Source organism: Flavobacterium sp. TS_SC_5 (genome assembly GCF_056156265.1).
This window is the reverse complement of sequence record NZ_CM149588.1, coordinates 2,975,028-3,032,698: the sequence shown is the minus strand read 5'-3', so window position 1 is coordinate 3,032,698 and position 57,671 is coordinate 2,975,028. Positions and strand designations below refer to the sequence as shown.

Genomic DNA, 57,671 nt, shown 5'->3' with positions numbered 1-57,671 from the left:
TATATTTTGTATCTAAAGTATCATTAGAAAATGAGGTTAGGCTCACTAAAGCCAACCCAAAAAGCAAATATTTTAATTTCATTTTTATTTCTATTTAAGTTTTATAATCCTAAGTTTTTTCTATTAAAAGCCTTATTTGTTTCCACAGCAGCAAAATCATCAAATGCTTTGTCGGTTACTTTAATAATATGATTTTTTATAAATTCAGCGCCTTCCCGGGCTCCATCCTCTTGGTTTTTAATGCAGCATTCCCATTCCATAACTGCCCAACCTTTAAAATCATATTGCGCCAATTTGCTAAAAATAGTTTTAAAATCAATTTGACCATCTCCGGGAGAGCGATAACGTCCAGCGCGGTTTACCCAACTTTGGTATCCGCCAAAAGTCCCTTGCTTTCCCGTTGGGTTAAACTCGGCATCTTTTACATGGAAGGCTTTAATTCTTTCATGATAAAAATCAATGTATTGGATGTAATCTAACTGTTGTAATACAAAATGTGAGGGATCATATAATAAACAAGCTCTAGAATGATTATTTACAGCTTTCAAAAACATTTCATAAGTTTCTCCATCAAATAAATCTTCTCCAGGGTGAATTTCATAACAAAGGTCAACTCCATTTTGATCAAATTCATTTAAAATAGGCAACCAACGTTTAGCTAATTCAGCAAAACCGTCTTCTACTAAGCCTGGAGGTCTTTGTGGCCATGGATGAAAATATTGCCAAAGCAAAGAGCCACTAAAAGTTGCATGTGCATTTAATCCTAAATTTTGGGATGCTTTTGCGGCATATTTTAACTGTTGAACAGCCCATTCTTGTCTAGCTTTAGGATTTCCATGAACATTCACGGGAGCAAAAGCGTCAAAAAAATCATCGTAAGCAGGATGAACAGCTACTAACTGACCTTGTAAATGCGTTGATAATTCCGTGATTTCTAGTCCGTAAGAAGCAATTGTACCTTTAAGTTCCTCTGCGTAGGTTTTACTTTCTGCAGCTTTTTGCAAATCAATGAATCGAGTATCTAGCGTTGGCATTTGAATGCCTTTAAAACCTAAATCTGAAGCCCATTTACAAATTCCATCTAAGGAATTAAAAGGAGCTTCATCACTAATAAACTGCGCTAAAAATACTGCAGGACCTTGTATTGTTGTCATATTATATTTTGTCTAAAACTTTTATGAATTCCTAATTTATTATAAAACGAAAGGAGTCCATTTTTTATCTGATTGCGAAGATGTAACTACATTATCTATAAAAGCCATTCCTCTTACTCCATCTTCAACAGAAGGAAAATCTAACATTTCGGGAGTAGGTTCTGTCCCATCTAATTTACAGCCTAGTGTTAAAGCAAAGTTGCGATAAATATTAGCAAATGCTTCTAAATAACCTTCTGGATGTCCGCCGGGCGTGCGACAATTATGAGTTGCAAAAGATGATAAATAGCTATAATTAGATCCAGCTCTTAAAATTTGAGCTGGTTCATTTAACCATCTCACCATTAAAGTATTTGGATCATGTTGAAACCACTCGATTCCACCTTTTTCACCATAAACTCTAATTTTCAAAGCATTTTCTTCCCCAGCTGCAACTTGTGATGCGATTAAAACTCCTTTAGCACCATTGTCAAATTTTAATAATACAGCGCCATCATCATCCATCAAACGACCTTCAACTAAGGTGTTTAATTCCGCACAAACATCGGTAATTTTAGCACCAGTAATATATTCAGCTAAATGTGAGGCATGAGTTCCAATATCGCCCATTACAGAACTTTTTCCAGATTTTTTAGGATCCGTTCTCCAAGCTGCTTGCGCGTTTCCTTCTCTTTCTGAAAGTGTGCTCAGCCAACCTTGAGGATATTCAACTAAGACTTTTCTAATCTTACCTAGTTTCCCTTCTCGAACCATTGCTTTCGCCTGTTTAACCATTGGATAACCGGAGTAGGTATGCGTTAGACACAGAATTAGTCCTGTTTCTTCCACTTTTTGCTGTAATAATTTTGCTTCTTCCAATGAAAAAGTCATTGGTTTTTCAATTACCACATTAAACCCATAATCCAAAGCCATCATTGCAGGTGCAAAATGAGCAAAATTTGGGGTAACAATTGTGACAAAATCGATTTTTTCATCAGCTGGCAATGCCGCTTCTGCTTTAATCATTTCTTCATAAGTCAAATATATTCTTGATTCCGGAAGAAATAAGGCCTTTCCAGATGCAAGAGCAGTTTCTGGTTTTATGCTTAATGCACCACAACTTAATTCTATAAGTCCATCCATATTAGCAGCTAAGCGGTGAATCGCGCCTATGAAGGCATCTTGGCCACCACCGACCATTCCCATTCTTAATTTTCTCATAATGATGAACCTAAATATTACCTTTTTTTAATTCTTTTACTGCATAATCGCAGGCTCTTGCTGTTAAAGCCATGAACGTTAATGATGGGTTTTGACAAGCGATAGAAGGCATACAAGAACCATCAGTAACAAATACATTACTTACTTCGTGCATTTGATTCCATTTATTTAAAACAGAATCTTTAGGGTCATTACCCATTCTGGCAGTACCCATTTCGTGGATAGCCATTCCAGGGTAATAATCATTATCATAGGTTCTTACGTTTTTAATTCCTGAAGCTTCCAGCATTTCTGCAGCATCATTCATCATATCTTCCCGCATTTTAGCTTCGTTACCCTTGGTTTCACAGTCTATTGCTAAAACAGGTTGACCCCATTTGTCCTTTTTGGTATGATCGATGTACACTTTATTTTCATAATAAGGTAACATTTCTCCAAAACCACCCAATCCCATACTCCAAGAATCAGCTGGTAAAGACATGGTCGATTTGAAATTTTCACCAAAAGCCAATTCGGCAACTTCCTTATGCCATAACCCTCTGCTGGCGCCACCTTGATATCCAAAACCTCTTAAATAGTCTCTTTTATCATTTCCAACATTTTGGTACCTTGGAACATAAATCCCGTTGGCTCGCCTTCCATAGGTATATTTATCTTCAAAACCTTCAGCAGTTCCTTCAGCGCCACAACGGAAGTGATGATCCATTAAATTATGACCCAATTGTCCGCTGGCGTTACCCATTCCATTTGGATGAGCTTCAGAAGTCGAGTTTAATAAAAGGAATGTTGATCCTAAAGTAGACGCGTTTACAAAAACAATTTTTGCGTAAAACTCCATTGTCTCATTTGTTTCAGCATCAATAACCATTACACCTTTTGCCTTTTTGGTGTCTTTATCATAAATGATATGATTCACGATAGAGTAGGGTCTTACGGTAAGCCTATTCGTTGCCATAGCAGCAGGCAATGTTGATGATTGTGTGCTGAAATAAGCTCCAAACGGACAACCACGGCTGCATAAGTTCCTGTATTGACAACTACCACGACCTTTGTGAGGCACTGTTAAATTTGCTGTACGGCCAATAGTCAGAATACGTGTTTTGTTATAATGTTTTTCAAGTCTTTCCTTAACTGATTTTTCAACGCAATTTAAATCCATTGGAGGCAAAAATTTACCATCGGGTAATAATGGCCAGTTTTCAGCTTGCCCACTGATTCCAGCAAATTTCTCTACATAATCATACCATTTAGTAAGGTCTTTATAGCGAATAGGCCAATCATTTCCATGCCCATCTTTTGCATTATCTTCAAAATTATGGTCACTAAAACGGTAACTTTGACGTCCCCACATCAAGGACTTTCCACCAACATGAAAGCCTCTGTACCAGTCAAAACGTTTGTCTTCAGTATACGGACATTCAATATCATTTACCCACCATTTTTCGGTAGCTTCATTGTATGGATAATCTCTTGTTTGCACAGGATGTGTTCGTTTTTGTTCTTCTGTAAGTTTACCTGCATGTTCAAATTCCCAAGGAGCTTTCATTGCAGATTCGTAATCAGTAATGTGTTCAATATTCATTCCGCGTTCTAGCATCAAAACCTTCAACCCTTTTTCAGTAAGTTCCTTTGCAGCCCAACCACCACTAATTCCTGATCCTACCACAATAGCATCATACGTATTTTCCGTTTTTAAATCGGTATTTATATTCACGTTTAGTTTTTTTATTTATTTAAATAGTTTAAGATAACAGCAAGCAATTAATTGGTAGCCCAAGCTTTTTGTCCAGGAGTATAAGTTGCACTTCCATCATAACGTCCGGGAACCGGTAAATATTCGCGCGCTTGTGTGCAACCTATTTCAGAAGAGTAATAGCCTAGAAGAGTTAAATCTCTAGCTAATAAAAAGAATGAAGGTGCTCTATTGCTAGCAATTGCCTCATCACGCAATGAAGTCATTAGTTTTTGACGTTCTTCAACTGACATTGACAAGAAATCTTTACCAAAATCTTTAGAACATTGGTATTGCATTGCCTTTAATCCAGAAGCAAAAATTTCTTGCAGTTTTGCAGGATAACAATCTCTAATGATCATTGGAATAAAAGCACCCAGTCCTGCAGCTTTTGCTCCTGGCGAAGATGCCGTGGTTGGAATAATAATGTCGGCGAATTCAGCCAGAATCTCTTCATCCGTAGCAGAAAAGGATACGTAATTTTTTTCTTTTTCGGGTAAAGTAAAACTTTCAAATAAAACGCCAATTGTTGTTGCTGAGATTGCGCCTCCCATCAAAAATGCAACGTTTTTAAGTGCTTCTCTTCTATTCATTTGCTAATTATTAAAATTGTTGAATATTCTTTAATTATTATAACCTTACAATAATAAAGAAAAAAAAAGCATCTTATTTTTTTTAATGTTAAAATATTGAATAATTCCATATTTTTCAAATTATTAAGGGAATCGCTTTATAAAATTCAGTAAACACTATCTGGAATCTATTATTACGATAAAAAATATATTTTTTGCAAGTCGGAAATGATTTAAAATTCTTTTTTTTGTCGTTTTTATTTCTAATATATAAGTTTTAACTTATAAAATTTTCATTAATTTTTATTTTCAGGATTTTCAATGCGTTAAAATGACATTATCATCAATAATACTACTTAAAAAAGAACTGTAAATTACGTCGTGAAATTCTGTGTTGATAAAATCGGAAATATTATTGCTTTACAAACAAATAAAAGTTCAAATAAATAATACGTAGAAGCTGTTAAAAAGCGAAAATTCATTAAAAAGAGTTGCTAAAATGAAGATGTGATAAAGTTGTTAAGTTGGCATTTTTTTTTTTATAAATACTAAAAATTTCAATTAATCTTAGAGAGTATAATTAATTTACATTTCAATTTGCCACAGGAAAAGATGAAAAAGAGACAAAAGTAAGAAAGCCACGATTGTTTTAATCAAGGCTCTTATTCTCAGGTAAAATGAAAAATTGTCTCAATTTTTTGAGTTTTTACTTAAGAAAGAGATGAATATTTGTTTAAAAACAACAAAATGAAGTCTCTCGAAAATAATCACAGAATATTTTACCTTTCAAATAATCCAAGTGTTCCGCCAACCCAATCTTTATCTTGGTTGAATTTTACACCTATCATTTCACCTCGGCTTAATCGTACTAAGTTGCAGACTAGAGTAGGAGCAGCATCCTCTTTTTTCCAAATGCAAAGTACGCGAACTTCTGCTTTGACTTTTCCTTCAGGAGATTGTATAATAGGAAGGTAGTTCACCTTTTTTTGAAGAATATAATGCTCTTTTTCAACTACAGATTCGATATCTTTTTTTGTAACATGAAAAATAACGCCTGTTCCTGAAAATGAAAATAGTGGTTTTAGAACATAGTTTTCTAAATCCTTGGGGATTTCCTTAAGTTCGCTTAAAAGAGTCGTTTCAATAAAGTATTTCCCTTTTAAGAAAGGTAAAATAAATTTACTGATTCTAAAAAACCAATTAGGATGTCCTGCCCATTCCACATCAAGTTCATCAGAAAAATGGAAATTTAATTTTAAATCTGTTCGCAAATCCAATTCATCGAAAATAACCCGATTATAGATTCTTTTTACGAGAATTTCATCTCCGGTCGCATTTTTATAGAATAATTGTTTTCCTTTTTTGATTAAGTCAGTAACGCATACAATTGGAATTCCGATATCTCTTTTACAATAATAAAAATCAATCTTGGTATTTTGTTTTTCAGGTTCTATTTCAAGCAGAATAACATTTTCTTTTGGATGATGATTGCAAATTGCTTCTTCCAAAATATCCAAATATTCTTGTGGCTGAATATTATTTATAAAAGGAGTCAATTCACTAAGAAAAGGGAAATGGTTCTGGAACTTTTCATATAAATTAAACTGATAATTGTACAAAGAAGGAAATCCTTGTACTTCGATTAGTTTAGGAATAATTTGACCATCTTCTTCACAAATTCCAAAATCAATCGCTAAAAAAGTAGTGTGATTGTCCTCATTTGGAACTTTAGGGTTAAGTTCTAACGATTTGTTTGTGAGTAACTTAAAGTCTTCTCTCTGAATAAAAGCTATAACATCATTACAACCTTCAATTAGTTGTTCTTTTAACTCTTTCGAAATAAAAAAAGGTGTTTCTCCTAACCTGAAAGTAGGCAGGTAATTAAAATCGGAAGCAATATCATCTTTGAATTCCTGATATTTTTTTTCTGTAAATTGAGCATTAAATAACTCCCGATATTTTGTAATCATTTGGAATATATTAAGTTAATTTGAGAATGTTTTTTTAGTTTTCATCAAGTCATTAATTGCTGTTCGAAGAAAATTTGGTATCAAAGTTTCATTAGTTCTGTAAATTTTATCATCATCTAATAAATCTTCCAGCATGTTTCTGAATTTCTTTTTCCCTTTCATTTCCTTGATTTTTTCCTTTGCTTCTTTATTTCTCATGTGAGCAACAAAGCTTATTGGATCCGCTTCAGGATGAAATTGTGTACCTACAAAATAATCTGTAAATCGAACAGCCATAATCGCACGTTCATACTGCACGTGGTCTCTAATTTTTTCTAATGAAATAATCTTGGCTCCTTTTTTTGCAAAAACACTTAACTTAGGTTGTACAACTTGGTAGTCTCTGGAATCAATCGCGTAAAAAGGATCTGCTAAACCCTCAAATAAAGGATCTGTTTTCCCTTCATTCGTTTTATGCATGGTCATCACTCCAAAAGAAGTATCATTTCTTTTGGTCACCGTTGCCAGTCCAAAATGCAGGCAGGCCATTTGAAAAGAATGACAAATAAATAAAACATGTTTTTTAACTGGGTTTTCAGCATTCCATTTGTTCAGCGAATCAATAAATTCATAGTATTTTACATCCCAATTTCCATCTCCAATTAAAGGGTTTCCGGGACCACCGGTTGAAATATAAATATCAAAGGATTTTATATCAGGTAACTCGCTTTTTAGTCGAACATCAAATATTTTAAAACTCACCACCGGACTAAATCTGTTGATAATTTCAATAATACAACGCATTCCCTGATTAGGCTCTCCGTTGTACATATCTAAAAGGGCGATTTTTATGATTTTATTGGACATAATCTATTTTTAAAAACAATGTGCAAAGGTAACTTATATTTTATGACGGCCTGCAAAACATATTAAGCGTTTTACTTTTATAATCCTTTAGTAAATTCACTAGTTATAAAGTCAACCACTCTGGACAAATCTCCCGTTTCTTGAAAAATTGCGAGTTGCTTATCAGCTCCGGTTCCGTTTTTCAGAATTTCATGAACGTAATTAATATCGGAACGACTTCCCAATTCGTCCACTACATCATCAATGAATTCAAGCAATTCCAGAATAAGCATTTTTGTTTCTACTTCCTTTTGCAAACCAAAATCAATCATGTTATTCTCAATTCCATAACGTGCCGCCCGAAATTTATTTTCTTTTATCAAGGCCAGTCTGTAAACATTAAAACTGGTATTATTCGTATTCAATTTGTAGAGTTTAGCTACAATTGCTTGAATAATTGCCACAATACAAATGGTTTCATCCACTGTCAATGACATATCACAAATTCTGAATTCAATCGTATTGTAAAATGGGTGCAACCTTAAATCCCACCAAATTTTCTTAGGATTATCGATACATTTAGTCTTTACCAAAGTCTCCAAATAATTATCATACGAACTCACTGAATCAAAATATTCCGGTAAACCCGTTCTTGGGAATTTATCAAAAACTTTCGTTCTGAAGGATTTGTAGCCTGTTTGTCTTCCTTCCCAAAACGGAGAATTTGTTGAAAGTGCAAAGATATGCGGCAAGAAATAGGTTGCCTGATTCATCAATTGTAATCCAATTTCACGATTTTCAATTCCAACATGACAATGCATTCCAAAAATCAAATTAGAACGCGCCGCATCCTGCAATTCATTCACAATATCGTGGTATCGGGGATCGTCCGTAATGGGCTGATCCTGCCATTTCGAGAAAGGATGCGTTCCGGCTCCGCCCACAATAAGATCTTGTTTGTCTGCCAATTCAACGATTTTCGAACGTAAAAACCGAATCTCATTTTTGGCATCATTCACATTGTTGCAAATATTAGTGCCCACTTCAACCACAGATTGATGCATTTCCGACTTAACCTGCTCATTCAAAATTATTTTGGCACCATCTACAATTTTGGACAAATGCGATCGTAAATCTCTGGTATCAGGATCAATAATTTGATATTCTTCTTCTACACCAAGTGTAAAAACGGGTAATTTCTTTAACATAATTATTTTTTTAGTGTTCAGTCGCAGTCGCAGTTTTCAGTCTGTTTACTGAATACCGTGACTGAAAACTATTTTACTGCATCTTTGATAAAAGTACCCCATGTCAGGTTCATTTTTCCAGATTTTTGTTTTTTTGCAGCAGCGATTGTCATTTTCGCAGCTTCTTCCACAACCCATTCAAAATTTTCAGCACCTACAGAAGTCAACTCGGCATCAGGAGCTGGATTTCCAAAGTCTATCGCATAAGGGATTCCATCTCTAACGGCAAATTCTACTGTATTAAAATCGTATCCCAAACCTTTACATAGTCTTAAGGTATAATCTTTTATGATGGCCAACAATTTTTTATCTACTGGAGGACCATCAATTACATAACGCAAATGATGCGGATTTCTTGGTTCATATTGCATAATCCTAACGGCCTTACAACCCAAACAATATACTCTGAAGTATTCCGTAAAAACGATTTCCTCTTGCAACATCATCACTAACTGTCCCGTTTCCTGATGTTTTTCCCAAAACTCTTCAATGTTTTCCAAGCGGTAAACGTTTTTCCATCCACCGCCAGCATACGGTTTCATGTAGGCAGGGAAACCAATATATTCAAAAATCCCTTCCCAATCCATTGGGTATTTTAAGTTTCGGAATGATTTCCCCGTTGTATCCGTAGGATGTTCCGCCGAAGGAAGAATCACTGTGTTGGGAAGTGGAACTCCAAGTGTGTCAGCTAATGCATTATTGAAAAATTTATCATCAGCACTCCACCAAAACGGATTGTTAATTACATTAGTTCCTGTCAAAGCAGCGTTTTTTAAATAGGCGCGATAAAAAGGAACATCTTGTGAAATGCGGTCAATAATTACAGCATATTCTCCATCCTTATTCTGAACTACTTTATCAATAGCCACGGCTTCAGCAATAATTCCTTTTTCGTTTTTTGAATTGACACGATCAATAAACGCTTGCGGAAAGGTGTCTTCCATTCCAAATAAAATTCCAATTTTTTTCATCTTGATACGTTTATAAATTACTTAATTTTATTTTTTTTCTTTTGGTACTGGAATCTAAAAAAATCTGATTCTTGATAAGTAGTGCGGAAACATTTCTTTCCAAACCGGCCAGTCGTGTTTGTGTTCCTGACGAATATCTAGCCAGTGATGCATGTTTCTATCGCTTAAAACCTTACTTAATTTTAGATTGGCATCAAAACAAATATCCCAGTTTGAAGTTCCAAGGACAATATCCATATTCCATAATTCTGGATCATTAAGACCATAGAGATAATCTTCCGGACTGTTATAAAAAACGTCATCATTATGAAAACCATCCAAAAAACTCTTGATATTGAAAGCGCCGCTCATAGAAAATAAGTGACTCACATAACCCGGATGTCTAAATGCAAAATTTGCGGCATGATAACCACCAAAACTGCAACCTGCCATAGCTACTTTGCCTGAGGGCGTATTGTTTTTTACCCTCTCAACTAGTTCATGGCAAATCATTTTGTCATATCTGACATGATTTTCTATACGGTGAACGGGATGGATATTTTTATTGTAAAAACTGTCTTTGTCAATACTATCCGGACAAAATATTTGAATTAAACCTTGCTCGAGATACCATTTTGCAGATTCTATCAATCCCATATCTTTGTTTTCATGGTAACTTCCCATAGAAGTTGGAAATAAGATTACGGGATATCCGGCATGTCCAAAAACCAACATTTCAATATCTCTGTTAAGATTTGGGGAATGCCATTTGAAATATTCTTCCTTCATAATATTATTTTTAACAATTATAATGAAAAAAAACATACAAATTGCAGATAAAAACTAACTTAACGGATAATTATTATAAAAAAGATTAAGATTATGAAATTAGAAAGAAATAGTAATATTTACATTAAGAAGCAGCAAATTTTTAAATTATAAACAATAAATGAAGTTGTTTTAACATTGTGGAGTTTTAAATTCAAAGCGAATTTCATTTTCAAATCACGGATAAATATCTCCTAAAATTACTATTTGAAATAGATTCATCAATTATACACGTAACGAAATATTGCCTTTAACAGCTTTTTTAAATCTCAAACAGCTGCACTTGGCTTTTTAATCGTTCTACCAACATACTCATCATTCTTTTGTTAATATTTGAAGAGTTTTTTATATAAACAGTATATTCATCGGTGGTGAATAAACCGATAATCATTCCCTTCAAAGCGTTTCTGAACTTGATGTCTTTTTGGATTGCTTTTTCTATAATAGTTGACTTTTTATCAGCAGAATTACTGTAAAAATCAACTTTATTTTTGCTGATATAATTAGTAAATGACGCTATAAACAAATCATTTTGTAGCTTTAAAATTGGTCGGAGCACTTCATTTTGAAATGATTCTTCTGCAGTAGATTGGGTGGTCACGGAACCAATAGTTTGTCCTCGAAATTCTTTTAAAAAAGTATCGCGTGTATTCATTTTTTTTTCTTTAAAATTAAAACAAAATGAAATAGGAATAGCTTATTTTTACATTTATATATAAAAAATTTATGAGATTTCATACTAGAAAATGGGTAAAACCAGAAGACTTAAATCCAAATGGAACTTTATTTGGAGGTAAATTATTAGCTTGGATTGATGAAGAATTGGCTTTATACACAATTATTCAATTAGAAAACACCAGAATTGTCACCAAGTACATGTCTGAGATCAATTTTAGAAGTTCGGCAAGACAAGGTGATATTATCGAAATTGGAATTGATGTTATAAAATTTGGGAATACTTCACTCACGCTCAAGTGCGAGGCGAGAAATATGATGACCCGCGAAACAATAATTACAATAGATCATACTACAATGGTCAATTTGGATGCCGATGGAAAACCAAAAGCGCATGGCAAAACAGCAATTGAATATGTAAAAGATCGTTTGTAGTTTTTGAAAATTTGATTAGAAACGTCTTTGTAATTTTAATTGAAAAAACACTATCAACTAGGAAATTCGTTTTCTGTGGCTGTCTCGAAAATTTCTAAGTCAAAATATCCTACTGAAGCAATGATGTGGTCAAATATATCCGACATAATGTACTCGTAATTTTCAAATCGTTTGTCATGTGAAAATGCGTAAACCTCAAGCGGAACACCGTGTGACGTAGATTGCAACTGGCGACAAAGCATCATCATGTCCTTGTTTAATTCCGGATAATTAAACAGGTATTCCGTAATATACTTTCGAAATAATCCTAAATTAGTCAAATTTCTTCCATTGATAGCAATTGATTTATCAATTTTATTGGTGGAATTATATTCGTCTATTTCTAATTTTCGGGTATCGATATAGTCTGATATAAGATGAATTTTTTTCAAGTCATTCAATTCGGCTTCTTCTAAAAACCGAATGCTGCTTGTTTTAATCAGAATGTGTCTTTTGATGCGTCGCCCATCAGAATTGAGCATTCCGCGCCAGTTTTGAAACGAATCGGAACTTAAACTATAGGTTGGAATAGTAGTAGTGGTATTGTCAAAATTTCGAACTTTAACTGTTGCCAGATTGATTTCGATCACATCTCCATCAGCTCCAAATTTATCCATTGTAATCCAGTCACCAATTCGAACCATATCATTAATAGAAACCTGAACACTGGAAACAAAACCTAAAATAGTGTCCCTAAAAATCAAGATTATCACCGCGGAAACCGCTCCTAAAATGGTTAAAAGCTCCTTTTGATCAATATCAAATAACTTAGAAATAATTAAGGTTATTCCAATTACCCATAGCATTATCATGATTACCTGAATAAAACTGTCGATTGGTTTGTCGCTAAATCTCGGTTTTAGTTTTAAATAATCGCGTAAAGCATTGAATATCGTACGTATAATCCATAAAACCAGAATGATGATGTAGATTCCAACCAATTTTCCAAAAAAACCTTCCCAATATTCAAATCGATCTAAAATAATTGGAACTGATTTGTAAATAAACAACAGCGGAATTAAGTGAGCGATGTATTTCGCCGTTTTGTTGGTTACCAGTAAATCATCAAATTTAGTTTTGGTTTTTTGGGCAATAACGGCCATAATGGTAACCAAAATAAGCCTGAAAATCACGTATATCACATACGCCATTACACACAAAAAAATAATGTTTAGCACTAAGCTAATATAGGAAGCTGAACTGCTACCTAATCCCCATTTTCGAAATACAGGATATAGAAAAGTGAATATTTTTTCTATGTATTTATACATTTTTCAGGTATTTTCTTTCTATGTAAAAAGTACCAAATGGAGGAATTGACGCAATACAAATTATAAAATATTTTTTAAAATTCCACTTTTCTTTAAATTTTAAAATTGTTGCAAGGACAATGTATAAAGTAAATAATATTCCGTGCGCCATACCAATATGTTTAACATAAAAAGGGTCATTATAAATATATTTCATTGGCATAGCAAAGAAAAACAATAGTAAAGCAGATATTCCCTCTATTATTGCAGTAATTTTAAAAATCTTAAGCATTTGAATTTATTTAGTTTTAATGTGCCAAAATTAAGTATTAAGTTTGATTTTTAGCGCATTGATTCCTAAAGTAAATTACTTTTGTATTCTTAAACTTTGATAATGAGCAAACGCGATTTAAAAAAATACGTAGCTGAATTGAATAAAGAGCAACTCGAAGAGCAAATTCTAGAATTGTATGAGAAATTCAGTCCTGTAAAAGTCTATTATAATTTTGTTTTCAATCCAAAAGAAGAAACGCTTTTGCAGGAATGTAAACTCAAAATTTCAAATGAATATTTTCCTTTCAAAAAGGCGGGTAGACGCAGCAAACCTAAAATGCGACGCTCTGTTGCTCAAAAATATATCAAGCATTTCCTTCTTTTGGGAGTAGATCCCTTTGTAATTGCTGATGTCATGCTGTACAATATTGAAATTGCGCAAACATTCTCATCCGAACATGATATAAAACAAGATTTGTTTTTCAAAAGTATGTTCAATTCTTTTGAACAAGCAGTAATTTTCTTGATTTCAAACGGAATTCTGAATGACTTTAAACCAAGAATAACTGCGATTCATGATGAAACTATCAAACAAAAATGGTACAACGAACCTGAATTTAATGCTATTATAGAGCGATTTGAATATTAATATCCTGCATAAATGAATTTTATTTAATCAATCCTATTTTTTTTAATTAAAATTGACAACTAAACTGTTTTTTAGGTGTATTTTTGCAAAAATCCAACAATAAGCAATGTCCCAAAACACTTTAGAAATAGAAATCGAAGACAAAAAAGAACTTTATGCGTATCAGCAAGGCGATATTGACGCCATATTTGAGCGTATAGATAATGCACCTCCACAGCATCATTTGTTATACCAATTGCCGACAGGCGGTGGAAAAACAGTAGTTTTTTCTGAAATCGTACGACGTTATTTATCTCAACACGATAAAAAAGTAGTTGTTTTAACACATCGAATAGAGCTATGTAAGCAAACTTCAAAAATGTTGAAAGGTTTTGATGTGAAAAATAAAATCATTAATAGTAAAGTAAAAGAGCTTCCAGACCAAAACGATTACTCTTGTTTTGTGGCTATGGTCGAAACTTTGAAAAACCGTATTAATGATGAAAAACTACATTTGGATAATGTAGGATTGGTAATCATCGATGAGGCACATTACAATTCATTCCGAAAATTATTAAGCTCTTTCAAAAATGCCTTTATATTAGGAGTAACAGCTACGCCTTTAAGTTCCAATATTAAATTGCCAATGCACGAAAGCTACGACGAATTAATCGTAGGAGACACTATTAGTTCGTTGATTGAAAATGGATTTTTGGCAAAAGCAGTAACGTACAGCTATGATGTTGGTTTGACTTCTCTAAAAGTAGGAATCAACGGAGATTACACCGTGAAATCGTCGGATGATTTATACACGAATATGGCGATGCAGGAAAAATTATTGCATGCCTATACTGAGAAATCTTTGGGCAAGAAAACCTTAATTTTCAACAATGGAATCAATACATCTTTATATGTATATGAAACATTTAGAGAAGCTGGTTATGCCATTCGACATCTAGATAATACCAGTAATAACGAGGAAAGAAAAGATATTTTACATTGGTTCAAGCATACGCCGGATGCGATACTAACATCAGTTGGAATTCTTACCACAGGTTTTGATGAACCAACCGTAGAAACAATTATTTTAAATAGAGCAACAAAATCGCTGACATTATATTATCAAATGATTGGTCGTGGTTCCCGAAAACTACCTAATAAAGATACATTCAACGTTATCGATTTAGGAAACAATGCAGCCCGATTTGGATTGTGGAGCGAGCCGGTAAACTGGCAGCACATCTTTAAATCACCAGAATTTTATCTTGAAAATTTACGAGATGATACGGAAATCGAATTGTATTTTAAATACAGCATGCCGCCCGAAATCCGTGCAAAATTCAGTAAAACCGAAGTAGTAGCTTTTGATGTCGATGAAGAGCACAAACTCATTATCAAACAAAATTTGCGCTCTAAAGAAGTTTTGGAAAAATCATTGGAGCAACACGCTGCCATGTGTGTAGACAATTCGGATACATTACAAGAAGCAAAAGCATTAGGAAAACTGTTAGATGATGATATTGATTGTCGCATCAAGCGCTATTCAAAATGTTTAAGTCAGTGTAGTAAAAATTACCGAGAGTGGCTTGTTGATGATTACAAATTAAAACTGATATTGTTAACCGGGAAAAAATATCGTGAGAAAATTATGAACGAACCGGATGAAGATTAAAATTTCTTTTTTAAGGAGCTAGTCCCGCTATTCGTTGCAAATAAAATTTACTGAACTCCGACTAAAGTAAAAGTAGTGTGAAGTAATCTTTTCCTTTTTAACGAAAAAAGGAAGAGCAGTTCCACTGCTATCGGGGCTAAAAATTACGTTTACAAAACAACTATTTTTTATAAAATATAAAATCCAAAAAAATGCCAAAACAATTCTCTGATTTAGGAATTTCAGCACCACTAGTAAAAGCAATCACCGAATTAAAAATTGTTGTACCCACAGAAATTCAACAAAAAACAATTCCGTTACTTTTATCAAACACTACGGATTTCGTTGGTCTTGCTAAAACAGGTACAGGAAAAACGGCTGCTTTTGGATTGCCTATTTTACAATCAATAGATACTAATTTACCGGTTGTACAAGCTGTCATTTTAGTTCCAACACGTGAATTAGGACATCAGATTTTTTCTAATTTAGAGAGTTTTGCAAAATATTTACCTGAAGTTTCTATTGCGGCAACTTGTGGTGGAATTCCAATAAAACCACAAATAGAGCGACTTTCATTGCCAACACATATTGTTGTGGCAACTCCAGGACGTCTGATCGATTTAATTCAGCGAAAAGCCATCAACTTAAAAGAAACTAAATTTCTTGTGCTCGATGAAGCCGATGAAATGGTGACTATTTTAAAGGAAAGCTTAGACGAAATCATCGCTGAGTTACCTGTGGCGCATAAGACTTTTTTGTTTTCGGCAACTATGCCTGGAACAATCAAACAGTTAATCCAGAATTATTTGAACAAAAATGTGGTACAAGTTAGTGCCGACATGGAAACGATAGGAAATCAAGGAATTGACCATGAGTATATTGTGGTGGATCCTATTGAAAAACTGGATGTTTTGATGCATTTCCTAAATTCAAAAGAAGGAGAACGCGGAATTATCTTTTGCAAAACAAAAGCAGCTGTCAATAAATTAGCTAAAAACTTAGCCATAAACCGGTTTTCTTCAGGTGCATTGCATGGAAGTTTATCGCAAGGAATTAGAGATAGAATCATGGAGCAATTTCGTGAAGGACATATCAATATATTAGTTGCTACCGATTTAGCCGCAAGAGGAATTGACGTAAAGGAAATTTCTTACGTAGTCAATTATCATTTGCCAGATGTATATGAAGCATACGTACATCGTAGTGGTAGAACGGCAAGAGCAGGAGCAAAGGGCCTTTCATTAACGGTGTTACAACCTGAAGAAGTTGCTGAAATTGCGGATTTCGAAAAAGAATTAGGAATAAAATTTACTCAGTTCAAAAAACCAACTGTAGCCAATATCGAAGAAAATAACACATTGTTATGGGCAAAGCAAATTTTTAAGACAAAACCCAATCATGATGTTGCTCCCGAATTAAAAGAAAAAATAAAAACTGTTTTTCATCATTTGACTAAAGATGAATTAATTGAAAAATTACTGGCTAATTATATATTGCAAAATAAAAATGAACCAACAGAAAAACCGGTTAAAAGACAAAAAATAAAGTAAAATTTATAAGTTTTTTAATACTTGTATATTTAATCACATCCATAAATAGCGTATATTTATGGATGTTTTTTTTTGATTGAATATTAAATAATACTTTATGGAAATTGTAATAATAGGTGGAGGATTTGCGGGAATTAATCTTGCTAAAGAACTAGTAAACGAAAAAGGTATCAACGTAACGCTCGTAGATAAAAACAATTATAATTTCTTTGCTCCGCTTATATATCAGGTTGCAACGGCTTTTTTAGAACCGTCCAGTATCAGTTATCCATTTCGAAAATTTTTCTCAGGGAAAAAAAACCTACAATTCCGTCTTGGAAATTTATTAAAAGTAAATCCTTCAGAAAATAAAATCATTCTCAATAATGGAGAATTAAAATACGATTACCTTGTTTTTGCCACTGGTGCTGAGACTAATTATTTTGGAATGGAAAACGTAAAGAAAAATGCCATTCCAATGAAAACGTTGAATGACGCCATCGTGATGCGAAATACATTGTTGAAGAATTTAGAAAAAGCAGCTATTTGCAAAGACATTCGCGAACGCAGAAAATTATTGACTATTGTTGTGGCTGGCGGCGGTCCAACAGGAGTGGAAGTTTCGGGAATGTTTGCTGAAATGCGTAAAAATATTTTGCTAAAGGAATATCCAGAATTAAGCACTACAGCTAGCAATATTTATCTGGTTGACGGTGCAAATGCAGTTTTATCACCTATGAGTAAAGCATCGCAGGAAGACACACTGGATGCATTGACAAAATTGGGTGTTGTAGTAAAATTAAATACTACTGTGGTGGATTATATTGATGACACCGTGTATTTTGGAAATGGCGAAACCATTCAAACCAAGAACTTAATTTGGCCGCAGGAGTTTCTGCAAAAATATTCGAAGGAATTCCAGCTGAGAGTTATGGTCGCGGAAAACGAATGGCTACTGATGCCTTCAACAAAGTGAATGGTACCGAAAATATCTATGCGATAGGGGATACTTGTATTCAGCTTACTGATACCGATTTTCCCAATGGTCATCCGCAAGTGGCTCAAGTAGCGATTCAACAAGGGATAAATTTGGCTAATAATTTTAAAAGAATGAGTCAAAAAAAGCTGTTAAAACCCTTTAAATATAAAGATAAAGGATCTATGGCAATTATTGGAAAAAACAAGGCTGTAGTTGATTTACCTAAACCAAAAATGCATTTCAAAGGATTTTTTGCCTGGATAATATGGTTGTTTATTCACCTCATTTCGTTGATAACCTATCGCAACAGGGTGAAAACATTCTTCAACTGGATGATTGCTTATTTCGCAAAAGATCAATCTTTACGTATGATTATCAGACCCGATAAAAAAATAAAGGCAGAAGTAAAATAATATTGAATCGAATCTATATTTAATGAACTATTACAATTTCTTCATCATCGGAAGTTGTGATAGTTTTTTTTATGTTTCGTTTTCCTAAAATTAGAATTATCAGTGCTAGTATTGTAGAAACGGTCATAATCCAAACCATTGGCAACATAGAATTTTTTACAAAAACACCCACCGCAAAAGATGCTAAAGCACCTAAGCCTAACTGAATAGCACCCATTAATGCAGAGGCACTTCCCGCATTTCTTGCAAAAGGAGCAAGGGTAAGTCCCGCAGTATTGGGATTTGAGATGCCTAAACACGCCAGAAATAAAAACAACATTGCAATGGTTTCATATAAACCTAAAAGATCATTCATTGCCAAAATCAGAAATAAAACACTAATTCCTGCCTGTGATACTAATGCACCTAGAATCATTTGTTCACTGTTGAACTTTCTTAATAACAATGAATTTAATTGGCTGGCACTTATAAAACTCAAGGACATAAAAGCAAATATCCATCCATAGGTTTTACCATTTACTTCAAAAATATCCATAAATAAAATAGGAGAAGCCGCAACATAAGTAAACAATCCTGAGAAAGCAATCGCACCAGCAAAAGCGTACGTATAAAATTGAGGTTCTTTCAGAATGCTAATAAAGTTGCTGATAATAGGTTTTGGTTTTAAAGAAATAGAAGTATCAGGCAAATAACTGTTTGGTAAAACGATTTGGGCTGCAATTAGAATTACAATTCCCATACACATCAAAATAAAAAATACGGTATGCCAACCATAGTATTCGGTCACGTAACCACCAATAGTTGGTGCAAGCATTGGCGAAAGCCCGACAACTAACATTAATAAAGAAAATACTTTTGGAATATCTTTTACTGGAAACAAATCCCGAACCATAGAAACAGAAGCTACTGTAGCAGCACAACTTCCCACAGCCTGAATGAAACGTAATCCAATAAAAGTATCAATATCAGTTACAAAAACGCAACCTAAAGAAGCTAATATGTAGACTAATAATCCTATGAATAATGGTTTTTTTCGACCAAAACGATCTAATAAAGGTCCGTAAAGTAATTGTCCTGCAGAAATTCCAATAAAATAACTGGATAAAGTCATCGAAACATTTGCAACCGAAGTATTCAGATCTTTAGCAATCCCAGCAAAACCAGGCAAATACATGTCTATTGAGAAAGGACCTAAAGCTGTTAATGAGCCTAAAATCAGGATCAATTTGATATATCTTGTTTTTGTCATTTCGGAATCGCTCATGAAAATTGGGATTTTTTAATTTTTTGCAAAGGTAAATAATTAACATCCGAATCGAGACACTTTCCTGTTTTATATAACAAATTGAAATCAATCAATCTTTTAAAAAAAAACAGCAATTTAAATATTGATTAAATAAGATTCCTTATAAATTTTTTGATACACATCCTTGCTGAACATAAAGAGTTGGGATGGTCTTTTTGAAACACCTACTTGTTTTTCATCCAAGGCAATAATATACTTTTTCGTCAGTAGTTTTCTTCTAAAATTTCGATTATCCATTTCATTTCCTAAAATAGATTGATAAGTGTCTTGTAATTCATTGAAAGTGAATTTATCAGGCAAAAGTTCAAAAATAATAGGTTTGTAGAGTGCTTTTTCTTTTAAGTCAGCATAGGCTTCATTGATAATATCTTTGTGATCAAATCCCAATTCCGGTAAATCATTCACAGGAAACCACTGTGCTTCATATTTGTTATTTTCTAAATTTACTTCTTGAGTTTTCAATAAAAAATAATACGCAATTGTTATGGTACGTTGGTTGAAATTTTCATTTTGGGCCCAAATAATATCTTTTTCATTCATCAAACGATTTGGATCTCCAAAAACTTTAAACTGTTTTTTATAAACATCATCAAGCCCTGTTAACTCCTTCAAAACTCTGGTTGCAGTTTCATCTATGGTTTCCTGCTCAAAAGTATGGTAGCCCGTAAGAACATAATCGTTAACCAACGGCTCGTGATTTTCCTTAGATTCTAAGTAGCGTTTTATCAATAATACGTTAAGTGATTTGGTAGTGCCGTCAAAACCAAAAACGACGCAGTCTACAGATATATTTGGAATTATTTTAGACATAATAAAGAGTGAGAATATAAATAATTTTTCAAAGAGGCAATGTTACACAACATCTTTTCCTACTACAAAACTAATGATTTATTTATAATTAAATATTTTCTAAAATATGAATTACTTTTGTAATTAAACGTCACTATTACGTTATATATATTTTATAACAAATTAATTCATATTTATTAAAAAAGCACATTATTATGCTAATATTTGCCATATATAGATAATTTTTAAGTTTTTTTTATTGCTAATTAAAAAAAAATAATACATTTGAAAAATAATAATCAAAATGACGTTTAATATTAAAAAGCTTTTATAATATTGTAAAACCAAATTTTTGACCTGAAACAGATTCAAGTATTTGATATATTAAGAGCATAAAAAAATAAAATTTAAGTATATAATAGTTACCGTTCATAAAATTTAAAACCACCAAAAACTTATTTGAGCCATTTTTTAAAATAAAACTTCTATGCAAAAAGCACTTTTTATATTCTTATTTTCAATACTGTTCATGCCAATTTATTCACAGGTGGTTATAACTAATTCGAATTTTTCATTAGGAACAACGGGTCGAATCGGGGTTGGGCTTTCGCCAAATGGTGAAGGAAACATGTGGAAACCTTTGAATCTTTCCGGTCAAGGATCATTAGGCGGACGTTTAGAACAAACGGACTATATCGATATATTACCTGCACTACACTTTTCTCCAAAAATTGACGGTAAAGACAGCACAAACGTAACGTTCCAAATGCGTTTGGGAATGTATTCAGCCAATGGTCAGTTTGTGGGAAATGTAAGTTCCCGTTCTAATTATGGGTTGACTTTTATTCTTCCCGAAGCTTATATTGAAGCCAGAAATATCATGGGAAGTAAATGGTCTGCATGGGCTGGGTCTCGTTTTCGTCGCTATGATGACATTCATATCAGTGATTACTTTTATTTTGATGATCATTCCGCGCAAGGTTTTGGCGTAAGCCATAAAAACACAGAACTAACCATGCTAATGCCAGCTTCTGCTGATTCAACAAATGTGTATGCTTATAATTATGAAGTTACCGTTGCCGGCGCAACAAATCCTGCTATTCGCCAACGCATGGTTTGGATTGGGGAACATAGTTTTCATTTGAAAAATGATAATGTCATCAAACTTTTGGGGGAGTTTCATTATGTTGCTGACAACTCAAAAAATGCTTCTAAAAACTATCCATCGGATAACGGCTGGGTCGCTGGAATTAAATACAATAATCCATTCAAAACTGCTTTACCGGGTTCGTTCAATCAGCTTTCGGTACGATATGGTTCCGGTATTGCAAATGGGGGCGATAACGGAAACACTTTTACTTGGGCAACTTACGGAGCGCCAGATTCTGAAGGAAAATATACAAATGCGTATTCCTTTACCATGGTGGAGCATTTTCTGCTAAACCTCTCGCAAAAATTCAGTATCAACGGATATGGCGTTTTCACAAAAAGCAAAGGTGGTTCTGCCAATACGAATACGGACGAGTATTTCAATGGTAATCAATTATATAATCAAAAAACGGATTTCGTAGTTGGTTTCAGAAGCTTTTTTTATGTAACGAAGTGGTTGCACTTGATTGAAGAAGTGCATTATGCCGTACGAAAAGATGGTGATAATCCAGAAGCCAATATGTGGAAATTTTCTTTTGTTCCTACCATTGTGCCCTTAGGAAAAAAAGACCCTTGGAGCCGTCCACACATCAGACTTATAGCCACGTTAGCACACCACAACGATTACGCCAGTAATAATAACTATTCGCCTTTTTTACAAGTGAACCAAAAACGTTGGGGCTCTTTTATTGGAGTAAAAACGGAATGGTGGTTATTTTAAGAAATAAATTTAAAATTATATAGATATGCCAATTTTTGGAACAACAATTTTATCATTTATCCCCGGATGGACTGCTGAAGGATGCCGTTTTGCAATAGAAAAGACCGCTGAATATGGTTTTGATATGCTTGAAATTATCCTACCAAGTTCATTAGATTTCGATGCTAAAACAACAAAAAAACTACTTGACGACAACCGTATTACCGGTCGTTGCACATTGAATTTACCCGCAAACTGTCACATTCCTTTATATCCTGAACAAGCAACTTCGCTTATAAAATCAGCTCTTGACAAAGTAGCCGAAATGGAAGGTGATTTTTTAGGAGGGGTTTTGCATTCCGCAATTGGAACGTTTACCGGAAATCCTTGTACCAAAGAAGAAAGGATAATAATTCAGCAAGTATTTACGGAAGTTGCTGATTATGCCAACAAAAGAAATATCACTATTGCTCCCGAACCTATTAATCGGTATGAAAGTTACGTTTTTACTGCTGCAGATGAAGTATTGGATATGATTGAATCTATCGGAAAACCTAATATAGGATTGCACCTGGATACTTTTCACATGAATATTGAAGAGCGAAATTTCTATGATCCCATTATTCGTGCAGGAAACAGATTAAAACATATACATATAACGGAAAGTGATCGCGGTATGACCGGCGAAGGAAACGTTCATTGGGATGATTTTTTCAAAGCTTTGGCAGCCATTAACTATCAAGGTCCGCTAGTTTTGGAGAATTTTTCTTCAGAAATTACAGCATTAGTTGGACCAACTTCCTTGTGGAGACCTTCTAAATACAACTCAGAAGATCTCGCCAAAGGCAGTCTTGCTTTTATGAAGAAAATGGTAGACAAATGGTATACCAATCAACTATAAATAAACCTAAAAAAAAGTAATTGTTCAATGCTTTTTTACAATAAAAATCAAAAAAATGAAAAAGAAATTAAACGGTGTTTGTTTTGGAGAAATCCTTTTTGATGTATTTCTCGAGCACAAAAAAATTGGTGGAGCTCCGCTAAATGTGGCTTCAAGATTAAATTCGCTAGGAGGGGAGGTTTCCGTTATCAGTGGAGTAAGCAACGATTTAAACGGAAAAGAATTAATAGAATATTTGAATGTTTCAGGAATTAACACTGATGCTGTTCAAGTAAAGGATAATTATCCAACGGGTTTAGTCAATGTTATTTTGAATGAAAAAGGAAATGCTTCGTATGATATCAATTATCCTTCGGCGTGGGACAAAATTGAAATTTCAAATGAGAATATTTCTATTGTTGAAAAAGCAGACTTTTTTGTTTATGGAAGTTTATCTTCAAGAGATTTAGTTTCCAGAAAAACATTGGAACAACTTTTAGCGGTAGCAAAATATAAAATATTTGATGTGAATTTAAGAGTGCCACATTACACCAAGAAAAATGTTTTGGATTTATTGCATGCAGCTGATTTTATTAAGTTTAACGATGATGAGTTAAATGAAATTTGCGAAGATTTAAATTCAAATAAAAGGTCATTGGAGCAAAATATAAAATTCATTGCAAAGGAAACCAATACCGATACTGTTTGTGTTACTCTTGGATCTCATGGTGCGGTATTGTATTGCAATGATACTTTTTATCATAATTGTGGATTCAAAGTAAATGTTGTTGATACTGTAGGTTCCGGGGATTCATTTTTGGCTTCGTTAATTATAATGTTAATGAATGGAGAGGACCCACAATACGCCATTAATTTTGCCAGTGCTGTTGGGGCGATTGTTGCCCAAAATGAAGGCGCAAACCCAGTAATTTCATCCTCGGAAATCGATGATTTCTTATCTGGATTTGATAAAATAGAAACGAAAATCAAGGAATCAGCAACTATTTATAACTAACCAATTAAACCAACCCAACAATGAATCAATTCAAAAAAATCCCTGTAGTCAGTAAGGAATTCGCTTTTCAATTTATCATCATAACCATATTATTTGCGCTATGGGGAATTGCCAATGATTTAACAACTCCGATGGTTTCTACTTTCAAAAAAGTGATGCCGGAACTATCGAATACACAAGCATCATTAGTACAATTTGCATTTTATTTTGGCTATTTCTTTATGGCATTGCCAGCTGCATTATTCATTAGAAAATACAGCTATAAATCTGGAATAATATTAGGACTTATTTTATACGCAACGGGTGCTTTTTTATTCTATCCGGCGGCACATTACCAAAGTTATACATTTTTCCTTGTTTCACTATGGGTGATCACTTGTGGATTAGCATTTCTGGAAACTACTTCAAACCCTTTGATTTTATTCCTTGGAAATAAAGAAACCGCAACACAACGTTTGAATTTAGCGCAGGCATTTAACCCAATTGGAGCGATAACTGGACTAGTGATGGCGCAGTTTTTAGTTATTAAAGAAATAAAATCAGATGACTATACACAAGAAGCGTATAAAGCTTTAACCTCAAGTGAGTTGGCCAGTATTCGTGAAAATGATTTAGATATTATTAGTATCCCGTACATTGGATTAGGAATTTTTGTCTTAGTAATTTTAATCATTATTATTTTAACAAAAATGCCTAAAACGGCACAAGAAGATAAAATGTCAGTAACGGAATCATTTAAAAAGTTATTTGCCAATAAAAATTACAAACACGGCGTAATTGCGCAAGCTTTTTATGTTGGTGCGCAAATTATGTGTTGGACCTTTATTTTTCAATATGTAGACAACATCAACAAAACATTTGGATTAGAATTAACAGCCACATATTACAACATAGCGGCCATGATTTTATTTTTAATGGGCCGATGGATTGGAACTGGTTTAATGAAAACCATAAATCCTTCAAAAATATTAATGTTATTTGGTATTGGAGGAGTTATTTGCGCAGCTGGAGCGATTGTATTACAAGGAATGCCTGGATTAATTTCGCTAGTTTGTATTTCTATTTTCATGTCCGTTATGTTTCCAACAATTTATGGAATAGCACTAAAAGATATGGGAGATGAAGCAAAAATTGGGTCTGCAGGTTTAGTTATGGCAATCGTTGGTGGCGCATTGATGCCGGTTATGCAAGGAAGTATTTTGGATTTAGGCGGTTCTGGTTTTGCTGATATTAAATTATTTGGCTTTATTCCAGAAGTTAATTTTTCTTTTATTTTGCCATTGATATGTTTGGCTGTAGTTGCGTATTATGGGTATAGTACGTTTAAAACATCCAAAAAAATTGTAGTTACAGTTTAAATTTAAAAAAGAAAAGACACGAATAATGTATGCTAATTGTTCGTGTCTTTATGTTTTATATAGATACATCAAAGATAATAGTTTATTGAAAGTACATTATAAAGTTATAATATTACAACACATCTAAATGAACTATAATTTATATTATGTAAAATAGATTTTGTAAAAAACCAGTATATGTACCATAAAAAAACAGCATCTACTATTACAGATGCTGTTTATGAAATTATAAAAATCTATCAACTTACTTTACTGAAAATGGTATCATCCAATTATCCCAATTCAACGAAACCGTATCTTTTTCGATAACGTAAACTAATTTTTCAGTTTTCGATTTAGCTACTTCTTGCTTAACCGTAACTCTTAATTGATCTTCATTTTCTTTATATTTATAAGCTCCCCATTGTTTGGCTTCTTTATTGAAAATTATTGTACATTCTTTGTCATTTGGTATTATGAAGAAAGAATATTTACCAGCTGGCAATTTAGCACCTTCTATCATAACCTCTTTATCAGTTTCAAAAGTTGTAGCATCATTGGCTCCAGCACGCCAAACTTGATTAAATGGAACTAATTTTCCCCAAATCTCTCTGCCTTTTACCGAAGGACTTCCGTAGTTAATGGTGATTGTGGCTCCATTAATTTTACCAGTTACAACTTCCTTTGTTGATGTGGGTTTATCCTGCGCATTAATAAAATTCACAATCAATAATGCAATAAGAGAAAAATGTATTTTTCTAAGTAATTTCATAATTTAAATGTATTGGTTAAGGTATAAAAGTAAAAAAAGTTGACATAATTCATCATATTGCTCTTTTAATTTATGAAAAAATTAAGTAATGTATAATTTAACTATTTTGCCTTATTATTGGTAGTGTTATGATTTTTAAATTTGTTATTTTTACAGAAATATAGATTATTTATTTTGTTACACTATGAATACAATCGCTCAACATATTGCTGATTTTTTGAAGGAATATCCGCCATTTAACCACTTGACATTTGAAGAGTTATCTGAAATAGCAATGAGCATTCGCGTTGTTAATTTGGAAAAACAAAAAATACTATTTCAAATCAATGATCTATTGCATGATAGCTTTTATGTAGTAGCTTCGGGAGTGATTAATTTATCTGTTATAGCTGATGCTGAGGAAACATTATTAAATAAATGTAACGAAGGAGATATTTTTGGTTTACGCCCGTTTTTTGCCAAAAACAATTATATGATGACCGCTAAAGCGAGAGAAGAAACTATTGTTTACGCTATTCCTATAGCTACTTTTCGCCCTTTTGTAGCCAATAATTCTGATGTTTTAAATTTCTTACTGGAAAGTTTTGCCGTAAACACTCGAAATCCAAAAGACAAAGAGAATTTAATTGGAAAATTGATTTCTGATAATGTATTTTATTCGGATCAGCAATCGGAAATGCAATATTTTCAATCATTATCCTATAATACTTCCCCTTTAAGAACAATGGGAACAGCAATTGTAAAAGACGTTGCGCAATTAATGACCGAATCATTAAAAAATAATATCATAGTATGCGATAATAATATTCCTTTGGGGATCATTACCGATTCTGATATGCGCTCGAAAATTGCAACTGGTAGATATCCGGTAACGGTTTCAGTAGATAAAATCATGTCCTCTCCAGTGATCACAGTAGTTGAAAATGTTTCTCTAGCGGAAGCTCAATTATTGATGTTAAAGCACAATGTGACGCATTTGTGTGTAACTCATGATGGAACTGATAAATCTGAAGTGAAAGGAATTATAACAGAACACGATTTAATAGTAGCTCAAGCCAATAATCCAGGGGTTTTGATCAAAGAAATAAAACGTTGCCAATCACCAAAAGAACTAAAACAAATTCGGGAACGCCTAACCGATTTGATTCAGACTTCAATTTCTAAAAATATTCCACTTTCACACATTTTCAATATTGCCAGCGAGATTAACTTGGCTATCATTAAACGCTCCGTTGAATTATCTATTTTGGATTTAGGCTCACCTCCTGCCCGTTTTGCGTGGTTAAGTATAGGAAGTCAAGGAAGAAAAGAACAATTACTGTTAACGGATCAGGACAGCATCTTAATTTTTGAAGATGTTGCTGCTGAAAAATATCGTGAAGTAAAAGATTATTTCCTTAGACTTGGAAAAAAGACAACTGCAACACTAGAAAAAATAGGTTATGAGTTATGTCCAAATGGACATATGGGGAGCAATATGCTTTGGTGTAAGTCATTGACTGATTGGACGAAACAATATGATAGCTGGATGAATACTCCAGGTGAAAATAGTAATGATTTAAGTAGTATTTTCTTTGATTACGAAATTACTTTTGGCGAACAAAAAATTGAAGATGCCATTGGAAATGTTGTTTTTAAAAATGCTAAAAACAATACTCTATTCTTTGACTTCCTAGGAAATGATGCTTTAAGAAAAAATTCACCATTGACTTTTTTCAAAAATTTCGTTGTGGAAGAAGAAGGTCTAAACAAAGATAAATTTGACATAAAAACACGTGCCTTGATGCCTCTGATTGATGGGGCGCGTTTGTTTATTTTAAATTTTGATATCCGAGGAATCAATAACACTTTTCAAAGATTCAAACAATTATCCATTACGGATCCAAAACATGCTGAAATTTATCTAAATTGTGCGGAAGCATTTTTAATTTTATCCAAATTTAGAACTCTCGAAGGTTTAAAGAATGATAATTCCGGTCAATTTATAAATTTGAATGAACTTTCAAAAATTGATAGAGAAAAATTGAAAAATTCCTTGGCTCCAATGAAGGAATTGGAAGAATTAATCAAAAATAAATTTCAACTTACTCAATTTTCATAATTATGTTAGACTGGTTAAAAAATATTAATAAAGAATATCCAGAATTTTGGAAAACCTATGCTTCTAAATTTGATAAAAAATCGACTCGATTTGTTGTTTTCTCCACTGAAACTTCCGGGTTAAATCCTGATAAAGATGTCATTTTGTCTATTGGATCATTTGCGGTTACTAATGATAGTATTGCTATTGGAGATAGTTTTGAAGCAGTTTTATTACAATATAAATTCTTTCATGATAACGGTCTTTCTAATGAATTTTTAGTAGAAAGTAAAATGAAAAAATTGGGGGAGCCTGATGCTATAAAATCCTTTGTTGAATTTATCGGAAACTCTATTTTGGTAGGACACCATATAGATTTTGATGTTGAAATGATTAATGCAGCCCTGGAACGATTAGATTGCGGTCGTTTGAAAAACGAAGCTCTGGATGTTGATGTTATGCACAGGAAACTAAATGATATTAATGACAAACAATTTTCATTGGATGAACTTTGTGCAATTTATAACATTCCTAAAAGCGAACGAAATTCATCAGCTGAAGATGCTTATAAAACGGCTTTATTGTTTTTGAAATTGAAATCCAGATTGGGTATAAAGTAATATTTTCTTTAATCCATCAGCGTTATTCCTTTCCAAAATCTTCCGTGATGAGTTATGGAAACTGGTTTTTTTATTTTTGAAGTAGAATCAATTATAAAAGGTATTCCGTTATTTTTATAGATTTCATCGGAAGAACTAATATTTTCAATCCTGTCGAAATGTTTTTTTTCTGCAACGGCAATTGTATAGATTGAATCGTTTTCAATTTTACTTTGAGTGAAATATATTTTCTTTTTTATGGAAACGGTTCCCAAAGTTGCGTTTTCGAAAGAACAGTCCAGTTGTAAAGGAAAAAAACCTCGAATACTAGTTTCACGATTGTAGATTTTATAAGCTGCTTCCTTTCGGGACCATAAATTCCAAACCATGATTTCTGGATTCACAGCATTCAAAATCAATTGTTGCTCGTTTTTAGTAAATATTTTATCTAAAAATCGGTCTCGTTTCCAATTGCTTTCTTTTCTGGCTAAAGCCAAATCTACTATGTCGTTTCCAATCATTTTTTTACTGACTTTTTACTGCTAATTCACGAATTTTTTTCTGATAATTTATTCTCGATAATTTCCATTGCTGCTTTTACATTAATCATGCGTTCCATAGCCTCATTATCAATTACAATATCATATTTCTCTTCGATATCTAAAATCACATCTACTAAATTAGCAGAATTGATTTTCAAATCATTTATAAAATCAGTATCTTCTGTAAGCACATCAAAAGCTTCTTGATTTTGAATATACGGCTTTATTATGTTCTTTAATTCTTCAATTGTTTGTTCTTTATTCATAATTTTTTACTTTTTGTTAATGTATTGAATTCTAAATTACCGACGAATTTGTGACTAAATATATTTCTTAAAAATTACGCATCCATTTACATCTCCAAAACCAAAACTGGCTTTTGCTATTATATTTAATTTTTTTTCAATTAGTTGTTGTGGTATTCTAGAATCATCAATTATTGCTGTAATTTCAGGATGTAAATCGGTACAATTAATATTCGGAAAAATAAATCCGTTATGCAATTGCAGTACCGAAGCCACACTTTCTATACTTCCCGCTCCGGACAAACAATGACCTACCATTGATTTCAAAGAGTTTATGTATGGGAAATCTTTTCCTTTTCTGCCCAAAGCTTCACTCCAATTCTGAATTTCTAAACTGTCTTTAGAAGTGGCTGTCAAATGTCCGTTGATTGCGTCAATTTCATTGGCTGAAATTCCAGCGTTTGCAATGGCATTAATTATACATTTCTGCACAGCAATAGGATTTGGTGCAGTCATCGTTCCTAAACCGCGTTGTCCACCAGAATTTACATTACCGCCCAAAACTTCTGCATAGATTGTAGCACCTCTGTTCAATGCACTTTCTAAATCTTCTAAAACCAAAGCTCCTGCTCCACTTCCGGGAACAAATCCTGAAGCATTTGCAGACATTGGCCTTGAGCCCTGTTCCGGATTTTCATTATGCTTAAAAGTACAGACTTTCATAGCATCAAAGCCACCCCAAATATAAGGCCCTGAATCGCTGGTGCTTCCTGCCAAAATGCGTTTGGCCTGACCAAATTTTATCCTTTCATACGCCATTAAAATACTCTCCGTTCCTGTTGTACAAGCCGAAGAATTAGTAGACACTTGATTTCCTAATCCTAATTTCCCTCCCAGATAAGCGCTCACGCCGCTGTTCATCGTTTGAGCTACGGCAGTACTGCCCAATCTTCGCGTTTGAAAATCATCTATTTTATAAATGCTTTCCCGAAATTTATCAATTCCTGATGTTCCTGTTCCAAAAATAGTTCCGCTATTCCAATCCGGCTCTTCTTTTATTTCCAAAGATAATCCTGCATCTTTCCAAGCGTCAATTCCGGCAATCACTCCATATAAAATTCCCGTAGAATTGAAGTTTCGTAACTCTAACTCAGAAAAATACTTTAAAGCTAATTCAGTAGAAATGGCTGGTTTTCCAGCTATTTGACATGAAAACTGCAATCGTTCCAACTCAGCGTCGTGCTTAATCCCCGAAATTCCATTTTTGATGGCATGTGTAAACCCATCAAGTCCTACTCCATTTGGAGCAACAACACCAAGACCCGTTATTACTACTCTTTTTTCCATATAAAATTTAATTTCAATGACATTTTCGACAGATTATTTTAATCCAATTTCGGCTCCCTCTCCTTTGGAGAGGGCTGGGGAGAGGATCATTCCGGCAATTGTTCCTGTACAAACTTCTTCTCCATTTTCGTTTTTCATAATGACTTTACATTTTAATTTTCCGAATCTAAAGTATACTTTTTTTGAAATTACGGTCACCTTTTCTTTAGGAAAAACAGGTTTTATAAACTCTATTTCTGTTGACGTTAAGGCGATTGAAGTATTTTTATTAAATGTATCATTTAATAAAAAAATCCCTAAACAAACCAATCCAATTTGCGCCATAGTTTCTGTTAAAATCACTCCTGGAGTTACTGGATAATCTTTAAAATGTCCTTTGTAAAAATTAAGATTTTCATCAAAAGTATAGTTTCCTTCTACCCCATTTTCATTGATTTGAAGAATTTCGTCTACAAACAAAAACGGCTTAGAATACGGTAATTTTGATACTATTTCTTGGTTAGTCATATTTTTTCAATTCCCATTTGGAGTTAGGGGGCTAAAACTGCAATAAAACGCGTTGGGCTGAAAAACCCGGACCAAAACTCAACATTAATCCTTTTTCTCCTTTTTTAGGCTGATCGTCCATTATTCGCTCTAAAACATATAAAACCGTTGCGCTTGACATATTTCCATACAAACGCAAAACTTCTTTAGTATCGTCTATATTTTTACCTAAACTAGAAAACAAACTTTCAACAGTTTGGACAATTTTCTTTCCTCCTGGATGAAATATCAAATGATCAATATCTTCTATTTTTAAATTATTTTTTTCTAAAAATGGATGTATAATATCCGGGAAATGCGAAGCAATCGTTTCTGGCACTTCAATGTCCAATACCATTTGCAAACCAGAATTCGTGAGTTTAAAACCCATCATGTGAATATTATCATAGAAATGATACATCTCCTCCGCTACAATTTCCGGTCCCTCATCATCTTCATGTGAAGAAAGTAAAACGCAAGCTGCTCCATCGCCAAAAATTGCAGCACTTACTATATTTGCCATCGAAAAATCATCTAATTGAAAGGTTGCCGTTGGGCTTTCTACTGCAATTACAGCAGCACGTTTTCCGGGATTAGCCTGCAAAAAGTTTTTAGCATAAATTATCCCCGAAATCCCGGCGGCACAACCCATTTCAGTAACGGGAAGCCGAACGATATCCTGACGCAATTTTAACTTGTTAATAAGATAAGCATCTAATGACGGAATCATAATTCCAGTGCAACTTACTGTGATTATATAATCTAAATGTTCAGGGTTCCAACTTGCTTTTTCTAACGCTTTTTCCAATACTTTTTCGCCTAAATCAATCACTTCACGAACGTAAATATCGTTTCTTTCTTCAAATGAAGTTTTGGTAAACACTTCAATTGGATCCATAATGGAATACCTTTTATCAACAGCTGCTGCTTCAAAAATTTTCTTTACTTTTCTAATGAAACGCTCATCTTGTCCAACGAGCCAAGCATCCAAAAAAGGAATAATTTCATCCGTATTTCTGGAATATTTGGGTAACTTTTTGGTAACGGTTTTGATTTTTACACTCATATTTTTGAAATTATCCATTGGTAACGAAAAGCCCATTTCCAATGAATTTTATAGTTTTTAAAATTTAATTTTTTCGAGAACTCTGTCAATTCTTCTTTTTTAAAACCTCTTAAAATTGAAGTTAATCCATCTTCTCTTGACATATCATTCAATTGAAACACAAAACATAATGCTTGAAATAAACGATAGGCAATTATACTTCGATGCAAATCATTGATTACAATTCCGATGGATGCATTATTATAAAAAACTTTCAATAACTGCATGATTTCATCGTCTTTAAAATGATGTAATGTCAAAGTACATAAAACAATATCATACTTTAAATTATTGAAGGATTCATTAAAAATATCTTCACAACGATAACTAATATTAGCGTATTTATCTGATAATTTTCGTGCATGCGAAATTGTAAAATTGTTGGCATCGATACCTATCAACTGAAATTTTAGATCGTTTTTAAGTCCAAAATCAGCTAAAGTCCTTAACATATCGCCGTTGCCACAACCTACGTCCACAATAACAATTTCCCTTTTTTTAGAATCCTGAATCAGTTCTTGTACTCCTTTTAAAGTTAACTGATTTCCTCCTAAAAGTTGATTAATTTTAGCAATTTTGTCCAAAGCATCACGCAAAATTTCACCTTCCATGGCAAAATCATCCATAATTTCTGGTTTATCAGTTCTATATTTAGTATTTATCGCCATTTATAAGTCAAGAATGATTGATTTTCCGTGCGTCTTTTTAATAATTTTAGGCAGTAAAAACGGAAATATAATTAATAAACGCATCAATACGGCCGAAAGTTTCGGTTTTTGCAAAATACTGGATAAAAAGCGGCCAGTTTTAAGTCTTTTTTTGAAATTTAAATTCCATTCGTTAATGTATTTTTCTTCTAATTCACTTCTGGATTTGATTTCTTCCGAATAATATTTATGAACTAATTCTGAAACAATTTTGGCACTATGAATTGCCATTGCCATTCCGTTGCCGCATAAAGGATGAATTAGTCCTGCGGTATCGCCAATCATTAAAATATGATTTTCAACGGCTTGTTTTTTTTCGAAAGATATTTGGCTTATGGTTAACGGTTTTTCAAAAAGCAAATTACTTTTTCCGAAAATTACATTTAAATGAGGGTTTTCAGAAACGATACTGTTCTGATATTCTTCTATATTTTTGAACTGTTTGAAAGTTTTGTAATCGGCTAAATAGCAGATGTTAATTTTATCATTTTCGACTTTAGAAACACCACAATATCCACCTTTGAAATTGTGAAGACCAACTAAATCATTTGGAAAATCTCCCGAATAATGTGCTTTGACCGCTAACCAATATGATTTTTTAGCTATAAAATCCCGATTCATTTTTTGGTCTACATTAGAACGTTTGCCAAAAGCGCCAATAACTATTTCTGATTTTAAAATGCTATTATTAGTAGTAACTATAAATTGATTGTCTTTAAATAGTATATTTTCAACATTGTCTTGAATAATTTTGCATCCGTTTTCAAGAGCTTTTTTATACAAATATTTATCTAAAGCAAAACGACTGATGCCAAAACCTCCAAGTGGAAGGACACTTTTAATCATTTTCCCGCTTGCAGTTGAAAACTCAAGTTTTGTAATGTGTGTAGGTTTTAAATCGCTTATTTTTAAATCCAACCAATTGAGATACGGTTCAACCTCATTAGATATATATTCGCCACAAACTTTATGTTTTGGATAACTATTTTTTTCGATAACCGTTACTTGAAGTCCAATTTTGGACAAATGAATCGCCGCAGTCAATCCTGCTAAACCACCACCAATAATTAAAACTTCTTTATTTTTCATATAGAAGTAAATTTATGGATTTGTTCGAGAAAGCAACTATATTATTTCATATAAAACTTACATAATTATTTGATATTGAATAATTCCTAAATTATCAGTTAATATTTCTAAAGTCTTTTCCTGTGGGTTCTTCAAAAACCTCCAGTTCAAACTCCGAAGTAATGGTAAATAGATGATCAAAGATATCGGATATAATATTTTCATACTTTAGCCATTCTTTTTCTGCGCTAAAGCAATAAATTTCTAATGGTAGTCCCTTTGAAGTAGATTCTAGCTGGCGCACCATTATAGTCATGTCTTTATTAATATCAGGATGGGCAGTAATATATTTTTCAGCATAGATTCTAAAAACACCTATATTGGTAAATCTTCGAAGGTTTACAGAATCTATTTCATTGTCAATTATTTTAGAATTAAATTTTTGAACATCATCTCCTTTTTTAGTGATATAATCTTGAATTAGTTTATATTTTTTGAATTGGGAGAGCATTTTCTCATCACAAAACTGAAAACTGCTAACCTTTAAATAAATCGCTCGTTTTATTCGTCTCCCGCCAGAGTCACTCATACCACGCCAGTTCTTAAAAGAATCCGTTATAAATGCATATGTGGGTATTGTAGTAATTGTTTTATCCCAATTCTGAATTTTTACAGTATTTAAATTGATTGACATCACATCACCGTCCGCATCATATTTTGGCATCGAAATCCAGTCTCCTACTCGGACCATATCATAGACGGACATTTGAATACTGGCCACAAACCCCAAAATGGTGTCTTTGAAAATTAAAAGCAAAATAGCGGTCATGGCTCCCATTGCGCCTAGAAAATAGAAAGGACTTTTTCCTAAAACTAAAGATAAAACCAGAATTCCTCCAATAAAATAGACTACAATTTTAAGCACTTGAATGTAGCTGGTAATAGGTTTGTCTTTTAAAATTATGACCTTGGATAGAATTTCATCAAAGACTGATAGTACGGTGATACCTAAATTAATTAATACTAAAATTATAAAGATATTGGATAGAAGTATTACAAAATCAGTTAACGTTGGGAAATCTGCAAAAATAGAAGGAGAAATTAAAACAACGATGAAAGCAGGTATCAAGTATGCCATTTTTTCAAAAACTCTTTTTTCTATGAAAACATCATCCCAAATTACTTCTGTTTTTAATAAAAATTTATGTAAAAAACGAACAATAACTATTTTCGTAAAATACCAAGATAAAAAGCATAGTATAGCTAGCACCAAGATTAGTGTCAAAAGTTTTAAATATAAGGCTGGGACTGGTTCTAAACCAAAATCGTCAATAAACAATTTGTCTAACCAGAGTGCGATGTTGTATTTTTTTTCGATTTGAATCATAGGTACTTTAACTTTAAATGTAAATATAGGTTTCCTATTTTAAGTAGTCAAAAACAACGGCTGCATTGGGTTTACATTAACATTTTATATTTTTATCTGTATTAGTTTTCATATCTTCAAATTGTATTAGAATCTTGATATATGGGTTTTTAGAACTAAAAACCCTTTCAAAATTTGATTATTTGAAAGGGTTTTATATTAAAAATGCGATCTTTATAAAAGGTTGTTCTAAATTATTTTTTTATTTAAAATGCTATGTTACAACTTTCCTTCTTTTATTTCCTCTACAATCTCAGGATTTAAAAGAGTTGATATATCACCAAAGTTCGAATAGTCTCCTTCTGCAATCTTTCGCAGAATTCGTCTCATGATTTTTCCGGAGCGGGTTTTAGGTAAACCAGAAACAAACTGAATTTTATCTAATTTTGCTATTGGCCCAATATGATCCGAAATGTGTTGATTAATTTCTTTGATAAGGTTTTCTTTATTTCTGGTTTCTCCAGTTTCTTTAAGAATAACAAAACCATATAGAGCATTTCCTTTGATATCGTGTGGGAAACCTACGATTGCAGATTCAGCCACAGCCGGATGCTCATTAATCGCATCTTCGATAGGAGCTGTTCCCAGGTTATGCCCTGAAACAATTACCACATCGTCTACACGACCTGTAATTCTATAATACCCTACTTCATCACGTAAAGCTCCGTCTCCCGTGAAATATTTACCAGGAAAAGCAGAGAAATACGTGTCTTTATAGCGTTGGTGATCGCCCCAAATGGTTCTGGCAATTCCCGGCCAAGGAAATTTAATACATAAACTTCCAGTGACCTGATTCCCTTCAATTTCGTTGCGCTTTTCATCCATCAAAACGGGTTGGATTCCCGGTAATGGTAATGAAGCGTATGTTGGTTTTGTTGGGGTTACAAAAGCAATTGGCGAAATCATAATTCCTCCTGTTTCTGTTTGCCACCAAGTATCTACAACAGGGCATCTTTTATCGCCCACGTGGTCATTATACCAGTGCCAAGCTTCTTCATTAATAGGTTCACCTACTGATCCAATTACTTTAAGCGACTTCAATGGATATTTTTGCACAAATTTTATATTTTCTTTTGCTAAAGCACGAATAGCAGTTGGTGCCGTGTAAAACTGTGTCACTTTATGTTTTTCGATTACTTCCCAAAAACGACTAAAGTCAGGATAAGAAGGAACTCCTTCAAAAATTACTGTCGTTGCACCGTTCAATAATGGTCCATAAAGAATATACGAATGTCCAGTAATCCAACCGATATCGGCAGTACACCAAAAAACATCATTTTCTTCATAATTGAAAACATTCTTAAAAGTATAAGCGGTGTACACCATGTAACCAGCCGTAGTGTGAACCATTCCTTTTGGTTTACCAGTTGAACCGGAAGTGTAAAGTATAAATAAAGGATCCTCAGCATCCATGATTTCAGCAACATTATTATCTGAAGCTTGATCTAAAAGTGGCTGCAACCATTGGTCACGACCTTCTTTCATTGTAATATCAGAATGAATTCTTTTGGCTACTAAAACTTTTTCTACACAAGAACATTTTTCTAATGCTTCATCAATTATTCCTTTTAAGTCAATCGTTTTATTTCCACGAAAACCACCATCTGAGGTGATAACCATTTTACACTCACTATCATTTATACGACTTGCTACTGCTGTGGATGAAAATCCTGCAAAAACAACAGAATGGATGGCTCCAATTCTGGCACAAGCCAACACTGAAACGGCTAATTCTGGAATCATTGGTAAATAAATACAAACTCTATCTCCTTTTTTTATTCCTTGTTCACGCAAAACATTTGCCATTTTACAGACGCGTTGGTGCAATTCATTATAAGTAATATGTAGTGCAGTTTCTGTTGGATCATTTGGTTCAAAAATAATTGCTGTTTTTTCTCCTCTTTTAGCAAGATGTCTGTCAATACAATTTTTTACAATATTGACTTTTGCTTCCGTAAACCATTTGATATCGGCATCAGCCATATTAAACTCAACAACTTTATCCCATTGTTGGTACCAAGTGAAATTTTCTTCTGCAATTTTACCCCAAAATTTTCTAGGTTCACGAACTGATTTATTGTAATGTTTAAAATATTGTTCTAGATTTTCAATTTTGTAGTAGCTCATGTTATAATTTTTTATAAAAGTATTAAATCTCTCTCTATTCTTAAAACTATTTAAATTATTAATACTTGCTAAAAAAAATAGATTCTCAAATAAAAAAGCACTTTTAATAGTAATTTGTTTAATTCTTGCTGTTTTTAGAAAAATAAGTAAAACACAAAAAGGCGAGATAGATTTAAATCCACCTCACCTTCTGTATCAACAAAATTTAATAACAATTAATTTAGTACTATAAATGATGATTTTTGAAAAATAATCAACCAAAACTATTTCGTTCCAATCAAGGATTTCTATTACTAATTTTTTAGCATGAAATATTAGAAAACAAACATAATATTTCTACTGCTTCCCATTTTTTTTTTACTAGGGACTACTTCACTTAACTTCAAGCTCGTTTAAAGTTAAGTGAATGTACAAGCATCCATATCCATTTATCTTTTTTAATATATTTTAACTAATCCAAGATATTATGAAATCAAATGATATAGTGCTAATCCCTGCACACCCTCATGTGTGGTAATTCCTGTTTTATTATCCTATTTTTTTCATGGCGGTCATTGATTCTCTCAACCACTCGCCTACTTCTTCTATTGGATGTTGACGAATGCTTTTATTTACGGCAATAAGAACCGCATTATCTACTCCATTTGAAGTTGAAAAAGGTTTTCCTATTACATTAGTATCTACCGTTTTCATGAAATCAGTTAATAACGGTTTACAGGCATGATCAAATAAATAACAACCATATTCTGCAGTATCTGAAATGATTCTGTTCATTTCATATAATTTTTTTCTGGCTACCGTATTGGCAATCAAAGGTAATTCATGTAAAGATTCATAATATGCTGATTCTTCAATAATTCCTGTTTGAGTCATGGTTTCAAAAGCCAATTCTACACCAGCTTTTACCATTGCAATCATCAAAACACCATTGTCAAAATACTCTTGCTCCGAAATATCGGCTGTTGTAGGAGCTGTTTTTTCGAAATTAGTTTCTGCAGTTGCAGCTCTCCAAGTCAATAAGTTGATGTCATCATTAGCCCAGTCAATCATCATATTTCTTGAAAATTCACCAGAAATAATATCATCCATGTGTTTTTGAAACAACGGACGCATGATATCTTTTAATTCATCTGCTAATTCATACGCTTCAATTTTTGCAGGATTTGACAAACGATCCATCATGTTTGTAATTCCACCATGTTTCAAGGCTTCAGTTATTGTTTCCCAACCGTATTGAATTAGTTTTGACGCATAAGCGGGCTCGATTCCTTTCTCAACCATTTTATCAAAACATAAAATAGAGCCAGTTTGTAACATTCCACAAAGAATGGTTTGCTCTCCCATTAAATCCGATTTTACTTCGGCTACAAATGAAGAGTTCAATACTCCAGCTTTGTGACCACCAGTAGCAACTGCATACGCTTTAGCTTGTTCAAAGCCTTCGCCGTTTGGATTGTTTTCTGGGTGAACCGCAATTAAAGTTGGCACACCAAAACCTCTTTTATATTCTTCACGGACTTCAGATCCAGGACATTTTGGCGCACACATAATGACAGTGATGTCTTTACGAATTTGCATTCCTTCCTCAACAATATTAAAACCGTGAGAATAAGCCAAAGTTGATCCGTTTTTCATCAAAGGCATGATTGCTGTAACTACAGCAGTATGTTGCTTGTCTGGCGTAAGGTTACAAACCAAATCAGCTGTTGGGATTAATTCTTCATACGTTCCCACTTTGAATCCATTATCAGAAGCATTTTTAAAAGAAGCTCTTTGCTCTGAAATTGCATCTGCGCGCAATGCATAAGAAATATCTAGTCCAGAATCTCTCATGTTCAAACCTTGGTTCAAACCTTGTGCGCCGCAACCTACAATGACTACTTTTTTTCCTGCTAATGCTTTGATTCCGTTTACAAATTCAGATTGATCCATGAATTCGCAAACGCCTAATTGTTCTAATTGTAATCTAAGTGGTAATGAATTGAAATAATTTGCCATTTTTTTATGTTTTATGAATGTAAAATTTAATGATTGATAAGTTTAGCAATTTAAAACTAAACGGGTTCTTGTTTAAGTTCTTCTAATAATGTTGAAATTTCCATTTTTGCTTTGGAAACCGATATTCTTCCGGAACGCACAAATTGCATAATTCCAAAAGGTTTCAATTTTTCATATAACGATTCTATTTCAGCACGTTGTCCTGATTTTGAAATCACAAAAAAGTCTCTTGCAACCGTAACTATTTCAGAGTGGCTTTCTTTAATTATGTTCTGAATTTGTTTTTCATCAAAAAGCAAACTCGACTCAATTTTGAATAATGCATTTTCTAAGAAAATAGTTTCCTCATCAATATGATAAAATGCTTTAATTACTTCAATTTGTTTTTCGATTTGTCCTACTATATTTTGTACCCATTTTTCGGTTGTATTAACCACAATGATGAATCTGGAAACATTTTCAATTTCAGATTCTGATACATTTAAACTCAAAATATTAATATGGCGTTTCAAGAATATTCCAGATATTCTGTTTAATAAGCCAACGTTGTTTTCTGAATAAACAGAAATGGTGAATGTTTTATTTTCCATTTTTTTATGTTTAAAGTTTTATTGTTTAAAGTCTAAAGTTGTGCAACGTTATTTTCGGGTTAGTACAACTTTAAACCTTAAACTTTAAACTATTTTAGGACAAACGAATGTCCGAAACCGATGCTCCTGTTGGAATCATTGGGAATACATTATTTTCTTTTTCTACCATAACTTCCAGAAAGTAGGATTCTTTTGAAGCCATCATTTCAGCAACGGCAGCATCTAAATCTTCTCTTTTTGTTACTTTTTTAGCTTTGATATAATAGCCTTCAGCAATGGCTATAAAATTAGGATTGATCATTTCCGTAGAAGCGTATCTTTTGTCAAAAAATAATTGTTGCCACTGACGAACCATTCCTAAAAATTCATTGTTCAAGACCACAATTTTCACAGGAACTTTGGTTTGGAAAATAGTTCCTAATTCCTGAATCGTCATTTGAAAACCTCCATCTCCAATAATGGCTACGACTTCACGATCTGGCATTCCCATTTTGGCACCAATCGCAGCAGGTAAAGCAAATCCCATAGTTCCTAATCCACCAGATGTCACATTACTTTTTGTCGAATTGAATTTGGCATACCGACACGCAAACATTTGGTGTTGCCCCACATCCGAAACCATTATCGCATCTCCTTTTGAGTGTTTGTTGATCATTTCGATCGTTTCACCCATTGAAATTCCTTCTCTCTTTGGTTTTAACTCGTCATTGATTACAGCTTCCAATTCTATTTCATATTTCTCTTTGAATTCATTGTGCCAAGCTTCATGAGAGTTACTTTCAATTAAAGGAAGTAAAGCTGTTAAAGACTCTTTTAAGTCGGCCAAAACAGCTACCGTAGTTTTTACATTTTTATCTATTTCTGCCGGATCAATTTCAAAGTGAATTACTTTGGCTTGTTTGGCATAAGTAGCTAAATTTCCTGTAACACGATCGTCAAAACGCATTCCAAGTGCTATTAAAACATCACATTCGTTGGTCAAAACATTTGGACCATAATTACCGTGCATTCCTAACATCCCCACATTTAATGGGTGATCTGTTGGCATTGCCGAAAGTCCTAAAATAGTCCAAGCCGCCGGAATTCCTGATTTTTCAACCAAAGCTTTTAACTCAGCTTCCGCTTCACTAAGAATTACTCCTTGACCAAATATGATAAATGGTTTTTTAGCAGTATTAATTATTTCAGCTGCTTCCTTAACCTTATCAAGATTTAAAACTGGTTTCGGATTGTAACTTCTAATGCTGGTACATTTTTTATAACTGAATTCAATTTCGTCAAACTGAGCATTTTTTGTAATATCAATTAATACGGGACCTGGACGACCTGATTTTGCAATATAAAATGCTTTTGCAATGATCTCTGGAATCTCAGATGCTTCGGTAATTTGATAATTCCATTTGGTTACCGGAGTCGAAATTCCAATGATATCTGTTTCTTGAAAAGCATCAGATCCCAATAAATGTTTACCTACTTGTCCTGTAATACAAACCATAGGAGTCGAATCGATTTGCGCATCAGCAATTCCTGTGACTAAATTTGTTGCTCCCGGCCCCGAAGTTGCAATCGCTACTCCCACTTTTCCTGTTGCTCTGGCAAAACCTTGTGCAGCATGTGTAGCTCCTTGTTCATGACGCACTAAAACGTGGTGTAATTGATCTTTAAATTTATATAATTCGTCGTAAACAGGCATTATAGCTCCACCTGGATAGCCATAAACCAAATCTACTCCTTCTTCTAATAAGCATCTGATAACGGCTTCGGCGCCGGAAATTTTATTTGTTCCCATGGGTACGTTTATTATTTTTTAGAATTAGAAACATCTATTTAAAATATCTTATTTCTATCTCTTCTTTTTTGAAAATTATTTATCGGTTACACATCCTTCAGAGGCACTTGTGACCGAACGAATATATTTAAGTAACACTCCTTGTTTAATTGGTGATTCTGGTTTTTTCCAATTGGCTTTACGTTTTGCGAATTCTTCGTCAGATATTTTCATATTGATCGTATTTTTCACAGCATCAATTGAAATCACATCACCGTTTTCTATCAAAGCAATTCCTCCGCCTTCATAGGCTTCTGGAGTAACGTGTCCTACTACGAAACCGTGAGAACCTCCAGAAAAACGTCCGTCCGTAATTAAAGCGACGGTACTTCCTAAGCCAGCTCCCATAATTGCGGATGTTGGTTTAAGCATTTCAGGCATTCCCGGACCTCCTTTTGGGCCACAATATCTAATAACAACCACATTTCCTGGTTTTACCTCTCCTGCTCTAATTCCTGTAATTACATCGTGTTCGTTTTCAAAAACTACTGCTGTACCTTCAAAAAACTCTCCTTCTTTACCGCTGATTTTTGCCACACAACCCTCTGAAGCTATGTTTCCGTATAAAATTTGAATATTTCCAGTAGCTTTTAAAGCTTTTTGGATTTCATGAATCACTTGTTGTCCATCATTCAAATCAGGAACTGAAGCTAAGTTTTCAGCAATTGTTTTTCCGGTTACCGTTAAACAATCTCCATGTAAGAAACCTTCTTTCAATAAATATTTCATTACTCCTGGAACACCACCAACATTATGTAAGTCTTCCATTAAGTATTTACCGCTTGGCTTCAAGTCAGCAAGTAGTGGAGTTTTATCACTAATATCTTGGAAATCTTTTAAGGTAAGAGCAACACCTACTGAATGCGCCATTGCAATTAAGTGCATAACCGCATTCGTAGAACCTCCTAAGACAGCCACAATTGTAATCGCATTTTCGAATGCTTTACGAGTCATAATGTCTCTAGGCTTAATGTCTTTTTCTAATAATATTCTAATGGCTTTACCAGCATCAGCACATTCTTGTTTCTTTTCTGGACTTAAAGCAGGGTTAGAAGAACTGTAAGGCAAACTCATTCCTAAAGCTTCAATCGCAGATGACATGGTATTAGCAGTATACATTCCACCACAAGCACCTGCACCTGGACAAGCATTTTGAATCACACCTTTAAAATCTTCAGGAGTAATAGTGTTGTTGAATTTTTTTCCTAACGCTTCAAAAGCAGAAACAATATTCAAATCCTCGCCTTTCCATTTTCCTGGATGTATAGAACCTCCATAAACCATAATAGATGGGCGATTGACTCTACCCATAGCCATTAAAGCTCCTGGCATATTTTTATCACAACCCGGAACAGCAATCATTCCGTCATACCATTGTGCTCCCATAACTGTTTCAATAGAATCTGCAATTACATCACGAGAAACCAAAGAAAAACGCATTCCATCATTACCATTTGAAATACCATCACTTACACCAATAGTATTAAAAATCAGACCAACTAAATCTACTGCCCAGACGCCAGTCTTAATATCTTTAGCCAAATCATTTAAGTGCATATTGCAAGGGTTTCCATCATAACCCATACTCACAATTCCTACCTGCGCTTTTTTAAGATCTTCTTCAGTTAATCCAATTCCGTACAACATGGCCTGAGAAGCTGGTTGTGTTTCATCTTGCGTGATTATTTTACTGTATTTATTTAATTCCATTATTATGTTAGTTTGTAGGTAATATGTTTTTCTGAAAAATTATAGATTCCATCAATTATTTATTTTTTAAACTATAGTCGATTGGCCTATATAAACATTGTCACTTTTAAAATATAAGTCGTCTTTGCTTAAAATGTAATTTGAAATAAAGTCTCCCACTTCATTGGTACCAAATTTTGAATACGGATTCAAATCGGCTGTGACAACATTTAGTTCAATTGCTTTATGTACCGCTTCGTATACTTTTTGAGATTCGATATGAAGACCAAAATGTTCCAAAAGCATCGCTGCACAAACTATTGAAGCAATAGGATTGGCAATATTTTTTCTTTTGGCTTCCGGATAAGAGCCGTGAATAGGCTCAAAAAGTGCATTTGAATTTCCTAAAGATGCGGATGGCAATAATCCTATTGAACCGGTAATTACACTCGCTTCATCCGATAAAATATCGCCAAATAAATTTTCGGTCAAGATGACATCAAATTGTTTTGGATTAATGATTATTTGCATTGCGGCATTATCGACCAAAAGGAATTCTAAAGTTACATCAGGATATCCTTCTGCAATTTCAGTTACTACTTTTCTCCATAATCTTGATGTTTCAAGGATACTGGCTTTATCAACCAAAGTCATCTTTTTCTTTCTTTTCTGAGCTGTTCTAAAGGCCAAATGACTGATTCGAATAATTTCTTCTTCTGAATATTCACATAAATCAGAGGCTAATGTTCCTTGTTCATTCGTTTTTTTTTCGCTAAAATATGAACCTCCAGAAATTTCTCTAAAAATTATAAAATCAGCACCTTCAATTATTTTTCTTTTTAAAGGCGATAAATCTAATAGGTCGTTATAAGGTTTTATAGGTCTTATATTGGCATATAATCCTAACGCTTGTCTCAATTTTAGTAACCCTTGTATAGGTAGTGATTTTGAATCTGATTGGGTATCATATTTTGAATCATCAACAGCTCCAAACAATATAGCATCTGTATTCAAACAAAGGTTTAATGTTTGCTCTGGCAGTGGAGTTCCTGTCTTTTCAATAGCAACAGCTCCAATAAGCGCATCTTCAAAAACAAACTCATGATCGAAAACCACACCAATTGCATACAATGCTTTTTTTGCTTGTAAGATTACCTCCGGACCTATTCCGTCTCCTGAAAGTACTGCTATTTTTAAGTTCATAATAGTAGGATTTAGATTTTATTAGAAATCAAAATATTTTAGTTAAGGAGTAATTCCTTGTTCATTTTACAGGCTTCAATTATTTGATGAATGTCATCATCCAGCACTTCTTTTTTAATGTCGGCAAACTTTAAAAATTCAACATAAACCACATCTAATTGTACTTTTGTAAGTTCATATCCAACTTTTTTAGCTCTGTATGCCAATGCCGCTCTACCACTTCTGGCTGTAAGAACTATTGAAGATTCATTTACACCTACTTCTAAAGGATCCATGATTTCATAAGTTGCTCTGTTTTTTATCACACCATCCTGATGAATTCCTGAACTGTGTGCAAAAGCATTCGCACCAACAATCGCTTTATTAGGCTGCACCATCATTCCCATACTTTCAGAAACCAAACGGCTCATTTCATTCAGCTGACGTGTATTGATATTCGTATCTAAATTCAAATACGGATGTTGTTTGAAAATCATCACCACTTCTTCAAGAGCTGTATTTCCTGCTCTTTCGCCTATTCCATTTATCGTACATTCTATTTGTCTGGCTCCATTTACCGCTCCTGCAATTGAATTTGCTGTCGCCATTCCTAAATCATTATGACAGTGACACGATAGGATTACGTTTTCAATCCCTTTGACGTTTTCTTTTAAATACTTAATTTTTGCACCATATTCTTCTGGCAAGCAGTATCCTGTTGTATCAGGAATATTAAGTACGGTTGCACCTGATTTTATTGCTTCTTCGCAGACTCGAGCCAAAAATTCATTGTCCGTTCTACCGGCATCTTCAGCATAAAATTCTACATCTTCAACATACGATTTGGCATGGGAAACGGCAAATTTTGCTCTGGCAATTATATCTTCTCTTGTTGTATTTAATTTGTGGACAATATGTGATTCCGAAGTTCCTATTCCAGTATGTATTCGAGGTCTTTTTGCATATTTTAATGCCTGAGCCGCAACATCAATATCATTTTTCACTGCTCTTGTTAATCCGCAAACAATAGCATTTTTAACAACCTTACTTATTTCTGAAACAGATAAAAAATCACCTGGACTTGACACAGGAAAACCAGCTTCAATGATGTCAACACCCATTTCGTCCAGTCGATTTGCTATAACGAGTTTTTGATTTGTATCTAACTTACATCCCGGGACCTGTTCGCCATCTCTCAAAGTGGTATCAAAAATTTGAACTTTCTCTCTATTCATTTTCATTTATTTAATGTAATTTCACAACTTGATAACAAAAATATCTTTCATTACTTTATTCTAAAACTCAATTTAATGAAATATACTGCTTATAAAGCAAACAATAACTTTACAACTATTTGATTAACAGTAAATTAAGCTACTATATTCTACAATGGCTAACCATCAAAAAGATTTCTTATTTGTATTAATAAAATCACTTTCAAAATCTGAAAAAAGACAATTCAAGATTTTTGCAAGCCGTTTAGAAACAAGTTCGAATACAAAATTTATCGAATTATTCAATATTTTAGACAAATCAGAAGTGTATGATGAAAAGCTTATTCTGAAAAGCGGTATCATTAAAAAAGTACAATTATCGAATCTAAAATCATATTTGTACAAGCAAATTTTAGTGAGCATTCGATTGAATATTCCCAGCCAAAACATTCGATATCAGCTAAGAGAACAAATTGATTTTGCTGCCATATTGTACAATAAAGGGTTATACAGGCAGAGTTTGAAAATTTTGGATAAAACAAAGATTTTAGCTTTGGAAAATGATGAAAAACTGATGGCTTATGAAATTGTAGAATTCGAAAAACTTATCGAATCGCAATACATAACACGAAGTATCCAAGGACGAGCAGATGAATTGGTTATTCAGGCTAAAGAACTCAATTATCGTAATACTATTTCCAGTAAATTATCTAATTTATCACTGCAGCTGTATGGAATTATGCTGAAAACCGGTTATGTAAAAAGTGACGAAGAATATAAATATATTGACGATTATTTCCATAAACACATTTCTAAATTTGATGAGAAAAAATTTGGATTTAGGGAAAAATACTGGTTTTATAATGCCAATCTTTGGAGAAGTTTTCTGGTTCAGGATTTTCTTTCCTGTTATAAATATTCTTTAAAATGGGTCACACTTTTTTATGATAATCCAAGTATGATTCATTTAAATCCAGTGTTTTTCCTAAAAGGAAACCATTATTTATTAGAATCTTTGTATATGTTAAAGTACAAATCTAAATTTAAAAAATATTTAGCGCTGCTGGAAGATACCATCAAAGATTCCCATTTCCCCGTAAATGATAACATTGCGTCTTTATCATTTTTATATGTCTATAATAATAAATTGAATTACCATATTCTGGAAGGTACTTTTGCCGAAAGCGAATACTTAATTCCCGAAGTATTAAGTAAATTAAAAATTCACACAGACCATCTTGATGAACATCACGAAATGTTGTTCTATTATAAATTTGCTTCAATTTATTTTGGGAACGAAAAATATACTGAGTGTATCTTTTATTTAGAGAAAATCATAAACAATAAAAATCTTTCGATGCGAGAAGATTTGATGTGTTTCGCCAGAATACTCTGTTTGATTGCGCATTATGAATTAGGGAAAGATTATTATCTGGAAAATCAGTTGAAGAACACCTATAAATTCCTAATCAAAATGAATGATTTACATGAAGTGCAGAAAGAAATCATTAAGTTTTTGAAGAATTTAAACTCCATTTATCCAACAGATATCAAAAAGGAATTTGTAAAAATGAGAGCGCGCTTTATAGAATTGGAAAAAAACACCTATGAAAAAAGAGCTTTCCTTTATCTCGATATTATTTCTTGGCTCGAAAGTAAAATTGAAAACCGAAAAATTAGTGATATCATTAAGGAAAAAGCAAAATTAATTAATCGATAAGACTTTATATGACTAAAGGAGGTTAAAAACCTCCTTTTCGTTAAGTTATATTTTTTAAAAATTGTTATATCAAAGAATAATACCCTCAATTATTACGCTAATTTGTCCGTTCTAAAAACAATTGGAGTTTCTTGCAATAATGTTTTTGCTTTTTCAAAAAAAGATTGAATATATGATTGCTGATTATGATCATTCAATCCGTTTTGATTTTCCCAAATCTTATGAAAGATAAAAGTATTGGCATCATCACAATTTTGATGCAAATCGTATTGTTTGCAAGCCGCTTCTTGAGTTGATTTTTCAACTAATTCCAGTAATAGCGATTTTACTGCAGCTGTATTTTCTGGTTTGCTTTTTAGAATAACGGTTAGATTTATTACCATAATTAATTTAAAAATAGTTGTGTTAAATGGTTTTGATACACTTTAAGATCGTTTTCAACATTTGCATTTTTTTTCAATATCATGAAAATGAATACTTTGTAACGGTTGCATACCAGTAAAAGCATTCATTCGATGAAAACCAAATAACGGTCCTTCATCCACACTGTGCTGATCGAAAATTCTCCCGGTAAAGTAAAAGCCTCTTTTGGAGCATTCCAAGAGGTGGTTAACATATATTTTTGCCATGAAGCATTCCTTCCTGTTCCATAATTGATGGTTGGATTTTCTGCGGAACGACCGTCACTTTTGTAAATCCCTTTGGCATGACCTTCAGTAAAAACAACATCAATGTATTTTTTAAATCCATGTGGCAACTGGAACCACCATATTGGCGTATGATAAATAATTACATCAGCCCAAACAAATTTCTCCACTTCTGCAGCAGGAATATAATCAGCATTAATGTTCGTTGTTTTTACTTCAAAATCACTATTGCTTTTGAAAAAATTCAAAGTTTCATTCGAAATAGTTTCATTAAATCGTCCTCCAGAATGGCCAAATTTTTGTCCGCCATTGATTATAAATATTTTTGTCATGATTTGCATTTTTAATTTGATGGTGCAAAGTTAGAACGAGAATTTCTATTATTAAAATAACATAATTCATACCTTTGTATCATAATTATAATAGTTATGGTGAATTTAGAATGGTATCGAACGTTTAAAGCGGTTTACAAAACAGGAACTTTAACAAGTGCTGCGGAAGAATTATTTATTTCACAACCTGGCGTGAGTCTGCATTTGAGTTCCTTGGAAACTTATGTAGGCTATAAATTATTTGACCGAACTGGTCGAAAAATGGTTCCCACCGAAAAAGGAAAAGTGCTCTACAATTTCATCATTGAAGCATTAACCAAACTGGAAGAGGCCGAGAAAAATTTTCAAAGAAGCACAGAGAAAAATACGCCAACGATAAGTGTGGGAATGTGTTTTGAAACATTCCAAATCACACTGGAACAGTATATTTCGACGTTACCATTTAATGTTATTATTCAATTTGGAGAATATCCTGAAATGGTAGAAAATCTTGAAAAAGGAATTCTCGATTTGATTATCACGCCCCAAATGGTCGTTAAAAACGCAATTGAATATCAGGCATTTTCATCTGAAACTATTGTACTTGTTGGTGGAAGCGAAATTGACGATTTAGAATTCAATTCTATAGTAAAAAAGGAAAATATTCAAGCAATAGAACTTTGGTTAAAGCAACAAAAATGGTACGGAACTACCGGAGATATGGAACATTTACGTCGTTTCTGGCAATTAAATTTCAATAAACATCCTGATTTCAGACCTAATTATATAGTTCCAAACCTAAATTCTATCATACGTTGTTTGAGCAGTGGTAAAGGATTAGCTGTTGTTCCTGATTTTTTATGCCGAAAAGAAATTGATAATGGAACGATCAAACTGATTTGGGAAGGGAAAACACCACTAAAAAACACGCTCTATTTTGCAACCAGAAAAAAAACAATTTATGAGGAAGAAATCGCTTTGATTAAGAAAATTTTCATCGATTTGAACTAAAATTTGTTATTCTGGAAATATAGTTTACTTTTATAAATACTTAAATTTTAAAGTTATGAACGGATTTTTTAAAACAATTCTTGCAGGTTACGGTGCCAAAAAACTAGGCGGTGGCTGTTTTGGTACAATTCTAATTTTTATAATTATCTATTGGATATTAGGTTATTTTTAGAATTAAAACTCTAAAAATAACCCATTTATAAACTTATAAATTAATATGCCAAAAGTTCTTTGAGGTCATTTTCGAAACGACCTTTTGGCAAATATTGATCTTCTAATGCTTTTGTAAACGGAATCGGAGTATCTAAACTTGCCACTCTTTTTACTGGCGCATCAAGGTATTTGAAACAGTTTTCCATTATCATTGCCGAAATATCACTTGAAATTCCTCCAAAAATGCTGTCTTCCTGATAAATAATTACTCTTCCCGTTTTTTTCACCGATGCGAAAATAGCTTCGGTATCTAATGGCTGTAAGGTTCTTAAATCCAACAAATCAGCAGAAATTTGAGGATTTTTGGCTAAAATATCTAAAGCCCAATGGACCGCTGCTCCCAACGAAATAATCGTAACTTCATTTCCTTCTTTTAACAAAGCCGCTTTTCCTAATGGAATCGTGTAATAGTCTTTTGGTACCTCTTGGTAAACACTTCTATACAATTGCTTGTGCTCAAAGAATAATACCGGATTCGGGTCGTTTATAGAAGTATTCAATAATCCTTTGGCATCATATGGAAATGCAGGATACACTACTTTTAAACCCGGAGTTTTAGTAAACCAAGCTTCATTGGTTTGCGAGTGAAAAGGTCCCGCTTGAGTTCCGCCACCACAAGGCATTCTAACTACTACATCTGCTTTTTCTAACCAGCGGTAATGTGATTTGGCCAATAAATTGACAATTGGATTAAATCCTGTGGAAACAAAATCGGCAAACTGCATTTCCACAATCGCTTTATAACCATTGATTGATAATCCCATTCCTGCCGAAACCACTGCACTTTCACAAATTGGCGTATTGATGACACGCTCTTTCCCAAACTGGGCAACAAAACCATCTGTGATTTTGAAAGCACCACCATATTCAGCAATATCCTGACCCATGATTACTGAGTTTTCATGGCGTTCCATCGATTGTCTCAAACTGGCAGAAATCGCATCTATAAAACGAATATTTTCTTTTTCTTCTGAAGGTTTAACGTGTTCAAATACATGCGGTTTGTAAACATCATTTAGTTCCTCACTTAATGTAGCTTCAATTTCCGGTTCCGCATTGGCAATAGCTAGACTTTCATCAATATCCTTTTTTATTTCAGCATGTAAATCAGCATCAAAATCAGAGGTCAGAACTCCGTTATCGATCAAATACTTTCTATAATTTTCTACTGGATCTTTAATTGCCCAAATATCCATTAATTCCTGTGGAACGTATTTAGTCCCACTCGCCTCTTCATGCCCGCGCATTCTGAAAGTTTTGAATTCCAATAAAACAGGACGCGGATTTTCTTTAATCGAAGCCTTCAATTCAGATAATAAATTAAACACTTCCAGAATATTATTTCCATCAACAATATGACTTTCCATTCCATAGCCTTTCCCTTTATCGGCCAGGTTTTCGCAACGATATTGTTCGTTTGTAGGTGTTGACAATCCATAACCGTTATTTTCTATCACAAATAGAACCGGTAATTCCCAAACCGAAGCAATATTTAACGCTTCGTGAAAATCGCCTTCACTTGTGGCGCCTTCACCGGTAAAAACTGCGGTAATTTTTCCGTTTTTCTTGAGTTTATTGGCTAAAGCGATTCCGTCAGCAACTCCTAATTGCGGACCTAAATGCGAAATCATACCTATAATCTTGTATTGTTGGGTTCCAAAGTGGAAACTTCGATCACGACCCTTGGTAAAACCATTGGCTTTGCCTTGCCATTGTGAAAAAAGACGGTATAACGGAATGTCTCTTCCTGTAAAAACACCAAGATTTCTGTGCATTGGCAAAATGTATTCATCCGAATCTAAAACTGCGGTAACACCCACAGAAATAGCCTCCTGACCAATTCCAGAAAACCATTTTGATACTTTTCCCTGACGAATAAGAATCAACATTTTCTCTTCTATCAGTCTTGGTTTTAATATTCTTTTATATAAATCTAATAATTGATTGTCAGTAAGATTTTTTCTGTCGAAGATCATTTTTTCGGTTTTATTGTATGGTTCAAAGATAAAAAAATATAACAGTTTTGTATAAATTTGTTATAAATTTTCATATTGTTTACAAGTTTTAAAATTCAGATATAAAATTATTCTTTACATTTGTATCTGCAAGGTTTTTACCTTCAAGTTATTAAAAAATATTTAAAAGTATGCAAAACATTCCTAGTGTTGACTTGCGTGATTTCCTTTCGGACGACCCGAAACGTAAACAAAAATTTGTAAATGAAATCGGAAGTGCATTTGAAGATATTGGCTTCGTAGCACTCAAAGGGCATTTTTTAAACGACCAATTGGTTGATGAATTGTATGGTGAAATCAAGAATTTTTTCGCTTTACCTTTAGAAACAAAACACAGTTATGAAATTCCTGGAATTGGAGGACAAAGAGGCTATGTTTCTTTTGGAACAGAGCATGCCAAAGGCAGAAAAGAAGGGGATTTGAAGGAGTTTTGGCACTTCGGACAATATGTTTCTGAAGATTCAAAATACGCTTCGGAGTATCCGGAAAATGTTGAAGTAAAAGAACTTCCCCGTTTTAATGTGGTAGGCAAAGAAGCTTACCAAATGCTTGAAAAAACAGGAGTTTATGTTTTAAGAGCTTTGGCTTTACACCTTGGTTTAGATGAATTTTATTTTGACCAATATGCTAAAGACGGAAATTCAATCTTAAGACCTATTCATTACCCACCAATCACATCTGAACCGGCAAACGCAATTCGTGCTGCTGCTCACGGTGATATCAACTTGATTACTTTGTTGATGGGTGCGCAAGGAAAAGGATTGCAAGTGCAAAATCACAACGGAGAATGGATTGATGCCATTGCTGAACCGGATGAATTAGTTATCAATGTAGGTGATATGTTGTCACGTCATACCAATAACAAATTGAAATCCACCATTCATCAAGTGGTAAACCCACCAAGAGAATTATGGGGTACTTCACGTTATTCTATTCCGTTTTTTATGCATCCGGTGAGTGATATGAAATTGGATTGTTTGGAAAACTGTATTGATGCGGAAAATCCAAAAAAATTCGAAGATATTACTGCTGGAGCCTATTTATACGAACGTTTAGTAGATTTAGGCCTTATTAAAAAATAAAACTTAAATTTACGTCAAATACTAAAAGACATTAAGTTTATGCTTAATGTCTTTTGTTTTTTACCAATTTAAATCAGCATTATCTGCGTTCAAAATATAGATCGATATGGATTTACAAGATCAATTAAAAAACCTTTTTCCAGATCACGAACCATCTCCTGAAGAGCAAATTGAGGAAGTGGCGCACGAATTACATGTTCAAAAAGAACCTATGATTTGTAAATTCGAAAAACGAAAAGGAAAAGCAACAACCATTATTGAAGGATATGAAGGTACCGACGAAGATTTTAAAATTTTGCCAAGGAAATCAAAACCAAATTGAGCGTTGGCGGAACTTTCAAAGACGATTCCATTATCATTCAAGGCGATTATCGTGATAAAATAATGGCTATTTTAAAAGAAAAAGGCTTTAAAGTAAAACGTGTTGGAGGTTAATCCCCACCTAACCTCCCCGAATGGGAGGAACCAAACGAAAATAAAAAAAATACAATCTAAATCAGGAACTTTCTCCCTTTCCTTTGGAGAGGGCTCGGGAGAGGAAAAAACAAAAAAACAAATGATACAATCATCAGAATTAATATTAAATCCAGACGGTAGCGTTTACCATTTGAATTTAAAACCAGAACATATTGCACACGATATCATCTTTGTAGGTGATCAAAATCGTGTCGAAAAAATTACACAGTTTTTTGACAGCATTGAATTTTCGACTCAAAAAAGAGAATTCAAAACCCAAACCGGGATTTTCAAAGGCAAAAGAATTACGGTGATGTCCACAGGAATTGGTCCTGACAACATTGATATCGTCATCAACGAACTGGATGCTTTAGTTAACATTGATTTAGAAACCCGTAAACCAAAAGAAAAACTGACTTCATTGAACATCATTCGTATTGGAACTTCGGGCTCTTTGCAAGCGGATATTCCTGTGGACAGTTTTGTACTATCAAAATTTGGATTAGGATTGGACAACATGCTCCGCTCCTATTTGATTGACGAAGTTTCGAACCTGGAAATGGAAGATGCTTTTGTGAAACACACCAATTGGGATTTAAGAAAAGGAAAACCATACGTAATTGCTTGTTCCGAAAAACTGGAAAAAATAATTGAAAGCGACAAAATGCACAAAGGAATTACCGCAACTGCAGGTGGTTTTTACGGTCCACAAGGTCGAGTGTTGCGTTTAAATATTCAAGATGAAGAATTGAATTCTAAAATGGATAATTTTAAATTTGGTGACAACCAAATCACAAACTTAGAGATGGAAACCGCAGCAATTTATGGACTTTCGGCACTTTTAGGACACCAAGCATTGTCATTAAATGCTATTATTGCCAATCGAGCTTCGGGAACTTTTAGCGAAGATCCATACAAAGCGGTGGATCAATTAATTGCGGATACATTGGATAAATTGAGTAAATAGTTTTTGATTTAAGAATGCAGATTAACGATTTTTGATCTCAGATTTATAAAAATATGAACTTACGTATTGCAAGACACACAGATGATTTAGAAATAATAGAAGAATTTTATGTTAACATTCTTGGTTTTGAACGTCTAGGAGGTTTTCAAAACCACAACAATTATGATGGTATTTTTATTGGAAAACCAAAATTAGATTGGCATTTTGAATTTGCACAATCTGATGCAAAAGTCAACCATACTTTTGATGAAGACGATGTTACAGTACTTTACCCAAAAACATTTTTAGAGTATAACATGTTAATAAACAATATTATAGATAATAATATTTCAATTATTACTGCAAACAACCCATATTGGAATGAAAATGGTAAAATGTTTCTTGATCCTGATGGGTTCCGAATTGTTATTTCTGATTTAAAAGCAAAAGATTGATAATTATTGATTGACAAATTCAAAAACTCGATGCTACTTTAAACCAGAAATATTTAGTATTTAAAACTATCTTTGCTTTTACAACAAAACGATAATGAAAATAATACTTACAGGTGCAACAGGAGTTTTGGGATCTCATATTATGTATGAAATTCTGGAACTTTTTATTAACACTAAAATGGATGGAAAACTTTTTATAATTGCTCGAAATAAAGGCAAAAAATCTGCTTTAGATCGCATAAACGAGCTCTTATCCAGCAGTTATACACCAAAAATCATAAAAGACAAAGGCATCGCAAAACTGCATGAATACATTGAAATCATTGATACGGATTTGGCTGTTATTCAGGACACTTTTTCAAGCCAAATAAAAGATGCTTATCTCATTCATTCAGCTGGATTTGTGAATTTATCTACCGATGAAGAGCAACGCGAAAAGATTTTTGACGAAAACACCAAAATCACAAAAACGCTTTTCAATCTCTTTCATCCTTTTATAAAAAAGTTTGTTTACATCGGAACTGCTTTTTCATCTGGAAACCGAAAAGGAGTAATTGACAATGATTTTCATAGTTTAGGCTTCCAACCGGAGCACCGCAATGCGTATGAGAATGCCAAATTCCACTCGGAAAATTTTATAGCACAAGAATGTAAGAAAGTAGGCTTACCCTTTCAAATTTTACGTCCAAGTGTGATTGGAGGCAAAATGTTAGGAACAGAAAATCCGTATTTTATATCGAAATATATGGTTTTTTATCTTTTGGCAAAATTCTTTCACTTCACTTCCCAGCGAAAAGGAGATCAAGAAAATGTGCGTTTTATTGTCAATGAAGACACCGTTTTGAATATTATTCCTGTCGATTATGTCGCAAAAGTGATTGTAAATATATTTCAAAGAGAAGATATTGAACAGCTTAATATTGTACATAATAAGAGTTTCAATATGGTAAATGGATTGCGATTGATTATGAAGGAAGTTGGCTATACTAATTTTACTTTAATACAAAATTCACTCGATTTTGTATATAAAAACACTATCGAAAAATTGTATTATGAAAGTATTGGAAAACACTTAAGTCCCTATTTCACAACTGCTGCGAATGAATACGATACCACTTTGTTGGACTCCATTCTGGAGATACCAAAACTGGATGAGGAGGCATTTACCAATATGATTCGGTATGCAAAATTGAATAATTTTAAAGATATTAATGTGTAATTTTAGGAGCTATTTCCTGCTATAAGTTGCAATTGAAATTCATTGACCTCAAATAAAAATAAAAGTATGGTGAAGTAATCTTTTACTTTTTAAAGAAAAAAGAAAAAGGATTTTCACTGCTATCAGGGCTAAATCGTTCAACATCAAATTTTCAACATAAACATGAATCTTACTTTAGAAACCGACCGATTAATTTTAAGAGAAATGCTCGCTTCAGATGCGGAATCTTTATTTGAAATGGACAGCAATCCTAAGGTACATCAATATCTTTGGAACAAACCATTGACAGATATTAGCGAAGTACATTTGTATATCGAATCTGTTAGAGCGCAGTATGTTCAAAATAATATTGGACGATTTGTAGTTATTTTGAAAGAAACCAATGAATTAATTGGTTGGGCAGGATTAAAATACAACACCGAAATGGTGAATAACAAAATTGATTTCTACGATATTGGCTATCGGTTGAACGAGAAATTCTGGGGAAAAGGATATGCCAGTGAAGCCAGTTTTGCATGGCTGGATTATGGTTTTAATGTAATGAAAATCAAAATCATGGAAGCTGCAGCACATACGGAAAATGTCGCTTCAAACAAAATACTACAAAAAATTGGACTAAAAATGACTGAAAAATATCTGGAAGATGGTGTTTCTTGGAATTGGTACGAATTAAAAAATCCTAACTTATAATGAAAACAATAAAAATAGCCGGAGTTCCGGAACATTTTAACCTTCCTTGGCATTTAGCTATAGAAAACGGTGATTTCGAAAAAGAAAATATAGATTTACAATGGACCGACGTTCCAGAAGGAACCGGAAAAATGTGCCAAATGCTTCGCGATGGCGAAGCAGATATTGCTGTAATCCTAACCGAAGGTATCGTAAAAGATATCGTTGCCGGAAATCCAAGTAAAATTGTTCAAGTTTATGTAGAAAGTCCTTTGATTTGGGGAATTCACGTAGCGGCAAACTCTAATTATAAGACCTTAGCTGATTTAGAAAACAAAAAAGTTGCTATTTCCAGAT

Annotated in this window: 52 protein-coding genes and 2 pseudogenes (2 of these 54 cut by a window edge); 20 read left to right on the top strand and 34 right to left on the bottom strand. The window is 33.4% G+C overall.

Translation table 11 applies throughout. The features are described from left to right. From AC0J6S_RS13080 to AC0J6S_RS13030, 11 genes are all read right to left on the bottom strand, one after another. Nucleotides 1–82 carry the beginning of a c-type cytochrome gene (locus AC0J6S_RS13080; protein WP_474954213.1) on the bottom strand. Its footprint begins 293 nt before the window's first position, so 82 of the gene's 375 nt are visible here — the first part of the coding sequence; it begins with the start codon at nt 80–82; the stop codon falls past the left edge of the window. 19 nt (nt 83–101) lie between these two features. After that, nucleotides 102–1,154, bottom strand: a complete 1,053-nt coding sequence (locus tag AC0J6S_RS13075) for a sugar phosphate isomerase/epimerase family protein (RefSeq protein WP_474954212.1) — start codon at nt 1,152–1,154, stop codon at nt 102–104. Nucleotides 1,155–1,193: 39 nt separating this feature from the next. Beyond that, nucleotides 1,194–2,354, bottom strand: coding sequence for a Gfo/Idh/MocA family protein (locus AC0J6S_RS13070; RefSeq protein WP_474954211.1), 1,161 nt, complete (start codon nt 2,352–2,354; stop codon nt 1,194–1,196). Nucleotides 2,355–2,364: 10 nt separating this feature from the next. Continuing rightward, the gene (locus AC0J6S_RS13065; RefSeq protein ID WP_474954210.1) at nt 2,365–4,068 is read right to left on the bottom strand and encodes a GMC oxidoreductase; all 1,704 of its coding nucleotides are present in this window, start codon (nt 4,066–4,068) and stop codon (nt 2,365–2,367) included. 47 nt (nt 4,069–4,115) lie between these two features. Continuing rightward, nucleotides 4,116–4,679 carry a gluconate 2-dehydrogenase subunit 3 family protein gene (locus tag AC0J6S_RS13060; protein WP_474954209.1) on the bottom strand — a complete coding sequence of 188 codons (564 nt, stop codon included), beginning with the start codon at nt 4,677–4,679 and terminating at the stop codon, nt 4,116–4,118. A 758-nt stretch (nt 4,680–5,437) separates the two neighbouring features. After that, complete coding sequence (locus tag AC0J6S_RS13055) at nt 5,438–6,628, bottom strand: hypothetical protein (protein WP_474954208.1); 1,191 nt, start codon at nt 6,626–6,628, stop codon at nt 5,438–5,440. A gap of 15 nt (nt 6,629–6,643) precedes the next feature. Further along, entirely contained in the window at nt 6,644–7,474 is an 831-nt protein-coding gene (locus AC0J6S_RS13050) for a type 1 glutamine amidotransferase (RefSeq protein WP_474954207.1), read from the bottom strand. 77 nt (nt 7,475–7,551) lie between these two features. Next, the gene (locus AC0J6S_RS13045; protein WP_474954206.1) at nt 7,552–8,661 is read right to left on the bottom strand and encodes a carboxylate-amine ligase; all 1,110 of its coding nucleotides are present in this window, start codon (nt 8,659–8,661) and stop codon (nt 7,552–7,554) included. 68 nt (nt 8,662–8,729) lie between these two features. Next, nucleotides 8,730–9,671, bottom strand: coding sequence for an ATP-grasp domain-containing protein (locus AC0J6S_RS13040; protein ID WP_474954205.1), 942 nt, complete (start codon nt 9,669–9,671; stop codon nt 8,730–8,732). Nucleotides 9,672–9,725: 54 nt separating this feature from the next. Then, nucleotides 9,726–10,439: an esterase family protein gene (locus tag AC0J6S_RS13035; protein ID WP_113665771.1), complete on the bottom strand. Its 714-nt coding sequence runs from the start codon at nt 10,437–10,439 to the stop codon at nt 9,726–9,728. Between the two features lie 301 nt (nt 10,440–10,740). Further along, nucleotides 10,741–11,133 carry a glyoxalase gene (locus tag AC0J6S_RS13030; RefSeq protein WP_474954204.1) on the bottom strand — a complete coding sequence of 131 codons (393 nt, stop codon included), beginning with the start codon at nt 11,131–11,133 and terminating at the stop codon, nt 10,741–10,743. A 71-nt stretch (nt 11,134–11,204) separates the two neighbouring features. On the opposite strand from AC0J6S_RS13030, the gene AC0J6S_RS13025 reads away from it, so the two are divergent. Further along, complete coding sequence (locus AC0J6S_RS13025) at nt 11,205–11,588, top strand: acyl-CoA thioesterase (RefSeq protein WP_091169740.1); 384 nt, start codon at nt 11,205–11,207, stop codon at nt 11,586–11,588. A 53-nt stretch (nt 11,589–11,641) separates the two neighbouring features. Here the strand turns inward: AC0J6S_RS13025 and AC0J6S_RS13020 are convergent, their stop codons facing one another. After that, complete coding sequence (locus tag AC0J6S_RS13020) at nt 11,642–12,898, bottom strand: mechanosensitive ion channel family protein (protein ID WP_165151210.1); 1,257 nt, start codon at nt 12,896–12,898, stop codon at nt 11,642–11,644. After that, nucleotides 12,891–13,169 (bottom strand): DUF3817 domain-containing protein, encoded by a 279-nt coding sequence (locus tag AC0J6S_RS13015; RefSeq protein ID WP_474954203.1) that lies wholly within the window; start codon nt 13,167–13,169, stop codon nt 12,891–12,893. Before AC0J6S_RS13015 ends, AC0J6S_RS13020 begins: the two co-directional genes overlap by 8 nt. Before the next feature lie 102 nt (nt 13,170–13,271). Here AC0J6S_RS13015 and AC0J6S_RS13010 point away from each other — a divergent pair, with 102 nt between their 5' ends. From AC0J6S_RS13010 to AC0J6S_RS12995, 4 genes and pseudogenes are all read left to right on the top strand, one after another. After that, entirely contained in the window at nt 13,272–13,799 is a 528-nt protein-coding gene (locus AC0J6S_RS13010) for a DUF6155 family protein (RefSeq protein ID WP_474954202.1), read from the top strand. Between the two features lie 106 nt (nt 13,800–13,905). After that, nucleotides 13,906–15,450 carry a DEAD/DEAH box helicase gene (locus tag AC0J6S_RS13005; protein WP_474954201.1) on the top strand — a complete coding sequence of 515 codons (1,545 nt, stop codon included), beginning with the start codon at nt 13,906–13,908 and terminating at the stop codon, nt 15,448–15,450. 191 nt (nt 15,451–15,641) lie between these two features. Beyond that, nucleotides 15,642–16,979 (top strand): DEAD/DEAH box helicase, encoded by a 1,338-nt coding sequence (locus AC0J6S_RS13000; RefSeq protein WP_474954200.1) that lies wholly within the window; start codon nt 15,642–15,644, stop codon nt 16,977–16,979. Nucleotides 16,980–17,076: 97 nt separating this feature from the next. Further along, nucleotides 17,077–18,350: pseudogene (locus tag AC0J6S_RS12995) on the top strand (NAD(P)/FAD-dependent oxidoreductase). A gap of 19 nt (nt 18,351–18,369) precedes the next feature. Here AC0J6S_RS12995 and AC0J6S_RS12990 read toward each other — a convergent pair. Together AC0J6S_RS12990 and AC0J6S_RS12985 are read right to left on the bottom strand one after the other, a co-directional pair. Further along, a complete protein-coding gene (locus AC0J6S_RS12990; RefSeq protein ID WP_474956366.1) occupies nt 18,370–19,599 on the bottom strand; it encodes a multidrug effflux MFS transporter in 1,230 nt (409 codons plus the stop codon). 132 nt (nt 19,600–19,731) lie between these two features. Next, the gene (locus AC0J6S_RS12985; RefSeq protein WP_474954199.1) at nt 19,732–20,466 is read right to left on the bottom strand and encodes an NUDIX hydrolase; all 735 of its coding nucleotides are present in this window, start codon (nt 20,464–20,466) and stop codon (nt 19,732–19,734) included. Between the two features lie 466 nt (nt 20,467–20,932). Between AC0J6S_RS12985 and AC0J6S_RS12980 the strand changes: the two genes are divergently transcribed. From AC0J6S_RS12980 to fucP, 4 genes are read left to right on the top strand one after another with little or no spacing between them, the layout of a single operon-like run. Beyond that, nucleotides 20,933–22,315: a carbohydrate porin gene (locus AC0J6S_RS12980; protein ID WP_474954198.1), complete on the top strand. Its 1,383-nt coding sequence runs from the start codon at nt 20,933–20,935 to the stop codon at nt 22,313–22,315. Nucleotides 22,316–22,340: 25 nt separating this feature from the next. Next, on the top strand, nt 22,341–23,195 hold the full coding sequence (locus AC0J6S_RS12975) for a sugar phosphate isomerase/epimerase family protein (protein ID WP_474954197.1): 855 nt from the start codon (nt 22,341–22,343) through the stop codon (nt 23,193–23,195). A 55-nt stretch (nt 23,196–23,250) separates the two neighbouring features. After that, nucleotides 23,251–24,189 (top strand): carbohydrate kinase family protein, encoded by a 939-nt coding sequence (locus tag AC0J6S_RS12970; protein ID WP_474954196.1) that lies wholly within the window; start codon nt 23,251–23,253, stop codon nt 24,187–24,189. 20 nt (nt 24,190–24,209) lie between these two features. Then, nucleotides 24,210–25,547 (top strand): L-fucose:H+ symporter permease, encoded by a 1,338-nt coding sequence (gene fucP, locus AC0J6S_RS12965; protein ID WP_474954195.1) that lies wholly within the window; start codon nt 24,210–24,212, stop codon nt 25,545–25,547. Nucleotides 25,548–25,791: 244 nt separating this feature from the next. Here fucP and AC0J6S_RS12960 read toward each other — a convergent pair whose 3' ends face one another. Beyond that, nucleotides 25,792–26,298, bottom strand: coding sequence for a DUF2911 domain-containing protein (locus tag AC0J6S_RS12960; protein ID WP_474954194.1), 507 nt, complete (start codon nt 26,296–26,298; stop codon nt 25,792–25,794). A gap of 184 nt (nt 26,299–26,482) precedes the next feature. Here AC0J6S_RS12960 and AC0J6S_RS12955 point away from each other — a divergent pair, with 184 nt between their 5' ends. Both AC0J6S_RS12955 and AC0J6S_RS12950 read left to right on the top strand, forming a co-directional pair. Then, nucleotides 26,483–28,399, top strand: coding sequence for a DUF294 nucleotidyltransferase-like domain-containing protein (locus AC0J6S_RS12955; protein ID WP_474954193.1), 1,917 nt, complete (start codon nt 26,483–26,485; stop codon nt 28,397–28,399). 2 nt (nt 28,400–28,401) lie between these two features. Next, complete coding sequence (locus tag AC0J6S_RS12950) at nt 28,402–28,998, top strand: 3'-5' exonuclease (protein ID WP_474954192.1); 597 nt, start codon at nt 28,402–28,404, stop codon at nt 28,996–28,998. 8 nt (nt 28,999–29,006) lie between these two features. Here the strand turns inward: AC0J6S_RS12950 and AC0J6S_RS12945 are convergent, their stop codons facing one another. From AC0J6S_RS12945 to AC0J6S_RS12875, 15 genes are all read right to left on the bottom strand, one after another. Continuing rightward, the gene (locus AC0J6S_RS12945) at nt 29,007–29,498 is read right to left on the bottom strand and encodes a 4'-phosphopantetheinyl transferase family protein (protein WP_474954191.1); all 492 of its coding nucleotides are present in this window, start codon (nt 29,496–29,498) and stop codon (nt 29,007–29,009) included. 26 nt (nt 29,499–29,524) lie between these two features. Further along, on the bottom strand, nt 29,525–29,785 hold the full coding sequence (locus AC0J6S_RS12940) for an acyl carrier protein (protein ID WP_474954190.1): 261 nt from the start codon (nt 29,783–29,785) through the stop codon (nt 29,525–29,527). 54 nt (nt 29,786–29,839) lie between these two features. Continuing rightward, nucleotides 29,840–31,111: a beta-ketoacyl-[acyl-carrier-protein] synthase family protein gene (locus AC0J6S_RS12935; protein WP_474954189.1), complete on the bottom strand. Its 1,272-nt coding sequence runs from the start codon at nt 31,109–31,111 to the stop codon at nt 29,840–29,842. A 33-nt stretch (nt 31,112–31,144) separates the two neighbouring features. Next, nucleotides 31,145–31,618, bottom strand: a complete 474-nt coding sequence (locus tag AC0J6S_RS12930) for a 3-hydroxyacyl-ACP dehydratase FabZ family protein (RefSeq protein ID WP_474954188.1) — start codon at nt 31,616–31,618, stop codon at nt 31,145–31,147. Between the two features lie 31 nt (nt 31,619–31,649). After that, the gene (locus AC0J6S_RS12925) at nt 31,650–32,702 is read right to left on the bottom strand and encodes a type III polyketide synthase (protein ID WP_474956365.1); all 1,053 of its coding nucleotides are present in this window, start codon (nt 32,700–32,702) and stop codon (nt 31,650–31,652) included. After that, nucleotides 32,699–33,409 carry a methyltransferase domain-containing protein gene (locus AC0J6S_RS12920; RefSeq protein WP_474954187.1) on the bottom strand — a complete coding sequence of 237 codons (711 nt, stop codon included), beginning with the start codon at nt 33,407–33,409 and terminating at the stop codon, nt 32,699–32,701. The genes AC0J6S_RS12925 and AC0J6S_RS12920 overlap by 4 nt, the downstream gene beginning before the upstream one ends. Beyond that, a complete protein-coding gene (locus AC0J6S_RS12915; protein ID WP_474954186.1) occupies nt 33,410–34,537 on the bottom strand; it encodes an NAD(P)/FAD-dependent oxidoreductase in 1,128 nt (375 codons plus the stop codon). It lies immediately after the preceding gene. Nucleotides 34,538–34,631: 94 nt separating this feature from the next. Then, nucleotides 34,632–35,903: a mechanosensitive ion channel family protein gene (locus AC0J6S_RS12910; RefSeq protein WP_474954185.1), complete on the bottom strand. Its 1,272-nt coding sequence runs from the start codon at nt 35,901–35,903 to the stop codon at nt 34,632–34,634. A gap of 258 nt (nt 35,904–36,161) precedes the next feature. Next, the gene (gene acs / locus AC0J6S_RS12905; RefSeq protein WP_474954184.1) at nt 36,162–38,069 is read right to left on the bottom strand and encodes an acetate--CoA ligase; all 1,908 of its coding nucleotides are present in this window, start codon (nt 38,067–38,069) and stop codon (nt 36,162–36,164) included. 528 nt (nt 38,070–38,597) lie between these two features. After that, nucleotides 38,598–40,067, bottom strand: coding sequence for a ketol-acid reductoisomerase (gene ilvC, locus AC0J6S_RS12900; RefSeq protein WP_474954183.1), 1,470 nt, complete (start codon nt 40,065–40,067; stop codon nt 38,598–38,600). 56 nt (nt 40,068–40,123) lie between these two features. Next, nucleotides 40,124–40,657 (bottom strand): acetolactate synthase small subunit, encoded by a 534-nt coding sequence (ilvN, locus tag AC0J6S_RS12895; protein WP_121365410.1) that lies wholly within the window; start codon nt 40,655–40,657, stop codon nt 40,124–40,126. 94 nt (nt 40,658–40,751) lie between these two features. Then, nucleotides 40,752–42,446, bottom strand: a complete 1,695-nt coding sequence (gene ilvB, locus AC0J6S_RS12890) for a biosynthetic-type acetolactate synthase large subunit (RefSeq protein ID WP_474954182.1) — start codon at nt 42,444–42,446, stop codon at nt 40,752–40,754. 75 nt (nt 42,447–42,521) lie between these two features. Continuing rightward, nucleotides 42,522–44,195, bottom strand: a complete 1,674-nt coding sequence (gene ilvD / locus AC0J6S_RS12885; RefSeq protein WP_474954181.1) for a dihydroxy-acid dehydratase — start codon at nt 44,193–44,195, stop codon at nt 42,522–42,524. Between the two features lie 66 nt (nt 44,196–44,261). Next, a complete protein-coding gene (gene leuB, locus AC0J6S_RS12880; RefSeq protein ID WP_474954180.1) occupies nt 44,262–45,377 on the bottom strand; it encodes a 3-isopropylmalate dehydrogenase in 1,116 nt (371 codons plus the stop codon). Between the two features lie 38 nt (nt 45,378–45,415). Then, nucleotides 45,416–46,591: a 2-isopropylmalate synthase gene (locus AC0J6S_RS12875; RefSeq protein WP_474954179.1), complete on the bottom strand. Its 1,176-nt coding sequence runs from the start codon at nt 46,589–46,591 to the stop codon at nt 45,416–45,418. Between the two features lie 154 nt (nt 46,592–46,745). Between AC0J6S_RS12875 and AC0J6S_RS12870 the strand changes: the two genes are divergently transcribed. After that, on the top strand, nt 46,746–48,290 hold the full coding sequence (locus tag AC0J6S_RS12870) for a hypothetical protein (RefSeq protein WP_474954178.1): 1,545 nt from the start codon (nt 46,746–46,748) through the stop codon (nt 48,288–48,290). 92 nt (nt 48,291–48,382) lie between these two features. Here the strand turns inward: AC0J6S_RS12870 and AC0J6S_RS12865 are convergent, their stop codons facing one another. After that, nucleotides 48,383–48,673, bottom strand: coding sequence for a putative quinol monooxygenase (locus AC0J6S_RS12865; protein ID WP_474954177.1), 291 nt, complete (start codon nt 48,671–48,673; stop codon nt 48,383–48,385). Nucleotides 48,674–48,798: 125 nt separating this feature from the next. Next, nucleotides 48,799–49,269 carry an NAD(P)H-dependent oxidoreductase gene (locus tag AC0J6S_RS12860; protein ID WP_474954176.1) on the bottom strand — a complete coding sequence of 157 codons (471 nt, stop codon included), beginning with the start codon at nt 49,267–49,269 and terminating at the stop codon, nt 48,799–48,801. A 96-nt stretch (nt 49,270–49,365) separates the two neighbouring features. On the opposite strand from AC0J6S_RS12860, the gene AC0J6S_RS12855 reads away from it, so the two are divergent. Further along, on the top strand, nt 49,366–50,259 hold the full coding sequence (locus AC0J6S_RS12855) for a LysR family transcriptional regulator (RefSeq protein WP_474954175.1): 894 nt from the start codon (nt 49,366–49,368) through the stop codon (nt 50,257–50,259). Nucleotides 50,260–50,471: 212 nt separating this feature from the next. Here AC0J6S_RS12855 and AC0J6S_RS12850 read toward each other — a convergent pair whose 3' ends face one another. Continuing rightward, nucleotides 50,472–52,448: an alpha-ketoacid dehydrogenase subunit alpha/beta gene (locus tag AC0J6S_RS12850; RefSeq protein WP_474954174.1), complete on the bottom strand. Its 1,977-nt coding sequence runs from the start codon at nt 52,446–52,448 to the stop codon at nt 50,472–50,474. A gap of 170 nt (nt 52,449–52,618) precedes the next feature. Here AC0J6S_RS12850 and AC0J6S_RS12845 point away from each other — a divergent pair, with 170 nt between their 5' ends. From AC0J6S_RS12845 to AC0J6S_RS12815, 7 genes and pseudogenes are all read left to right on the top strand, one after another. Further along, nucleotides 52,619–53,569: an isopenicillin N synthase family dioxygenase gene (locus tag AC0J6S_RS12845; RefSeq protein WP_474954173.1), complete on the top strand. Its 951-nt coding sequence runs from the start codon at nt 52,619–52,621 to the stop codon at nt 53,567–53,569. A 106-nt stretch (nt 53,570–53,675) separates the two neighbouring features. Next, nucleotides 53,676–54,004, top strand: a pseudogene (locus AC0J6S_RS12840) (translation initiation factor). A 121-nt stretch (nt 54,005–54,125) separates the two neighbouring features. Continuing rightward, nucleotides 54,126–54,992, top strand: a complete 867-nt coding sequence (locus tag AC0J6S_RS12835) for a nucleoside phosphorylase (RefSeq protein ID WP_474954172.1) — start codon at nt 54,126–54,128, stop codon at nt 54,990–54,992. A 53-nt stretch (nt 54,993–55,045) separates the two neighbouring features. Continuing rightward, nucleotides 55,046–55,426, top strand: coding sequence for a VOC family protein (locus tag AC0J6S_RS12830; RefSeq protein ID WP_474954171.1), 381 nt, complete (start codon nt 55,046–55,048; stop codon nt 55,424–55,426). Between the two features lie 94 nt (nt 55,427–55,520). Then, nucleotides 55,521–56,645, top strand: coding sequence for an SDR family oxidoreductase (locus AC0J6S_RS12825; RefSeq protein WP_474954170.1), 1,125 nt, complete (start codon nt 55,521–55,523; stop codon nt 56,643–56,645). A gap of 162 nt (nt 56,646–56,807) precedes the next feature. Continuing rightward, complete coding sequence (locus AC0J6S_RS12820; RefSeq protein WP_474954169.1) at nt 56,808–57,335, top strand: GNAT family N-acetyltransferase; 528 nt, start codon at nt 56,808–56,810, stop codon at nt 57,333–57,335. Further along, nucleotides 57,335–57,671: the 5' end (the start) of a substrate-binding domain-containing protein gene (locus tag AC0J6S_RS12815; RefSeq protein WP_474954168.1), read on the top strand. The gene runs 530 nt beyond the window's last position; only the first 337 of its 867 coding nucleotides appear in the window; the start codon lies at nt 57,335–57,337; its stop codon lies off the right edge, out of view. The genes AC0J6S_RS12820 and AC0J6S_RS12815 overlap by 1 nt, the downstream gene beginning before the upstream one ends.

What these genes read in the sequence shown, in the direction of transcription:
- ilvD (WP_474954181.1), bottom strand. Translation starts at nt 44,195, where the DNA reads ATGGAATTAAATAAATACAGTAAAATAATCACGCAAGATGAAACACAA.
- AC0J6S_RS13015 (WP_474954203.1), bottom strand. Translation starts at nt 13,169, where the DNA reads ATGCTTAAGATTTTTAAAATTACTGCAATAATAGAGGGAATATCTGCT.
- AC0J6S_RS12860 (WP_474954176.1), bottom strand. Translation starts at nt 49,269, where the DNA reads ATGACAAAAATATTTATAATCAATGGCGGACAAAAATTTGGCCATTCT.
- AC0J6S_RS12950 (WP_474954192.1), top strand. Translation starts at nt 28,402, where the DNA reads ATGTTAGACTGGTTAAAAAATATTAATAAAGAATATCCAGAATTTTGG.
- AC0J6S_RS13030 (WP_474954204.1), bottom strand. Translation starts at nt 11,133, where the DNA reads ATGAATACACGCGATACTTTTTTAAAAGAATTTCGAGGACAAACTATT.
- leuB (WP_474954180.1), bottom strand. Translation starts at nt 45,377, where the DNA reads ATGAACTTAAAAATAGCAGTACTTTCAGGAGACGGAATAGGTCCGGAG.
- acs (WP_474954184.1), bottom strand. Translation starts at nt 38,069, where the DNA reads ATGAGCTACTACAAAATTGAAAATCTAGAACAATATTTTAAACATTAC.
- AC0J6S_RS12985 (WP_474954199.1), bottom strand. Translation starts at nt 20,466, where the DNA reads ATGTCTAAAATAATTCCAAATATATCTGTAGACTGCGTCGTTTTTGGT.
- AC0J6S_RS12870 (WP_474954178.1), top strand. Translation starts at nt 46,746, where the DNA reads ATGGCTAACCATCAAAAAGATTTCTTATTTGTATTAATAAAATCACTT.
- AC0J6S_RS12955 (WP_474954193.1), top strand. Translation starts at nt 26,483, where the DNA reads ATGAATACAATCGCTCAACATATTGCTGATTTTTTGAAGGAATATCCG.
- AC0J6S_RS12850 (WP_474954174.1), bottom strand. Translation starts at nt 52,448, where the DNA reads ATGATCTTCGACAGAAAAAATCTTACTGACAATCAATTATTAGATTTA.
- ilvN (WP_121365410.1), bottom strand. Translation starts at nt 40,657, where the DNA reads ATGGAAAATAAAACATTCACCATTTCTGTTTATTCAGAAAACAACGTT.
- AC0J6S_RS12830 (WP_474954171.1), top strand. Translation starts at nt 55,046, where the DNA reads ATGAACTTACGTATTGCAAGACACACAGATGATTTAGAAATAATAGAA.
- ilvB (WP_474954182.1), bottom strand. Translation starts at nt 42,446, where the DNA reads ATGGGAACAAATAAAATTTCCGGCGCCGAAGCCGTTATCAGATGCTTA.
- AC0J6S_RS13050 (WP_474954207.1), bottom strand. Translation starts at nt 7,474, where the DNA reads ATGTCCAATAAAATCATAAAAATCGCCCTTTTAGATATGTACAACGGA.
- AC0J6S_RS12910 (WP_474954185.1), bottom strand. Translation starts at nt 35,903, where the DNA reads ATGATTCAAATCGAAAAAAAATACAACATCGCACTCTGGTTAGACAAA.
- AC0J6S_RS12855 (WP_474954175.1), top strand. Translation starts at nt 49,366, where the DNA reads ATGGTGAATTTAGAATGGTATCGAACGTTTAAAGCGGTTTACAAAACA.
- AC0J6S_RS13010 (WP_474954202.1), top strand. Translation starts at nt 13,272, where the DNA reads ATGAGCAAACGCGATTTAAAAAAATACGTAGCTGAATTGAATAAAGAG.
- AC0J6S_RS13075 (WP_474954212.1), bottom strand. Translation starts at nt 1,154, where the DNA reads ATGACAACAATACAAGGTCCTGCAGTATTTTTAGCGCAGTTTATTAGT.
- AC0J6S_RS12915 (WP_474954186.1), bottom strand. Translation starts at nt 34,537, where the DNA reads ATGAAAAATAAAGAAGTTTTAATTATTGGTGGTGGTTTAGCAGGATTG.
- AC0J6S_RS12875 (WP_474954179.1), bottom strand. Translation starts at nt 46,591, where the DNA reads ATGAATAGAGAGAAAGTTCAAATTTTTGATACCACTTTGAGAGATGGC.
- AC0J6S_RS13070 (WP_474954211.1), bottom strand. Translation starts at nt 2,354, where the DNA reads ATGAGAAAATTAAGAATGGGAATGGTCGGTGGTGGCCAAGATGCCTTC.
- AC0J6S_RS12825 (WP_474954170.1), top strand. Translation starts at nt 55,521, where the DNA reads ATGAAAATAATACTTACAGGTGCAACAGGAGTTTTGGGATCTCATATT.
- AC0J6S_RS12970 (WP_474954196.1), top strand. Translation starts at nt 23,251, where the DNA reads ATGAAAAAGAAATTAAACGGTGTTTGTTTTGGAGAAATCCTTTTTGAT.
- AC0J6S_RS13040 (WP_474954205.1), bottom strand. Translation starts at nt 9,671, where the DNA reads ATGAAAAAAATTGGAATTTTATTTGGAATGGAAGACACCTTTCCGCAA.
- AC0J6S_RS12925 (WP_474956365.1), bottom strand. Translation starts at nt 32,702, where the DNA reads ATGAGTGTAAAAATCAAAACCGTTACCAAAAAGTTACCCAAATATTCC.
- ilvC (WP_474954183.1), bottom strand. Translation starts at nt 40,067, where the DNA reads ATGGCAAATTATTTCAATTCATTACCACTTAGATTACAATTAGAACAA.
- AC0J6S_RS12975 (WP_474954197.1), top strand. Translation starts at nt 22,341, where the DNA reads ATGCCAATTTTTGGAACAACAATTTTATCATTTATCCCCGGATGGACT.
- AC0J6S_RS13020 (WP_165151210.1), bottom strand. Translation starts at nt 12,898, where the DNA reads ATGTATAAATACATAGAAAAAATATTCACTTTTCTATATCCTGTATTT.
- AC0J6S_RS12990 (WP_474956366.1), bottom strand. Translation starts at nt 19,599, where the DNA reads ATGACAAAAACAAGATATATCAAATTGATCCTGATTTTAGGCTCATTA.
- AC0J6S_RS13000 (WP_474954200.1), top strand. Translation starts at nt 15,642, where the DNA reads ATGCCAAAACAATTCTCTGATTTAGGAATTTCAGCACCACTAGTAAAA.
- fucP (WP_474954195.1), top strand. Translation starts at nt 24,210, where the DNA reads ATGAATCAATTCAAAAAAATCCCTGTAGTCAGTAAGGAATTCGCTTTT.
- AC0J6S_RS13055 (WP_474954208.1), bottom strand. Translation starts at nt 6,628, where the DNA reads ATGATTACAAAATATCGGGAGTTATTTAATGCTCAATTTACAGAAAAA.
- AC0J6S_RS12865 (WP_474954177.1), bottom strand. Translation starts at nt 48,673, where the DNA reads ATGGTAATAAATCTAACCGTTATTCTAAAAAGCAAACCAGAAAATACA.
- AC0J6S_RS12930 (WP_474954188.1), bottom strand. Translation starts at nt 31,618, where the DNA reads ATGACTAACCAAGAAATAGTATCAAAATTACCGTATTCTAAGCCGTTT.
- AC0J6S_RS12845 (WP_474954173.1), top strand. Translation starts at nt 52,619, where the DNA reads ATGCAAAACATTCCTAGTGTTGACTTGCGTGATTTCCTTTCGGACGAC.
- AC0J6S_RS12940 (WP_474954190.1), bottom strand. Translation starts at nt 29,785, where the DNA reads ATGAATAAAGAACAAACAATTGAAGAATTAAAGAACATAATAAAGCCG.
- AC0J6S_RS12820 (WP_474954169.1), top strand. Translation starts at nt 56,808, where the DNA reads ATGAATCTTACTTTAGAAACCGACCGATTAATTTTAAGAGAAATGCTC.
- AC0J6S_RS13045 (WP_474954206.1), bottom strand. Translation starts at nt 8,661, where the DNA reads ATGTTAAAGAAATTACCCGTTTTTACACTTGGTGTAGAAGAAGAATAT.
- AC0J6S_RS12945 (WP_474954191.1), bottom strand. Translation starts at nt 29,498, where the DNA reads ATGATTGGAAACGACATAGTAGATTTGGCTTTAGCCAGAAAAGAAAGC.
- AC0J6S_RS12980 (WP_474954198.1), top strand. Translation starts at nt 20,933, where the DNA reads ATGCAAAAAGCACTTTTTATATTCTTATTTTCAATACTGTTCATGCCA.
- AC0J6S_RS12935 (WP_474954189.1), bottom strand. Translation starts at nt 31,111, where the DNA reads ATGGAAAAAAGAGTAGTAATAACGGGTCTTGGTGTTGTTGCTCCAAAT.
- AC0J6S_RS12960 (WP_474954194.1), bottom strand. Translation starts at nt 26,298, where the DNA reads ATGAAATTACTTAGAAAAATACATTTTTCTCTTATTGCATTATTGATT.
- AC0J6S_RS13025 (WP_091169740.1), top strand. Translation starts at nt 11,205, where the DNA reads ATGAGATTTCATACTAGAAAATGGGTAAAACCAGAAGACTTAAATCCA.
- AC0J6S_RS13060 (WP_474954209.1), bottom strand. Translation starts at nt 4,679, where the DNA reads ATGAATAGAAGAGAAGCACTTAAAAACGTTGCATTTTTGATGGGAGGC.
- AC0J6S_RS12835 (WP_474954172.1), top strand. Translation starts at nt 54,126, where the DNA reads ATGATACAATCATCAGAATTAATATTAAATCCAGACGGTAGCGTTTAC.
- AC0J6S_RS13005 (WP_474954201.1), top strand. Translation starts at nt 13,906, where the DNA reads ATGTCCCAAAACACTTTAGAAATAGAAATCGAAGACAAAAAAGAACTT.
- AC0J6S_RS13035 (WP_113665771.1), bottom strand. Translation starts at nt 10,439, where the DNA reads ATGAAGGAAGAATATTTCAAATGGCATTCCCCAAATCTTAACAGAGAT.
- AC0J6S_RS12920 (WP_474954187.1), bottom strand. Translation starts at nt 33,409, where the DNA reads ATGGCGATAAATACTAAATATAGAACTGATAAACCAGAAATTATGGAT.